Genomic DNA, 55,281 nt, shown 5'->3' with positions numbered 1-55,281 from the left:
CCTCGAAAATCGGAATCGATTTTCGGAACGATCATTCCCGGTTGCTGCGTGTCTCTTTGCGCATGGAGGCCATGCAGAATCGGCGATTTCAAAAAGCGTCAGCAAGGCTTACCTTCTTCACGTGGAGGAAAGAGTCCTATTGCCCTGCAAAGGAGACCGTCATGTCCACGATTTCACGTAGACGCGGATTTTTCAGAAACGCTGTGAAAGCGCTGATCGAAGCTCGCCAGCGCGAAGCGAGCCGGTATGTGAGCGGCGTTCTGCTTGGCTTTGACGACGAAACGCTGAAAGCTCACGGCTACGATCGCGAACAGCTGAAGAAAGCGGCGAACTCGCGCTAGGTCCGAGTTGATTCCGGCTTGCGTTGAAGGCGCTGCGCCTCAGCGCTTGAGGTGAATCGTCACCCAGCCCCCGCGGTGCAAGGTGCGGACGTGCCGGAATTTCTGGCCGACATAGGCCGCGATTACCGCATCGCGCTGGCGCTCGAGGATGCCCGACAAAACGATCGAGCCACCGAGCGCGATATGTCCGGCCATTTGCGGCGCCAGACGCATCAGCGGCCGCGCCAATATGTTGGCGACGATCAGGTCGAAGGGCGCACGCGCGGCAAAGATCGGATGATGAAAACCGGGCGCCGCCACCGTTTCAATGAGCCCCTTGACCTGGTTCAGCCGCGCATTGGCGGCGGCCACCTTGACGGCGACCGGGTCGATGTCGGTCGCCAGCACCGGTATATGCGCGAGCCTGGCCGCTGCGATGGCGAGCACCGCGCTGCCGGTGCCAAGGTCGAGCGCGTTGCGCGGATGCTCGCGCTGTATGACCTGCTCCAGCATTTCGAGGCAGCCGGCGGTGGTGCCGTGATGGCCGGTACCGAAGGCAAGGCCGGCCTCGATCTCGATGGCGAGCTCGCCGCTGTGGCGCTTCCTGCGGTCATGCGCGCCATGGACGAAGAAGCGCCCGGCCCGCACCGGCTTCAATCCCTCCAGCGAGCGCGCCACCCAGTCGATGTCGGGCAGCGCTTCGCGCGCTATCGGTTTCGACAGCGACAGTCCGGCAAGGATGTCCCTAAGCCGCGCCTCGACCGCATCGACGTCGTCGTCGGCATAGAGCGATACTTCGTGGATGTCGCGGTCCTCGTCGACCTCGAGCACCGCAATCGGCAGGCCCTCATCGTCGAATGCCGCACCGAGCGCCGCGAAGATGCGATCAGCCTCGATCTTGCCCGCGGTGAAATACAAACGCGTCTGCGTCATTACCGGATATGTCAACCTTCCGCCGCCAGCCGTTTGAGCTTGGCGATGGCGGCATCCGGGCTTTCGCCATAAGCAATGGTGCCGGCGAAATCGCCCTTGGCGTTGAGCAGCAGCACCGAAGCAGTGTGGTCCATCGTGTAGTCGCCGTCGCTCGTGTCGACTTTCTTCCAGTAGATGCCGAAGGACTTGGCCATGGCGTGGACCTTGTCGGGATCGCCTGATATGCCGAGGATGCGATCGGAGAAATTGCTGACATAGGTGTTCATGATTTCGGGCGTATCGCGCTCCGGGTCGACCGTAACGAAATAGGCACGCAGGTTCTTGCCGTCGTCGCCCATCGTCTTCAGCCAGCCGGCCAACTCGAAAAGCGTGGTCGGGCAGACTTCCGGACAGTGCGTGAAGCCGAAGAAGACGACGCTGGGGTGGCCGCGAAACGCGGCTTCGGTGACCGGCGCGCCCTTCTGGTCGACCAGCGTGAACGGTGCTCCGAACGGCTCGCCGCCATAATGTCCGCGGTACCAGTCGAAGGTGAGCCAGCCGATTCCGGCGGCCATCAGGACGAGAATACCGACCAGAATTGAACGCATCATCAGTGAAAGTCCGTCGTTATTCCATCGGGCGCCGGGTTGGCGCCGTGAAGGCCCTGGCTTGGCGAACACTCTTAGCGGTTCGGTCGTGCCGACGCAAAGATGTCGCGTTGCCGCAACCGGCAATCCTGTGGGAGGCGATCTGCTTGCAAAGCGCTGCCGTTCGTCCCACCTGAGGTCGGCAAAATTCGAACCGCAGGAGGCCTCTTTGCGAAAACTGATTGGCGGCGCGTTAGCCGCATGCCTTGTCATTGGCGCCGGCGCGGCCGCCGCCGAGGAAGTCGGCAAGGTCGGCGTCGATTGGCTCGGCAACGATATCATCGTCGAGGCGATCAAGGATCCGAAGGTCGAGGGCGTGACCTGCCACGTCTCCTATTTCGACCGTGGCGTGATCGACCGCCTGCAGAAAGGCAACTGGTTCGAGGACCCGTCCGATTCCTCGATCTCCTGCCGCCAGACCGGGCCGATCACCATTGGCGACATCGACATGAGCGAGGCCGGCGAGGAGGTGTTCAAGCAAGGCATCAGCCTGATCTGGAAAAAGCAGGTGGTGAACCGCATCTACGACAAGGCCAACGAGACCCTGATCTACCTGTCGCATTCACGCCAGGTGCAGGATGGCTCGGCAAAAATGTCGGTCACCACCGTGCCGCTCTACGGCCAGAACGTGGTGTGGACCAGCGGCAAGCCGAAATAGAGACTGAAGGTGCTACAGGGTCCTTGGCGCGTCCAAACGGATGCGCGGCGCTGCACTCGGCTTGCGAGACTATGCGCGCGGGCGTAAAGCGCGCGCATGGACCGTCCCGAACACCTTGTCCTGAAAGATCCCGAGCCGCGCATCCATCCGACGGCGGAGCTGAAGGCGTGCAAGCTTGGACGCTACGCGTCGATCGGCGAGCGGGTCATCCTGCGCGAGGTGACGGTCGGCGACTTTTCCTACTTCGAGCGCCACGCCGAGGCGATCTATACGACGATCGGCAAATTCTGCTCGATCGCCGCCAACAGCCGCATCAATGCGCTGGAGCATCCGGTCGAGCGGCTGACGCAGCACAAGATCAGCTATCGGCCCAACGAGTATTTCCGCTGGCTGGGTGTCGATCAGGCGTTCCGCGACCGGCGGCGGGCGAAAGCCGTCAGCATCGGCCATGATGTCTGGATCGGCCATGGCGCCGTGATCATGCCTGGCGTAGTGATCGGCAACGGCGCGATCGTCGGTGCCAACGCGGTGGTGACGCGCCACGTGCCGGCCTATGCAATCGTCGCCGGCGTTCCGGCCAGGCCAGTGCGGCAGCGCTTCAGCGCGGAAACTGCGGCCCGGATCGAACGGCTTGCCTGGTGGGACTGGCCGCTCGAGAAACTGGCCAGGGCAGTCCCCGACATGCAGGCCTTGCCCATCGAGGCTTTCCTCGACCGCTGGGAAAACGACGCCGCCTGAGTTCGGGCTATCTGCAAGCGGTCCGACGGCCTGCGCGATCTGCTCCTCCAACAATGTACCCGCGACCTTCCGCCGCGAGGGAACCAGGAGCGGCTGCCAACTGTTTCTGCAGACACAATGAACTCGGCTTCCGTCCGGGTTCGTCGCCCGGCTGTTGAGGGAGTTTGAATGATTGAGAAGCTTTTCACCAGGATCGCCAACAACGTCGCCCATTTTGCCGGCCTGCCGCCGACGTTTGCCGTCTGTTTCCTGATCATCGTCGTCTGGGCGGCAAGCGGGCCGATGTTCGGCTTTTCGGACACCTGGCAGCTCGTCATCAACACCGGCACGACGGTCGTCACCTTCCTGATGGTGTTTCTCATCCAGAACACCCAGAACCGCGATGGCGCTGCGATCCAGGCGAAGCTCGACGAATTGATCCGGGTCAGCACAGCCCAGAACACCTTCATCGGTATCGAACACCTGACTGAGACCGAGGTCGAAGAGATCCGCAAGAAATGCGAACAGGCAGCGAAGCGGCATGATCAGAAGCTTGCCGAGTTGGCAGCCGAGAAAGCCATGGCGAAGAAGCGGAACACGAAGAAGCACGCGGCGGCGTGATATAAAGGTCCGGCGCATACCTGCGAAGATCGGATCCGATTCTTTGCTACGGTGATCTTCGGTTCGGGATCATGCGGTGCGTGTCATGAATGCCGCGAAAGCATCTTTGTAGTCCGGGTGCCAGCGCGACAGGGCAGGGCGGTTCTCGATGAGGTCGCCAATCGCCCAGCCCATGCGCTTTTCGTCCATGGACCGGGTCGCCTCGTTATCGGGACACAGGATGTAGAAATCGCCACGCAGTAGCGAGGCCAGCATGAAGTCGATGACCTGCTCGCCGGTCCAGGCGCCGGCCGGCTTTTCGGTCGCACCTTCGGTCAGGCCGGTAAAAGTGAACCCGGGGATAAGCAGATGCGCCGCGACACTGGCGCCCGGCTCGTTGCGCAGCGCGTGCGCCAGGCCTTCGGTATAGGTCTTCACGCCCGCCTTGGAAACGTTGTAGGCGAGGTTGCCGGGCGGCGTGGTGATGCCTTGCTTGGAGCCGGTGTTGACGATCAGGCCCGGCTTTCCCGCCGCCAGCATGCGCGGCGCAAAGGCCTCGACGCCATGGACGACGCCCCAGAAATTGATATCCAGCAGCCGTTTCCAGGCGTCGCGGTTCTCCCACGGCTTGCCGGGATTGTTGCCGACGCCGGCATTGTTCATCAGCAGCGATACGTCGCCGAAGGCGCCGAATGTCCTTTCGGCCAGCCGGTCGAGTTCGTCGGCCTTCGAGACATCGGTGGCGACGGCAAGTACGGCGCTGTCGCCGGCGATGGCGGCGACGGCGCGTCGGGCCTCATCGAGGCGTGCGCCGCCAATATCGACCAACACGATGTTCATGCCCATCGCCGCCAGCCGTTTGGCCGCGGCAAGGCCGATGCCGCTGGCCGCGCCGGTGATGACGGCGACATTGCCGGAGGCAAGTGCGGGCAGGGCGGTCTGGATCTCGGCGTCGGTGGTCATGATTTTCTCCTGTTCTGGCCGCGGCGAACTTAGCGCGGAAAGAGGCTCGCGCAAGCCGGTACCGGCATCTTCGGGTTGACCGCATCGGCGGGCGCTGCGCATGCTGATATCGAAAAAGGAGACCTGACGATTGACCGACTGGATCGAGATCCTGAAAGAACAGACCGCCACCGGCGACCAGATGAGCCGCGAGGTGCCACAAATGCTCGCCAATCCCGACATCAGCGAAGCGCAAGTTATGACGCTGTTTTCGGCGCTCGAAAAACAGGCCGAATTCGTCGAAAAGCTGCGCATGGCGCTGGAAAAATTCGGCCATGATTTTTCAGTGATCAAGGCGGCCGAGCGGCTGGAGGAGCGCTACGCCGACCTTGCCGCTTCGGTAGCGGAAAAGCTGAAAGCAATGCGAGGCTAGACGGGGCCTATTTCTCGATCAGCCGCTCGAAGCGCCTGTCCGGCACGAACCAGATCATCGCCACCAGGACATAGATCGAGACACCGATCCAGTGATTGACGAAGGTCAGCGCGATGGCGGAAAGATAGAGGACCAGCGAGATCTTTCCCTTGAGGTCATTGCCCAACGCCCTGGCGAAGAGAGTCTCGTTGCCGTGCAGTCGATGCAGGGCCATGGTGAGGATGTTGAAGCCGATGGCGCAGAGCGCCAGGTCGACGCCATAGACGGCAACCGGCACCGGCGCGAAATGGTTCTCACCCATGAAGGCTGTCGTCGCCGGCATCAGCGATAGCCAGAACAGCAGGTTGAGGTTCGCCCACAGCACGCGGCCGTCGACCCGCTGCACGGTATGGAACATGTTGTGCAAATTGTTCCAGTAGATGCCGACATTGATGAAGGACAGCACATAGCTGAGGAAGATCGGCCAGAGTGGTGCCAGCGCGGAAAAATCCTCGCCATGCGGCACCTTCAATTCCAGCACCATGATGGTGATGATGATGGCGACCACGCCATCGGTGAATGCCTCGACTCGTCCCTTGCCCATGAATCTCCCCTGACAATCCTCTGACGTTAGAAGAGGATATCACTCGGCGCTATCGGCAAAAGCTGCCCAAGTTGTCAGGAGCAAGCCAAGTTGTCAGGAGCAAGAAGGGGGAGGGGAACGGCTGACGCGAAAACGGCGTTAGAGTGTCAGGTCCCGAATATCACGCTATCAAAGGTCGAAAAATGACCGCTCACGCTCAAGTCATGACGCGCGATTACGAACTCGGCGGCCGCGCTGCAGCGGCCGCCGTGGCCGCCATGATTGCGGCTCTTTTCGCCGGCAGCACGGCGCTGACGCCGCTTTACATCATCTACAAGCAGCTCTTCGGCTTCTCGCAGATCACTTTGACGCTGGTCTACGCCGTCTATGTCATCGGCAATCTGGCGGCGCTGCTGATGTTGGGGCGTGTGTCCGATGTCATCGGGCGCCGTCCAATGGCATTGGCCGGGATAGCGGTGGCCGTCGTCAGCGCGGTGGTTTTCCTGTTCGCCGAAAATGTCGCCTGGCTCGACATCGCCCGAATTCTGAGCGGACTGGGAATCGGCGTCGGCGCGGGCACCGGCACCGCCTGGCTCGCCGAATTGCTCCCGACCGACGACAAGTCACAGGCGGCGACGATTGCCACCAGCACCAATTTTCTCGGCCTCGGCCTCGGTGCGCTGGGGGCCGGGTTGCTCGCCGAATACGCGCCCTGGCCGCTCAGGCTGACATTCGTCGTCTACCTGGCGATGCTCGCGACTGTAACCCTGCTGGTCTGGCGCACGCGGGAAACCGTTTCGCGGCCAGGGAAACTGGCTGACGTTTCGATGCGACCGCGGCTTTCCGTGCCCGATGACATCCGCGCAAGTTTCGTTGCGCCGGCGGTGACCGGCTTTGGCGCAATGGCGCTGGTCGGCTTTTATGCAGCACTCGCACCGAGCATTTTGGCGCAGCAACTGCAGGTAACCAACCATGCCGAAGCCGGCGCTCTGTTCTTTGAATTGGCAATCGTGACGGCCGCCACCATTGTAGCGACAGCACGTCTTTCGAGCCGAGCCGCGATGTTCGCGGCGCTCGCGCTGATGATCCCAACCGTCGCGCTGATTGTTGCGGCGCAGGTCTTCGCCTCGATGGCCATAATGATTGCCGGGACCGCCTTGTGCGGCGTGGCGGCAGCGCTCGGCTATCGCGGCGGCTTGCAAGTGGTGAACGAGATCGCGCCGGCGGACCGGCGCGCCGAAGTCGTCTCGGCCTTCTTCATCTGCTGTTTTTGCGGCAACGCGCTGCCGGTCATCGGCATCGGCGTTCTGTCGACGGTGGCAGGTGCGACCGTGGCAAGCCTGGCCTTTGCCGGCATGATTGTCGTCTTTTCCCTGGTCGCTCTCGGGTTTGGCGCGAAATACGCGCGCTGAGCCGACCTTTCAGCCGTTCGGTGTCTCGGGCGAAAGATGCGCGCGCTGGCGCGGTACGCCGAGGCCGGTATCCGGCGGTTCGCCGGCAGCCGGCCGGCTCTCGATCATGTGCAGGCTGCGCCAGCGGCCGAAGCGATAATAGGCCGCGGCCAGCACGAGCGAGGTTATAGAGCCAGCCGGAAAGCTCCACCACAGAGCTTCCTCGCCGATCACGCTTCGGAAGAAATAGGCGAAGCTGGTGCGCACCAGCAGCACCGAGATCACCAGGATGATCAGCGGCGGCATCACCGCGCCGGTGGCACGCACGGTGGCGAAGAGCACGATGGTGATGCCGAACAGGATGAAGGACCACGATGCGATCTTGTTGATGTGAGTGGCGATCTCGATTGCTGCACTGTCGCTGCCAAGGAAGAGGCTGAGCACCGCGCGATCGAATACGAACAGCAGCGCGACGAGCATGCCGGTGAGCACAAGGTTGAAGCCGACGCCGGAGGTGGCGATGCGTCCAATCCGGTCCCAGCGCCCGGCGCCGACATTTTGCGCCGCCATGGACGACACCGCGGCGCCGATGGCGAGCGCCGGCATTTGGATATAGGTCCAGAGCTGTGCGGCTATGCCGTAGGCAGCTGCAACCTGCGAGCCGTACGAGTTGACCATGCCCATCACCGTCAGCGCCGCAGCCGAAACGACGATCATCTGCAGGCCCATCGGCACGCCCTTGAAGACGACAATGCGCAGCAGCGCCGGGTCCGGCCGCAGCAGAGCGAGATTAGCGCCGGCCAGCCGCAGCGGGTGCTTGCGCGCATAAAGCACGATCAGGATGGCAACCACGCTTACCGTCTGGCCGATCAGCGTCGAGGTGGCCGAGCCGGCGATGCCGAGTTCGGGGAACGGGCCGATGCCGAGGATGAGCAACGGGTTCAAAACGACGTCGAGCACGACGGCCAGCGCCATGAACAGGAAAGGCGTGCGCGAATCGCCGGCGCCGCGCAGCACCGTCATGACGAAGGACAGCAGGTTCATCATCGGCACGGCGAGGAAGATGATGCGCAGATAGGAGCGCGCCAGCGGCAACGCATCGGCCGGCGTGCCGAGCGCATCGAGGATCGCATCGACCCAGATCCAGCCGCAGACCGCGAACACCACCGAGACGAGGAAGAAGAAGGTGGCGCTGGTGCCGACGATGCGCCGGGCTTCGGGCAGATCGCGGGCGCCGACGGATTGCGCGACCAGGATGGTCGCCGCCATGCCGATGCCGAAGACGGTGCCGAGGATGAGAAACAGCACAAGGTTGGCATTGGACGTGGCGGTCAGCGCCGCTTCACCGAGGAAACGGCCGACCCACACGGCATTTATCGAGCCGTTGAGCGACTGCAGCACATTGGAGCCGAGCACCGGCAGGGCAAACAGTAGAAGGGTGCGCGGGATAGGCCCACTGGTGAGGTCGCCGGTCCGCCGGCGCGCGGGCATGTTGTCATCCATGGCAGGCAACTCGGCGAAGGCTTGTCTTGAGTCCGGTCCGCAATGATTGCCGATTTAACGGAACGGGTCGATGCGGCGCTGCAAATTCCGCCTGGCGTGCCTTGATCTAAGCATGTTCTCAAAGCTTCCGGAATCGGATATTGATCACGGACGCGTGGGACCGCATTTCCTGGATCTCAGGGCAAGCCGGGGGGCTCATGTCCGATATTCCGTTGTTTTTTGAGCGCCTGAACCGGCGCGCGTTTCTTGGTGCATCCGCTCTGGGCGCGGCCTCCGTGGCTCTTTCGGCGTGCACCACGACGGACGTGGCAGCGCCGCCGGTGACCGCGGCGCCAAGCGATCCGGCTTTCGGCGATGCCGCAAGCATGTATGCCGCGCGCGTCGATGAGGGCTATCAACTGCCGGCAATCCCGGTAGCCAAGATCGATCCGAAATTCGTTCGCCAAATCGTGTCCGATCCGACCGGAGAAAAACCAGGCACGATCGTCGTCGATATCTCCGAGCACTTCCTCTATCTGGTGCGCGGCGGCGGCAAGGCAATTCGCTATGGCGTCAGCCTCGGCAAGGCCGGTTTCGGATGGACCGGCAGCGCCGTGGTTCAGGCGAGGAAGAAGTGGCCGGTCTGGACGCCGCCGCCGGAAATGATCCAACGCCGGCCGGAACTGGCGAAATACAAGGACGGCATGCCGCCCGGCCCGCAGAGCCCGCTTGGCGCCCGCGCGCTGTATCTCTTCCGCGACGGCAAGGACACGATGTATCGGCTGCACGGCACACCGGAGTGGGATTCCATTGGGAAGAACGCTTCGTCCGGCTGTGTGCGCTTCATGAATCAGGACATTATCGACCTCTACAGCCGCGTCGACGGCGTCGCGCCGGTCTTCGTGCGCCCGAACCTGTCGGCCGCCGGGAAGATCGCCGCCGTGTCGAACAGGACGGCCGAGCCGATCGATGCCGGCGTGCCAAAGGACGCGGAGATGTTGAGGTAAGTGCCTTCGACTGGATCGTCAGTCGCAGGTTTTGCAACGCACCAGGACACCGTCCTTGCGCGGGCGAGCCGCAACTGAAGGGCACGACCGCTCAATCGCGCCAGCTCAGGCGGACGCGTTCGGCGCGTCCGCCTGTATGGGTGCCGCTACTTCTTGGCGAGGCTTGGGAGCGTGACCTGATAGACCAGGAACATGGTGTCGACATCGGCGCCATCCTCGGCCTTGTAGGCCGCGCCGACCTGGAAGCCGTCCTGCGTGAGGAAGTCATTGTCATTGGCGACGAACAGGAAATAGTCGTCGGGCAGCTTTGGATCGAAGACGCTCACCACCGACATCGCCTCCCATTTCTCCGAAAGGTTGTTGCGGTCGTTCGGCGCGCCATTGTGCAACCCGAAGCGGCCGAGCTCGCTCTTGTCGTTGATGTCGATGAACGGCGTCAGCTTGGCCGGCGTCACCGATGGATCGAGTTCACCCTTGGGCGCCAGCGGCTTGTCTTTGTCGAACTCTGTGCCGGCGATATCGGTTGCCGCCGACACATCGACGACGCTGATCTCGCGATGGAGCGAGGTGTCGCCCTTCAGCCCCTGGCCGTTGCCGCTGTCGCGCGCCAGCATCAGGAAGGTCTTGTCCGACAGCGCCACGATTTCACTCTGCGCGGCGATCTTGGTTTTGCCCTTGGCATCGGTGAACACCGGCAGCGGCACGACATATTCATGCGCGAGCTTGAGCTGGCCGGGATCCGAGGCATCGTAGACCAGCGCGCGCGTGTTCTGGCGCGTCGAGGCGGAATCGCCGCCATCTTGTCTGGGTGCCGACTGCAGCACGGCGATCAGGAACTTGCCGTCGGGCGTCAGCGCCATGCCTTCGAGGCCCTGGTTGTTCTGGCGGCCAGTTTCGGGATCCTTCGGATCGGGGTCTGCCGCACCAGGTCCCGGATTGTTGGAAGCAAAGTTTGGCGTCCCGTGACGCATCGGGACAAGCGCCGCCGGCGGCTGCGTTGCCGACATCAGACGCCCATCGGCGGAGAAGCGGTAGATGTTCGGACCGTATTCGTCCGAGATGAACAGCGTGCCGTCGGGCAGCCGCGCGATCGCTTCGTTATCGAGCGCGAGCTTGCCGTTGGCTTCGGGCAGGATCGGCATGTCGTCTGTCGCGGCACGCACGCCGTTGAGCGGATCGAGGCCGGTTGCGTCGGTACCCTTGTCGTCGGTCAAAAGCATGGTGTCGGCAAGCGTCGCCTTGAGGCCCGATTGTTCCTGGCCGGTGGCCGGTGCCGCACCCGGCGCGATCGGGGCGAACTCGATGGCGATCGTGTTGAGGCGCGGACGGTAATCGGTGGTGCCGACGACATTGTAGCCGCGATCCGGCAGCAGCCATAACGAGCCCTTATAGCCATCGGCGCCATGCGTCCAGCCGGCAGCGTCGATCGACATGCCCGAGCCCGAGCCAAACGTCTCGCCGAACTTGTCCTTCTGGCTGGCCGGGATGCGGCCGACACCGACCAGGCCCTTGTTGACGAAGCTGACGCCGCCGACGGTCGCGGCGTTTTCAGCCAAGGCCGGCGTCAAGGCGGTGAACATCGCCAGCGCGACGGCGAGGGACGCGGTTCGGTGCAGGTTTTTCATGGATATCCTCTTTTGAGACAAAGCTGCCGGGGCCCGAAAAGCGCCGCGTCGCATCGAGGATGCCGCGAAAGCCTTCGGAGAAGCGATCTAGGACGCGAACATGATACTTGCGTGACAGTGCCGCGCTTGCTTGTCCCAGCGTGGTGGCAACTGGCTGGGCATGGCGAATCCGCCGCCGCCGAGAACACAATTAGCAACTTTACAAATGATCGTTTTTATGTGAAGTCATGACGATGAAAGGTCACCGATGACAGTCTGCCGTTTCGCCACCCGCCTCAATTCCTTTGCCTCGCGGCCACAGGCCGAGTGGCCCGATCTTGTCGGCAAACCGTCCATGCTGCAAATGGCGGCACGTGCGGCGAAGGTTGCAGAGTTGACCGATCTCGACCTCAACTTTCCCGACCATGTCGATGAAAATCCTGCGGAAATGGCGCGCAAACTCGGCGATCTCGGGCTTTCCATCAATGGTTTCGCCATGCGCTACTACTCCAACCCGGCCTTCAAGCTCGGCGCCTTCACCAATCCGGATCCGGCCGTTCGCCGCGAGGCCATCGACATGACCAAGGCCGGGATCGACGCCGCGCGCGAGGCTGGCGCCAGCCTGATGACGCTGTGGCTCGGGCAGGATGGCTTCGATTATGCTTTCCAGGCCGATTATGTGACGCTCTGGCAACACGAAATCGATGGAATTCGTGAAGTTTCGGCGCATGACCCCGATTGCCAGATCAGCCTTGAATACAAACCCAACGAGCCGCGCTCCTACAGCCTGATGCCCGATGCGGCGACGACGTTGCTGGCGATCCGCGAGATCGGCCTGCCCAATCTCGGCGTGACGCTCGATTTCGCCCATGTGCTCTACGCCGACGAGCAGCCGGCTTTCGCCGCTGCGCTCGTGGCACGGCACAGCAAGCTGCTCGGCGTGCACCTCAACGATGGCTATGCCAAGCGCGACGACGGCTTGATGGTCGGGGCCGTGCATACGCTGCAGACGATCGAGCTGCTGCGCCAGATCCGCCGCGACGGCTACGCCGGCGCCATCTACTTCGACACGTTTCCCGATATGACCGGGCTCGACCCGGTCCACGAATGCGAAGTCAACATCGCGACTGTCAAGCGCATGCTGCGCGTCGTCGATCGGCTGGACGGGGACAACCGCATGTCAGCCGCCGTCGACCGTCAGGACGCGATCGCGTCGCAAGCCATTATCCAGGAAGCCATGCTCGGCCCGGACAGCTGAGGCCCGGCCGCATATTCCGTTCAACAAGGGAGGAAGGACCATGAAATTTCTGCTTGCCACCGCTACCGCTGGCCTGATGGCGCTGTCCATCGGCTCGGTGTTTTCCGCAGACCTCGCGCCGCTCAATTCCGACACCGAGAAGGATCGCATCGACTGGTCGCAGCTCGAGGCCAAGTTCGGGGCCTTCCCCAAGCTGCCCGAGGGTACCAAGGCGGGTGCGGTCTCCAAGACGCTGACCAATGAATACTGGCGCTCGCTGGGAGAGGGCTACAAGTCGTTCGGCGACCGCACCGGCGTGCCCGTGGTCTACCAGGCGGCGCAGAGCGAGGGCGACCAGCTCGGCCAGCTCACCATCGCCGAAGGCCTGGTCACGCAAGGCTACAACGTGCTGCTCGTTTCGCCGCAGACCGACTCCAACCTGCAGCCGATCATGGAACAGGCCAAGGCAGCCAATGTGCCGGTGGTCAACGTCAACGACGCGGTCATCCCGCAGGCCGAGCACTATGTCGGCAATGTCCAGCGCGACAACGGCGTGCGCGTCGCCAAATGGTTCATCAAGAACCGGCCGGATGGCGGCAAGGTCGCCATCGTCGAAGGCCAGGCCGGCGTCTACGCCGCCGTCCAGCGCACCGACGGCTTCAAGACCACCATCACCGAAGCCGGCAAGTTCGACGTCGTCGCCAGCGTCCCCGGTGACTGGGATCGCCAGACCTCCTACGACGCGGCCACCAACATCCTGCAGCAGCACCCCGATCTGATCGGCTTCTATGCCAACAATGACGGCATGGCGCTGGGCATCGTCGAAGCGGTCAAGGCCGCCGGCCTAAAGGACAAGGTCGCCGTGTTCGGCACCGACGGGATTTCCGACGCCTACGCCTCGATCCGCGCCGGCGAGCTGACCGGCACCGTCGATTCGTTCCCGGTGCTGACCGGCGAGGTGGCGCTGGAATCGGCGCTGCGACTGGTGGCCGGGCAGAAGCTGCCGCGCGTCGTCGCCACGCCGCAGGCGCTGATCACCAAGGACAATGCCGACCGCTACTCCGGCGCCGGCGACGCCGTGCGCAAGGCGCTGCTCGAGGACGCGGCAGCGGGCCAGTAGAGCAGGGCCGGCGGGTGCCGGCCTTGGGTCGGCACCTTGCCTGGAGAACCGAAGCAATGTCAGTCATCTCCCGGCTGCAATTCGAGGGCATTTCCAAGGTGTTTCCGGCCGTGCGGGCGCTGAGCGATGTGTCCTTTTCGGTCGGCGCCGGCGAGATCCATGGCCTGCTCGGTGAAAACGGCGCCGGCAAATCGACGCTGCTGCGCATCCTGTCAGGCGTCTACCGGCCGACGGCGGGAAGCGTGCTGATCGACGGCAAACCGGTGACGCTGAACAACCCGGTCGCGGCGCGCGCCGCCGGCGTGGCGATGATCCATCAGGAATTACAGCAGGTGCCACGCCTCAGCGTCGCCCAGAACATGTTTCTCGGCCATCCGTTGACGCGCGGCGGCGTCTTCGTCGCACGGCGCGAGCAGGAAAGCCGCGCTGCGGAAGCCCTGGCCGCCATCGACCCGACCATCGATCCGGCAGCCCCGCTTGGCTCGCTGAAGGTGGCGCAGCGGCAGATCGTCGAGATTGCCCGGGCGCTGCTCGACCGCGCCAGGATCGTGGCGATGGACGAGCCGACGTCGAGCCTCACGCCGAGCGAGTTCGAACGGCTGGCGGAAGTCATTGCCGGTCTGGCACGCGACGGTGTCGCCGTCGTTTATGTCTCGCACAAGCTGGACGAGGTGTTCGGCATCTGCGAGCGCGCCACTGTCATGCGCGACGGCGTTGTGGTCGAAACCGTCGATCTCGCGCAGATGTCGGAAAAGGCCGTCGTTTCGATGATGGTCGGCCGCGAGCTTGCCCAGGAACAACACCGCTCGCATGCTTCCCCCGAGATCAGGCTGAGCGTGCGTGGCCTCGCCTCGGCAACCAAGGTCTGTGACGTTTCGTTCGACCTGCATCGCGGCGAGGTGTTGGGCATTGCCGGCCTGGTCGGGTCCGGCCGCACCGAACTGCTGCGGCTGCTGGCCGGCGCCGACCGGGCCTCATCAGGCGCAATAGAGATCGACGGCAAGGCGGTAAAGCTTTCCAGTCCGCGCGACGCGATCGCGGCCGGCATCGGCCTGGTGCCGGAGGAGCGCAAGCGCGAAGGCATCGTGCCGTTGCGGTCGATCTCCAGCAACATGGCGCTGGCCTCGATGGGCGTGTTCGCGCCGCGCGTCCTCATCGACCATCGCCGGCTGAAGCGCGTGACAGCCGAGAAGATGAAGCGAGTCAATCTCAGGCCGTTCCTGCTCGACCGGCCGATCCGCCTGTTCAGCGGCGGCAACCAGCAGAAGGCGATCATCGGCCGCTGGCTGGCGGCGGGAACGCGGATCCTTCTGTTCGACGAGCCGACGCGCGGCATCGATGTCGGCGCCAAGGCGGAGATCTACCACCTGATCGAGGAACTCGCCGGCGAAGGCCATTCGGTAATCGTCGTGTCGTCCGAACTCCCCGAGGTGATCCGGCTCGCCGATCGCGTGCTGGTCATGCGCGACGGCACGGTCGCCGCCGAACTGGGCCGCGCAAGTCTCAGCGAACACGCGATCGCCGCGCACGCCATACCCCAAACGGAGATTGAGGCCGGCAAGGCGCAAGGCCATCGGGCCGGTGCATAACGGACAGGACCAGCGGATGACCGATATAACCCAACACACAGCAGCGCGCCCAAGGGCAGATTTCCTGCACCGGTTTTCCGTGCGCGACGCCGGCACGCTGATCGGCCTGGTGGTGATCCTTGCCGTCTTCGGGGCGCTGGTCCCCGGCTTTTTTGCCGAGCGTAACCTGATCAACATCCTGCAGCAGTCGAGCATCAATGCCTGCCTGGCGTTGGGCATGACGCTGGTCATCATCTCGGGCGGCATCGACCTGTCCGTCGGGCCGACGGCAGCCCTTTCGGCGGTCATCTCGGCCTCGATGCTGGTTGCCGGTGTGCCGTTTCCGCTGGCCATCGCCGCCGGCTTCGCCATCGGCCTTGCCTGCGGACTGCTCAACGGCGTGCTGGTCGCCTATGTCGGGCTGCAGCCCTTCATCGTCACGCTGGGAACGCTCAGCACCTCCCGGGCGCTGGCGCTGATCTATACCGGCGGCAATCCGGTGCTCGGCCTGCCTGCCGGCTTTCGTGCCATCTTCAATGGCTCGCTGTTCGGATTGCCGTTGGCGGTCATCATCGTGGCCGTGGTCGCGCTGATTGCCTGGATCATCCTCAAGAAGACGCCGTTTGGCGAATATCTGCTTGCCGTCGGCGGCAATGAGGAGGCGGCCTACATAGCCGGCGTGCCGATCGCCCGCACCAAGATCGCCGCCTATATGATCTCGGGCCTGCTGGCAGCGCTTGCCGCGCAGATCCTGATCGGCCGGCTGGGTGCCGCAGAGCCCATTCTCGGCAATCTCTGGGAGCTCGACGCCATAGCGGCGGCGGCGATCGGCGGTGCCTCGCTGATGGGCGGCAAGGGCAGCGTCGTCGGCACCATCCTGGGTGCCGTCATTCTTGGCAGCATGCGCAACGGCCTGACGCTGATGAACGTGCAGTCCTTCTATCAGCTCCTGGCAACTGGCCTTATAATCCTCGCCGCGATGCTTATCGATCGCGTGACGAGGGGACGTGGATGACCTTGACCGGGCTGGACCTGAAAGCAGTAGGACCGCGCATTCGCATGATGATGCCGCATCTGACGCCGCTCGAGGCGAAGGTGGTTGAAACCGTATTCGGACGGCGCGGCTTCGACGAGACCATACCGCTCAAGCAGATCGCCGAGGAGGCCGGTGTCTCGGAGGCGATGGTGGTCAAGATCGCCAAGAAGCTGGGTTTTTCCGGCTATCGCGACTTTCGCACGGCGGTCTATGAATACAGCCGCCTGCCGACCGCCGAGATGCATCAGGAGCTGTCGGTGGACGACAGTTCGGCCGAGATCGTCCAGAAGGTGTTCCGCACCTCGATCCAGGCGCTGGAGGAGACGCTGGCCATCCTCGACATGGACGATTTCGACCGCGCCGCTGATCTTCTCTACCGCGCCAAGAACCGTGACTTCTATGGCGTTGGTGGCTCGGCGCAGATCGCGCGCGACGTCTCGCACAAATTCCTGCGCATCGGCATCCGCACGTCTGTCTACGATGATTCGCACATGATGCTGATGTCGGCCTCGCTGCTCGACACCGACGACATCGCGGTCGGCTTCTCGCATTCCGGCAACACCAGCGCCGTCATCGATGCCATCCATCTCGCCCGCAAGAGCGGCGCGCGCACGCTGGCCATCACCAACTACGACAACTCGCCGCTGGCCGCCGTCGCCGATATCGTGCTGTGCTCGACCGCGCAGGGCTCGCCGCTGATGGGCGAGAACGCGGCGGCGCGTATCGCCCAGCTCAACATTCTCGACGCGCTGTTCGTCGCGGTGGCGCAACGCGACTACCGGGCGGCGGAGCGTAATCTGGGCCGCACCATGTCGGCGGTGACGTCAAAGCGGAAAGACAAGAGCTCGTGAAAGTTTGGGGCTCGTGAAGGTTTGGGGCTGATGAAAGTTTGGGGCGCATGACAACCGCGCTGGTGACGGTGTTCGGCAGCCTGCATTACGACATCATGGTCGAGGCGCCTGACCGCCCGCGCAAGGGCGAAACCGTGACCGGCCATGCCTGGCAGCCGAAATGCGGCGGCAAGGGCGGGAACCAGGCTGTCTCGGCGGCACGGGCCGGCGTGCGCGCAGCGATGATCGGCGCGGTTGGCGATGACGATTTCGGCCGCGCGCTTCTCGACAATCTCGGCCGCTGCGGCGTCGACAGCCGCTTCGTACGGGTCGCGCCTGGCGCCGGCTCGGGCATGAGCGTGGCGATTTTCGACGACGGCGGCGACTATGGCGCGGTGATCGTCTCAGGCAGTAATCTCACCTTGGGTGAGAAGGACATCGCAGAGGCGGCAGAAATGATCGCGCACACTTCGGTGCTGCTGCTGCAGAACGAGGTGCCGGAACCCGCCAACATCGCTGCCGCGCGGGCGGTGAGGAGACATGGCGGCCGCGTCGTCCTCAATGCGGCACCCGCACGAAAACTGTCCGGCGAACTGATCGCACTCACCGATATCGTCATCGTCAATGCCATCGAGGCGGAGTTCCTGGCCGGCATTGCGGTCGTCGACACGCTCGAGGGTGCTGCGAAGGCGGCCGGCATGCTCGTCGGTTTCTATCCGGCTGCAATCGTCACGGCCGGCGGCGAGGGCGTTGCCTATTGCGACCGCGACGGCCAGGCATTCGCCTTGCCGGCGATGCCGGTGGAGGTGGTCAGCACCCACGGTGCCGGTGATGAATTCGTCGGCGCCTTTGCGGCGTGGCTTGCGCGTGGAGAGCCCGTCGAGGCGGCACTTGCCGCCGCCAATGCCGCCGCTGCCTCGCTGGTCGCAACGCCGGAGCGCGAGCGCGGGGGTCTTGATCAATCTGAGCCTGCTCAGTGACCGCCGCGATTCAATCGCTGTCGCGCGCGATCAGTTCCAGCGGCCAGACTTCACGGATGATGCGGGCGCCTTCGTCGCCGGCGTAAGCCGGGATCGATGCCAGCAGCATTTCGGCCAACCGCTCGCCCATCGGCTCAAGCGCCGGGCGGAAGCCGGTCAGCGCCGGCGAAAAATAGCGGCAAAGCGGCGTGTCGACGATGACGATCACCGCGACGTCGTGGCCGGGCCTGATGCCGGCCTCGGCCAAAGCCTTGCAGCCGCCAAGCGCCATCGCGTCATTGTTGAAGATGATGGCCGTCGGCGGGTCCTTGGAGCGCATGACCTTCGGCGTCACGGCGTAGCCGCCGGCCTCGTTGATGAAGCCGTCGGCGATCAGTTCGGGGTCGAACTCGATGCCGTGCCGCCGCAACGCCTTGCGATAGCCGGCGAGGAACAGATAGCCGAAATTGAGGTCGAGCGACGGGCGGATGGCGGCGATGCGGCGGTGACCGCGCGCGACGAGACGATCGACCGCGTCAGCCCCGGCTTTTTCGAAATCGAGGTCGAGCGAGGGATAGGAATCGCCGCCGGAGCGGCTGCGGCCGAGCGTTGCGAACGGGAAACCGGCCTGGGTCAGATAGTCGATGCGCTCGTCCTCGCGCCGCGTCCAGGCCAGCACCACCGCATCGGCCCGCCGCGTCTCGACGACACGGCGCAGGCGCTCCTGCTGATAGTCGCCCGGCGCGCCCATCACTACGATCAGGTCGAGGCCGCTTTCGGCGAGCTTGGCCTGCAACCCGGTCAGGAACGGAATGAAGAACGGCTCGCCATATTCCTGGTCGCCCGGATGCGGCTGCAGCATGAAGGCGATCGAATGGGTAGCGCCGCGCCGCAGGCTGCGGCCGGACTGGTTCGGTGAATAGTTCAGCTTCTTGGCCGCATCGAGCACGCGCTGACGCGTGTCGGCATTGACGTCGGCGCGGCCGTTGAGCGCGCGCGACACCGTGCCGATGGAAATATTCAGGTGACGTGCAAGGTCGTGAATACTGGACGCCAAAGGACAGTTCTCCCCCTTGCTTGGCTAGCACCGGCCGCTCTTCAGGCCAAGCCGGCATCACGTTTTTCGCTATCGGCCAATTGACATTCTACGCCATCGGGTGTGTTCTCGTAAACGTTTACGGAAGAACGTTTGCGGCCCTGCCGTGAACGCCGTAACGATCGGTCTGGAGGGGCCGAGAGGGAGGAGTGCTGGATGATCAATGTCGTCCTGGTCGGCTGCGGCGCGATGAGCAAAGCCTGGCTCGATGCGGCCAAGCAGATCGACGGGCTCGCCATTGTCGGCCTGGTCGATATCGACGCCGAAAGGGCGCGGGCAAGGGCGCGCGAATACGAGCTTTCCGGCGCCGTCATCGGAACCGAGCTCGACGCCGTGCTCGACCAGACCAGGCCCGACGCGGTATTCGACGTCGTGGTTCCCGCCGCCCGCCGCGAGGTCGCGCTTTCCGCCTTTGCCCACCATTGCCATCTCTTGACCGAAAAGCCGCTGGCCGACAGCCCGGACAATGCGCGTGCCATTGTCGAGGCGGCCCGCAGCGCCGGCCGCATCCATGCCGTCGTGCAGAACCGCCGCTATGTCGCCAACGTCAGGCGCATCCGGCGCTTTCTCGATTCCGGCGCCATTGGTGCGCCAACCAGCATCCACGCCGATTTCTTCGTTGCGCCGCATTTCGGCGGTTTTCGCGAAGAGATGCGCCATGTGCTGCTGCTCGATATGGCGATCCACACATTCGATGCGGCCCGCTACATGGTGGCCGGCGAACCGGCCGGCGTCTATTGCCAGGAGTGGGAGCCGGCCAACTCCTGGTATCGGCAAGGGTCGTCGGCAGCCGCAAGCTTCGACCTCGGCGGCGGCAAGCTGTTCACCTATGCCGGCAGCTGGTGCGCGGCCGGCTTCCGTACCAGCTGGGACAGTACATGGCGGATCGTCGCCGAGCGCGGCAGCATTGTCTGGGACGGCGCGGACGGGTTGAAGGCGGAAGTCGTGCGGTCGGTCCGTGAAGGCCTGTTCGACCGCACCGAACCGATAGCCGTGCCGCCGCTCGACCCGGCAGATCGCGTCGGCGGCCATCTCGGCATCATCCAGGATTTCGTCCGCGCCGTCGAGACCGGCACCGAGCCGGAGACGCGCGGCGCCGACAACATCAAGAGCCTGGCCATGGTTTTCGCTGCGATCGAGAGCGCCGAAACCGGGCGCCGGGTCGCCATCGCTGCACAGGAAGGATCATGATGCCAAACCCGCTGCTCGACATCAGGATCGGCACAATGGTGCGGGCCAATCTGGACGACCCGGCCGCCTATGTCAGGCAGATTCTGCCGCTCGGCTTCGAGAGCATCCAGCCGTTCTTCTGGCAGACGCTGGGCGGCAAGGACATTCCACGGCTGGCAGGCGAGATCCGCGAGGCGATCGGCGATGCCGATGTCGTCGTCTCGTCAATCGGGGTGTTCGGCAACCCGCTGGAGAGCGGTGAAGTCGATCGCGGCGTGCTCCAGGCGTGGGAAACGATCATCGACAACGCGCATCTGTTCGGCACCAATGTGGTCAGCGGCTTTACCGGCCGCATCCGCGGCAAGCCGCTGCCCGACAGCCTGCCGCGCTTCCGCGAGGTCTGGGGGAAGCTGGCAAAGCGGGCCGCCGACAAGGGCGTGCGCATCGCCTTCGAGAACTGCGCCATGGACGGCAACTGGGCCAGCGGCGACTGGAACATCGCCCACAATCCGGACGCCTGGGAGCTGATGTTCAACGAATTGCCGGACGACAATCTCGGCCTGGAGTGGGAGCCCTGCCACCAGCTGGTCTATCTGATCGATCCGATCCCGCAGATCCGCAAATGGGCGCCGCGTATCTTCCACGTCCACGGCAAGGACGCGACGGTGCGCTGGGACGTGATCCGCGAACATGGCGTGTTCGGCCGCCTGCCGTTCGTTCAGATGCGCACGCCGGGTTTCGGCGACAGCGACTGGGCGCGGGTGATCAGTGAGCTGCGGCTGGCCGGCTACAAAGGTGCCATCGACATCGAGGGCTGGCACGACCCGGTCTATCGCGGCGATCTCGAGATCACCGGCCAGGCGCGTGCGCTGGATTATCTCCAACAATGCCGGGGAGGCGCGAGCTACCTGCCGAACCCGGTGTGAGGCTAATGCATGTCGCGCAAAAGTGCCCAGCGGTTTTGCGATAACGACATGCATAAAAACAGGACAAGCCGGCGGGAGGTGCCGGCCAGCGAAAGATTGCGGCGCAATGCCGAAGCGATCGTCAAAACCTCTCGGCTAGCGAGGGAACAAAGGGAGGATAAGTGCATGAGCATTACGATGAGAAGGACAGTTCTGCGCTCGACCGTCGCGGCGGCCGCGATGGCGCTCGCCGCCGCACTCTCGACCTTGCCGGCGCAGGCGCTCGATGCCCAGTGGTGCAAGGATGTCCATATCCGTTTCTTCGTCGGCGGCGCCGAGGGCGATGCCTTCGGCACGATCGTCTATAACGGCGCCAAGCAGGCGGCGGCCGATCTCGGGCCGAAGGTCGACTACATCTTTTCCCAGTGGGATGTCGAGAAGATGGTGCAGCAATTGCGCGAGGCTGTCGCGGTCAAGCCCCAAGGCATCGCCATGATGGGCCACCCCGGCGACGCTTCGATCATGCCGCTGGCCGAACAGGCGCACAAGGACGGCATCAAGATGATGTACCAGAACGTGCCGGTGCCGACGGTCACGGCGGCGTTCGGCGGCGGCTATGTCGGCGCCCAGCAGGAGCAGCAGGGCCGCGCGCTCGGCGCCGAGGCGGTCAAGCTGGCCGGGCTCAAGGCCGGCGACAAGGCGATCATGATCGGCCCGTTCGAGAACGAGAGCCGCGGCGCGCGCGAGCGCGGCACTGTCGCTGCCCTCAAGGAAGCGGGCGTCGAGGTCATACAGCTCTCCTCGCCGCCAAGCGGCGAATGGGCTTCCGACCCCAATCTAGCCATTCCGGTGATCACCGCGGCACTGCTCAACAATCCCGACGTCAAGGCGGTTGGCTATCCAGGCGGACAGATGCTGGGCAACGTCCCGACTTACATGCAGGCGGCGGGCAGGAAGCCGGGCGATATCTTCAACTTCGGCTTCGACACCAGCCCGCAGATCGTCGAGGGCTTCAAGGGCGGCTGGGTGCAACTGACGGCCGACCAGCAGCCGTTCCTGCAAGGCTATCTGCCGATCCTCAGCCTCTGCCAGCAGGTGGTGCTCGGCCTTGCGCCGATGAATGTCGACACCGGCGCCGGCTTCGTCACGCCGCAGAATTACGAGATCGTCGCCGAGCTCGCCAAGCAGGCGCTGCGCTGACCTCCCAAGCCGTCGGCCGGGATCGAGCCCGGCCGGCGGGACCGCCGGCGAAAAGGCCGGCACGCGACAATCAAGCGAGGATCGCCATGGCCGAACGCATCATCGAACTGCGCGACATCAGCAAGTCCTACGGCCAGGTCTATGCGCTGGGTGGGGTCAATCTCAGCGTCGATCGCGGCGAGGTGGTCGGCCTGATCGGCGACAATGGCGCCGGCAAGTCGACGCTGATCAAGATCCTGTCCGGCGTGGTCAAACCGACCAGCGGCGAGATTCTCGTCCGCGGCAAGCCGGTGACCGGATGGAGCCCTGCGCGCTCGCGCGACGCTGGCATCGAGACCGTGTTCCAGGACCGGGCGCTCGCCGTGCAGCAGACGATCGTGCGCAATATCTTCATGGGCCGCGAGCTCACCGGCTGGCTTGGCTGGCTAAAGGTCAACAAGGAGATCGCGGAGGCGAGCCGGCTGATGCGCGAGATCGGCTTCACCTCGAAAGTGTTCACGCCACAGTCGATCGTCGGCCAGCTCTCGGGCGGCGAACGCCAGGGCGTGGCGATCGCGCGGGCCATCTATAAGAAGGCGGAGTTGATAGTCCTCGACGAACCGACGACCGCGCTATCGCTGACCGAGACCGCCAAGGTCTTCCACTTTGTGCGCCAGGTGCGGGCGAGCGGGCGCTCGATCCTGTTCATCGGCCACAACATCCACCACGTCTTCGATATCGCCGATCGCTTCGTGGTGCTGGACCGCGGCAAGGTCGCGCTCACCGCCGACCGCAGCGAGGTCAAATCGGCCGAGGATCTGATCAATTTCATGGAAGACGTCGCCCACCCCAGCGGATTGCCGGGGTTGCACGACGCGGGCGATGCGGAGAGGGCGGCACGATGAGCAAGACCATGGAACCCGATCTGCAGAGCCCCCTCGGCGGCACGCATGGCGAAACCGCCGGGAAAGAGTGGAGACACCCGTCTGACAATTGGCTGCGCGGGTTCATCCTCGACAACCGCGCCGCGCTCGGCACGCTTGCCGTGTTCATCGTCATGATGGCGGTGTTCATGATCGCCAACCCGATCGTGTTCACCACCTGGTATCTCTACAGCTCCGTACTGACCACGCTGCCGGTGGCGCTGTTCGTGGTGGTGCCGCTGGTCTTCGTCGTCACCTGCGGCGAGATCGACCTGTCGTTTCCGGCGACGATGGGCTTTGCCTCCTGGGTGTTTGCGCTGGTCGTGCAGGCCGGCTACGACCCGTTCCTCGGCATCGCCGCCGCAATGGTCACCGGCATGCTGCTCGGCTTCCTGGTCGGCTCCCTGGTCGTTTATGGCGGGCTGTCGTCGCTGATCGCGACGCTCGGCATGAACTTCCTGCTGCGCGGCCTGATCCAGATCATCAACGAGGGCAGGTCGACGGCGCTGACCGGCCTTGCCGACAGCTGGGCCTACAAGATCTTCTCCAGCCAGCTTTACGGCATTCCGGTGCAGATCTTCTGGGCCATCGGCTTCGTCGTACTGTCGGCGCTGCTCTACAACCGCCATCGCTTCGGCGCGCAGGTCAAGGTGGTCGGCGACAATCCCGACAGCGCCCAGCAGATGGGTATCGACGTCAAGCGCGTGCGGGTGAAAGTGTTCGTCTTCGTCGGCATCGGCGCGGCAATCGCCGGCACGTTCTCGGTGATGATCAACTTCACCTGGTGGCCGACCGCCGGCGACGGCTATCTCCTGCCGGTGCTGGCATCGGTGTTCGTCGGCGGCACCCCGACCTGGGGCGGAATCGGCACCGTCGTCGGCGGCGCGATCGGCGCGGTCACGGTCTCTTTCATCCAGACTGGCGTCGTCGCGGCAGGCCTGAGCGGCTTCTACGTCCAGTTCTTCAACGGCCTGATCATCATCCTGTCGCTGCTCGGCCATAAATGGAACCAGGCGCGGTATCGATGAGGGGCGATTTCAAACCCCAGTAACAAATCCGTCCAGCACGCGTTTCTGGCCGGCTTTGTCGAAGTCGATGGTCAGCTTGTTGCCTTCGATGGCCGAGATGTTGCCGTTGCCGAATTTCTGGTGGAAGACGCGGTCGCCGACGCTGAAGGGGGATGGCGTGTCGGCGACGGATTTGGCGACCAGCTCGCCGTCGATGGTGCGGCCCTTGACCGAGGTGCGGCCGGCGCCGTAGCCGGAGTCGGTTTCGCCATAGCCGATGCGCTCGACCTGGTGGCCGGAGCGGGTGCCCCAATTGCGGTCGGTGGCCTCGGTGCGGTTGGCTTGGGCGCGCTGCCAGCCCGGCGTCGCATAGGTGCTGGAGAAAGCGCCGGATTTCTCGGCGCCGGAATTGCCGCCAATGTTGTCGAAGCGCGACGCCCCATAAGGATTCTGCCTGCCTGCCCCTTGGCCGCCGCGACCGGAGGCGAACGAGGCGCCGCCATAGGCATTGCCGTAGCCGCCGTAGGAGTTGCCGCTCTCGGAAACTTCGACATGGGCTTCCGGCAGCTCGTCGAGGAAGCGCGACGGGATGGTCGATTGCCAGAGGCCGTGGATGCGGCGGTTGGAGACGAACCAGATGTGCAGGTTCTTCTTGGCGCGGGTCAGGCCGACATAGGCGAGGCGGCGTTCCTCCTCGAGCCCGGAGCGGCCGCCCTCGTCGAGCGAGCGTTGGTGCGGGAACAGGCCTTCTTCCCAGCCGGGCAGGAACACGGTTTCGAATTCGAGGCCCTTGGCCGAATGCAGCGTCATGATGTTGACGGCGTCGAGCTCGGCATTCTGCTCGGCGTCCATCACCAGCGCGACATGTTCGAGGAAAGAACGCAGCGATTCGTACTCCTCCATGGAGCGGATCAGTTCTTTTAAGTTCTCGAGCCGGCCGGGCGCTTCGATCGAACGGTCGTTCTTCCACATGTCGGTGTAGCCGCTCTCCTCCAGAATGGTCTCGGCGAGCTCGGTGTGCGGCGTGGTTTCCAGCGCCTTCTGCCAGCGCTCGAAATTGGCCGATACCTCGCGCAGCGCGGCGCGCGGCTTCGGCTTCAGCTCGTCGCTCTCGGCGAGTTTTGCCGCCGCCTCCAGCATCGGGATGCGCAGCGCGCGTGCGGTGTCGTGGATCTGGCGGATGGTGGCCTCGCCCAAGCCGCGCTTCGGCACGTTGACGATGCGCTCGAAGGCGAGGTCGTCGGCGCCTTGCGCGACGACGCGGAAAAAGGCCAGCGCATCGCGGATTTCGAGGCGCTCGTAGAAGCGCGGGCCGCCGATGACGCGGTAGTTGAGGCCGAGCGTGACGAAGCGGTCCTCGAATTCGCGCATCTGGAAGGACGCGCGGACGAGGATCGCCATGTCGTTGAGATTGTGCTTCTGGCGCTGATAGGCCTCGATGGTCTCGCCGACGGCGCGGGCCTCCTCTTCGGAATCCCAGGCGGCATGGACATGCACCTTCTCGTCGTCCTCGGCGATCTTTTCGGTGAACAGCGTCTTGCCGAAGCGGCCCTCATTGTGGGCGATCAGGTGGGACGCCGTGCCGAGGATGTGCGCAGTGGAGCGATAATTGCGCTCCAGCCTTATGATGGTGGCGCCGGGGAAATCCTTGTCGAAGCGCAGGATGTTGTCGACCTCGGCGCCGCGCCAGCCATAGATCGACTGGTCGTCGTCGCCGACGCAGCAGATATTTACGGTGGACAGGCGCGGACTTCCCTCCCCCTTGAGGGGAGGGTGGCCGGGCGAAGCCCGGTCGGGTGGGGTCCGTGCGGCAGTGCTCGACCTACCGGCGGCAGTGCTCGACGCTCTAGCGGTGCCTTCTGCGGCGACCCCCTCCGCCCGCTTCGCGGGCACCTCCCCCTCAAGGGGGGAGGATTGCGGCCGCTGCGCCAGCAGCCGCAGCCACATGTACTGGGCGGTGTTGGTGTCCTGATACTCGTCAACGAGGATGTAGCGGAAGCGCTTGTGGTATTCCTTCAGCACGTCCGGATTGGCGCGGAAGATGCGGATCGGGTGGCACAGGAGATCGCCGAAGTCGCAAGCGTTCAGCGTTTTCAGGCGCTCCTGGTAGGCCTTGTAGAGCTCGCGGCCCTTGCCGTTGGCGAAGGCACGGGCATCGCCCTCGGGGATGTCGGCGGGGCCAAGGCCCTTGTTCTTCCAGCCGTCGATCATCTGGGCGAACTGCTTGGCCGGCCAGCGCTTGTCGTCCAGCCCTTCGGCCTGGATAAGCTGCTTGATCAGGCGCACCACGTCGTCGGTGTCGAGAATGGTGAAGTCGGATTTGAGCCCGGCCAGCTCGGCATGTCTGCGCAGCAGCTTCACTCCAATCGAGTGGAAGGTGCCGAGCCACGGCATGCCCTCGACATTGCCTTCGCCGATCAACAGGCCGATGCGCTGCTTCATCTCGCGCGCCGCCTTGTTGGTGAAGGTGACGGCGAGGATCTGCGAGGGGAAAGCCTTGCCGGTGGCAAGGATGTGGGCGATGCGGGTGGTCAGGACGCGCGTTTTGCCGGTGCCGGCGCCGGCCAGCACCAGCACCGGGCCTTCGGTGGTTTCCACCGCCAGCCGCTGCTCGGGGTTGAGGCCGTTGAGATAATCGGGCGCGTTGTTCTGGTTGCTGCGGGCAGCCATGGCGCGCGCGGCAATGCCCGACGGGGCCACGGGCCGCGCGTTCGGTTCGTCAAAAAAGGGCATGTCTTCCGAAAAGCCGGACATCTCCCCCCGAATGTAGTGATTCGGCAGCGAAAGGCCAGAAGTGTCTCCGTTTTGTTCTCTGTCCAGTCGGTAGACTCACAATCTGAATGGGTCCGCTAACCAAAACGCCGGGCTTGCGATGGGCCGGCGCCGTAAAACGCCGAGCTTGCTTGACAGGGGAGGCGGGCCGGAGAAAGTTGCGTGGGGGCAGGAACGCAATGCGGGGTTGCCCATGGACGCGTCGCGGAGCGCACCAGTCGAAGGAGCACCGTCTTGGCTGTGGTCATCACCTCCCTGATCCTTTTCCTCATCGGCCTGGCGGTTGGCGGCGGCGGCATCTGGCTCGTGACGCTGGGGGGCAGCTGGTATTACGTCATCGTCGGTCTAGCTTTCCTTGTCGCGGCCTGGCTGCTCTACAGGCGCAGATCCACGGCGCTGTGGCTCTACGCGGCGATCGTGCTCGGCACGCTCGCCTGGGCGGTCTGGGAGATCGGCTTCGACTGGTGGGAGCTCGGCCCGCGCGGCGGCATCATCGTGCTTGTCGCGCTGTGGCTATTGACACCATGGGCGCGGCGCGGGCTTACCGGTCCCGACGGACGCGCGCCGCTGATCCTCGCCGTGCTGGCATCGCTTGCCGTCGCCGGTTATTCGATGACGACCGATCCAAAGGATATTACGGGTGAACTCAACACCGACAAGGTGACGCCGACGGCCGATCTCGGCGGCAACGTGCCGGCTGGCGAATGGCACTATTACGGCCGCACGCAATATGGCCAGCGCTATTCGCCGCTCGACCAGATCACCGCCGAAAACGTTGCCAATCTGCAGCCGGCCTGGACCTATCGCACCGGCGACGTGAAAGGGCCCGACGACATCGGCGAGACGACCTATCAGGTGACGCCGCTAAAAATCGCCGACACGCTCTACATCTGCACGCCGCATAATTTCGCCATCGCCATCGATGCCGCGAGCGGTAAGGAGAAATGGCGCTTCGATCCGCAGGTCAAGCTCAACAAGGACCGCCAGCACCAGACCTGCCGCGGCGTGTCCTATTATGCCGATGCCAAGGTCGCCGCCGGCCAGCCCTGCGCCACACGCATCTACCTGCCGACATCCGACGCCCGGCTGATCGCGCTCGATGCGGCGAATGGCCAGGTCTGCCCGACTTTCGCCGAAGGCGGCACGCTGAACCTGCTCGCCAACATGCCATATCCGAAGCCGGGCTATTATTATTCGACCTCGGCGCCGCTGATCGTCGCCAACAAGATCATCGTCGGCGGCGCGGTCAACGACAATTATTCGACGCAGGAGCCGTCCGGGGTCATCCGTGCCTACGATGCCGACACCGGCGCGCTGTTGTGGAATTGGGATTCCGGCAATCCGGATCAGACGACGCCGCTGCCGCCGGACCAGACCTACACCAACAACTCACCCAACATGTGGTCGACGGCGAGCGTCGACGAGAAGCTCGGGCTGCTTTATGTGCCGCTCGGCAACAAGACGCCGGACCAACTCGGTGCCGGACGCAGCGCCAATGACGAGAAATTCTCCTCTTCGATCACCGCGCTCGATCTCAACAGCGGACAATTGCACTGGGTGCGGCAGACCGTGCACCACGATCTCTGGGACATGGACGTGCCGGCGCAGCCGACGCTGGTCGACATCACCACGGAAAGTGGCGTGGTGCCGGCGCTGGTCGGGCCGACCAAGCAGGGCGACCTCTATGTGCTCGACCGGCGCAGCGGCGAGCCGATCGTTCCGGTCAAGGAAGTACCGGCGCCGGGCGGCGCGATCGAGGGCGACCATACCTCGCCGACGCAGCCGCTCTCGGACCTGAGCTTCAGTCCGAAACCGCTGACCGGTGCCGACATGTGGGGCATCACCATGTTCGACCAGCTGGCCTGCCGGATCGAGCTCCGGAAGTTGCGCTATGAGGGCCGCTACACGCCGCCGTCGCTGCAGGGCTCGCTGATCTACCCCGGCAATTTCGGCACCTTCAACTGGGGCGGCGTGGCAGTCGATCCGGTCCGGCAGGTGATGTTCGGCATGCCGACATACCTGGCGTTCATCTCCAAGCTGGTGCCGCGCGCCGACGTGCCGCCGCCCGGCGACACCAAGGGCAGCGAACAGGGCCTGAACCGCAATGATGGTGCGCCTTACGCAGTAATATTGAAGCCGTTCCTGTCGCCGCTCGGCATTCCCTGCCAGGCGCCGCCCTGGGGCTATGTGGCGGGTGCCGACCTTCGGACCGGAAAGATCGTCTACAAGCATCGCAACGGCACCGTCTACGACATGACGCCATTGCCGCTGCCATTCAAGGTCGGCGTGCCCGGCATTGGCGGGCCGATGATTACTGCCGGCGGCGTCGCCTTCCTCGGTGCGGCGGTCGATGACTATGTGCGCGCTTATGACCTGACGACCGGCAAACAGCTCTGGCAGGCGCGGCTGCCGGCGGGCGGGCAGTCGACACCGATGACCTACACGGTAGCCGACGGGCGCCAGTTGGTCGTCATCGTTGCCGGCGGCCACGGCTCGGTCGGTACCAAGCCGGGCGACTATGTGATGGCCTATACGCTGCCGAAATAGAGAAGTTCCTTCAGAGCCCGAGATGCCCTTTCAGGTCGGGTACCGATGCAAGTACCTCACTGGTCAGCTGCGGGCCGGCGGCTGTCTCGGCCTGCTGGACCAGCATCGTGCCGGCTTGGCTGATCTGTGCGAGCGTAAGGCCTGATGCCTTGAGTATGGCGACGCCGTTGATCAGCGCGCCGGTCTTTTCGCCGAGAGCGCCACCGAGCGCGCCCTCCAGCGAGGACAGGAGGCCACCACCGGAAGCCGCGCCGGGAGCCATGACATCATACTGCTTGGCCAGGGCGTCTGCTCCCGGGATTTTGGCGAAGAAGTTCGACAGGGTCGTGCCTTCCGCCTCGTGTTCGAGCACCGAGAAAATCGTGCCGGCGATCTTTTCCGTCAAAGCCTGGTTGAGACCGGATTTCTGGGAGACGGTGTTGATGATGTCCTGAACGTCCATGACCTTTCCTCAGGCTTTGGTGTTTGCGGGCGGGTGCCGGTTGGCGCGGATCTTGATCAACGAACGTTTGAAGGCGGTGAAGGCCGTGAACCGCAGCGCCAGCAAAGCCATAGCGGCGAGGGCGAACCCACTTGCCAGAAGCGGGGAGGGAAAGGTCATGGGCGTATTCCTTCGTCGTCAATCAGGCATTCTTTTCCCGCCAAATGGCCATTCTCGTTCGCCAAATGGCCCGAGTATGGCATAGCCCTTCTTTTTACATTGTGGTGCGTGCATTTAGCATTGCCACAAAGGACCAAAATTTAACGACAGTGCGGCGCGAGGCATCACGGCCTCGTGCAGGGACTTATGGCAGCCTCACTCAGCCGTGACTGGACCAGGCAAGCTTCGGCTCTATGTTGCCGCGGGGGGCCGACGAGGAGCGCGCCATGACAACACCTGCCGGACCCACTGTCGTCGAGCCTGTCATTACCCAGGCGATGATCGATGCCTATGACGAATACACGCATCTGACGCTCGACCGACGGCGCTTCATGGAGCAATTGACCAGGCTTGCCGGATCGGGTGCGGCAGCTGCCGCGATCGCGCCGCTGCTGGCGGCGAACTCGGCCCAGGCGGCAATCGTGGCGGAAGACGATCCGCGTGTGAAAGGCAAGGACATCAGCTATCCCGGCAGCGCCGGCGAGATGAAGGGCTATCTGGTCAGGCCGGCGGACCAGACCGGCAAGCTTGGCACGGTCATCGTGGTGCACGAGAACAGGGGTCTCAACCCGCATATTCGCGATGTGGCGCGGCGCGTGGCGCTGGAAGGGTTCGTGGCGCTTGCGCCGGACTTCATGACACCGCTCGGCGGCACACCGGACGATGAAAACAGGGCACGTGACCTGTTTTCCCAGCTCGATCCAGCACAGGTCGCCGCCAATGCCGTGGCAACTGTCGCCTACCTCAAAGGCTACAAGGACGGCAACGGCAAGGTCGGCGCTGTCGGCTTCTGCTGGGGCGGCGGCACGGTGAACATGCTGGCCGTCAACGCGCCGGACCTCGCCGCCGCCGTCGCCTATTACGGCATGCAGCCACAGGCCGAGGACGTGCCGAAGATCAAGGCCGCGCTCATGCTGCATTATGCCGGGCTCGACACCCGCACCAATGCCGGCATCGATGCCTTCAAGAAGGCACTCGACGCGGCCCATGTCGAATACTCGGTCTATGTCTATGAAGGCGCCAACCATGCCTTCAACAACGAAACGTCGGCGGCCCGCTACGACAAGAAGGCGGCTGACCTCGCCTGGGGCCGGACGATCGCTTTCCTCAAGGAGAAGCTGGCCTGATCAGTCCGGCGCCGGCTTATGGAACGCCACGCCGGCCACCACCAGGGCGATGCCAAGGCAGTCGGTGAGGCTCGGCACCTGCCGCAGCACGATGACGCCGATCAACGTTGCGGTGACCGGCAGCAATGACAGCATCAGCGCGAAGCTGGAGCGCGGCAGCCGCGACATGGCAAGCTGGTCGCAAATATAGGGAATGACCGACGAGCAGATGCCGACGCCGACCCCCGCAAGCAGCAGCGGCGGCGCCGAGAAAGCCGGCAGAGCATCGGCGAAACCGATCGGCAGAACGACGAGAAGGGCGACCGCCATGGCGGCACCCAGCCCGGCGATGCCATCGCCGGCGCCGGCGCGCGCGACGCGGTGGCCGAGCACGATGTAGCCAACGAACAGCGTGCCGTTGAGGAAGGCCCAGAACAGGCCGACGGGATCGCTCGACCATTTGACGTCGATCAGCAACAGGGTGCCGGCGACAGCGATTGCGAGGGCGGCGAGATTGCGCGGGCTTCTGAGGCCAACAAGCGCAACGCCGATGGTGCCGACGAATTCGATCGCCGCCACCAGCGAGATCGGCAGCCGGTCGAGCGCCAGGTAAAACGAGCAATTCATCACCCCAAGGCAGACCCCGAAAGCCACAAGCAACAACCGCGTCGCGCGATCGGCGCGGGCGAAGACCGCCCATGGCCGGGTCAATGGGGCAAAGACGAGTGCCGCGGTGGCGATGCGCAGCCAAGCCATGCCGAGCACGCCGACATGCGGGAACAGCAGCACCGCGAAGGCCGGCCCGAGATAGTGGAACACGGCGCTGACGCCGAACCAGAGATGCGGTGGCACCGAGTTCGCCAGGGTAAAGGCGGGGCCGGCGAGTGCCGGACTTGCTGCTGGGGCTTGCGTCCGATCTTCCATAGGATCAGTATCGCAGGCGATTTTTGCCATTGATATGGATGATGGCCGGGCATTACGCCTTTTCCCTTTCTGAAAGCAAGGAACATTGCGCTGAAACGCCTTCGAAATGAAAATTCCGATCTGGATGCGGCTGACCTGAAAATCCTGCGCTTGCTGGAAGAGGATGCACGCACCAGCACCGCTGAACTGGCCCGCTCGGTCGGCCTGTCGGCGCCGAGCGTTGCCGAGCGCATCAAGCGACTGCAGGAAAGCGGTGTGATCGAGGCCTACACGGTGCGCATCAATCCGGCCGCGCTCGGCATGAAATTGTCGGCATGGCTGCGCATTCGGCCAGTGCCGGGGCAGCTCGCCGTCGTCGCCGAGATCATCCGCGACCTGCCGGAAATCGCCCAATGCGACCGGGTCACCGGTGAAGACTGTTTCATCGCGCTGGCGCATGTCGGCTCGGTGGCTGAACTCGAACGGGTGATCGACCGCATCATTCCCTATGCGATGACCAACACGGCGATCATCCAGTCGTCGCCGGTGGCGCCGCGGTCGCCGCTCGGGGCGGTGAAGCGGCCGCCCTGATGTCAACGCGTTGCTGGCGCCGCTAGACGGTGCTCAAGCTCGCGTCGCCACATCAAGGGCGCGCAGAGGAAAGTCCGCATCAACGGCAGACAGGTCATTCACCAGCATAATGGCGGCTTCGGCTTCTGCATCAGGAACTTCGGCAGCCATGGCGGCCAACCAAACCACACGACCCGGGACTCGGGCGGCCCAGCGCGATGCACCAGACAAACCTGTCATATTGTCCTCATAGGCCATTAACGGCCTATCGTCGCAATCGCCCTCAAGGGATGTTCGCGCCATGTCACACATCGTCGCCAGGTCACGGGAGATGCTCGCGAGGTCCGTTCGCGAGGCCGCTGCCTCTTCAAGCAACGCCAGGCAGGCGTGCAGAAAGGCAAGGAGAGCCTGGTCTCCGCCACCTGGTGCCGCGACGCGACGGCGAAGCGCAGCCAGAACGACTGTCAATTCGCTAACGCCGCGTTTGCCGGAGCGCCTGCGCTGTAAGAAGTCAAGCCTGACTGATATCGCCGCCGCCCATGTCGGCAATCCTGGTTCGATTTCAGACAGCGAGCCGTTCGCCATCTCGCATCTCCATTGCGATCCGCCAGCAATCCATATCGGCAGGGAGTAGGCAATGCAATTCACCGACGCTGTAACCGTCGCGGAACGCGTTGGCGCGATGGGGAGAAGTGCACGGCGTGGCAATGACGGGCGGCGCAAATATACCAAATGCAAACCGGACGGCCGGTCTGTTTCTTCCCCCACCGTTCAGGCGTGGCCGCGTTTCATCCGCGCCTGCTTCAGGATGGCGCGCCAGCGGATCATGGCGAATGGGATCGGCTCGTTGTTGTTGGCGATGTGGAAGATCTCGTTATTGAGGTTCTTCAGCGAGCGCCAGAAATCATAGTCGGTGATGCGTGGGTCAGCCGCCAGCCTGTCCGCCTCGACCTTGATGTCGGTTTTCATGCACGTTCCCCGAACCGCTGCTGCTCCGCCGCCCGTATCGCAATTCGATGCGGACGGTTTTCCAACGCCGCGCTGAGTCGTTCAACGTCTCAATTCGGCTTGTTCACGTTAAAACCTCGGTAAGGTTAACGGCGGTTGGACCGTGGTTCAAGCCGGCTTACGACGAATACCGATCGAACGGCCGGCGCGCTCCGGCATCGGCAGGGCGGCATGGGCGGCGCGCATCGCTTCCACCCTGGCCAGGACGTCGGCGGGGAAGGGCGCTACCTTCGGGCCAGCCATGTCGACATGCAGCGACAGCGTTTCGGACGTGGCGGCAAGCCAGCCGTCGGAATGGCGGATTTCCTGATAGGCTCTCAGCCGCTTCTCGTCATGGTCGAGGAGTTGGAACGAGACCGTGACCTTGTGGTCGAGATGCAACTCCTGGACGTAGCAGACATGGACTTCCGCGGTGTAGATGGTCAGCCGCCGTTCTTTCACATAATCCGGCCCCATCCCCATCATCTCGAATGCTTCGTCGGAGCAACGATCGAAAAGCACGTTGTAATAGGCCATGTTGAGATGGCCGTTGTAGTCGATCCAGGCCTCCTCGATGTTCATGGCGCGAGAGACGAAAGGGGCGGGGATGGGCATCGGAAACTTCCTTCTCGTCATGCCGGGGTGAGCGTGGACTGGACAGAGCGTGCTTGGTGAGACTACGCATCCGTAGAAGCAGAACAAGGGTGGACGCTGGTCCATTCGCGGAGGAATCGATGGCTCTAAGCGACCTCAATCCGGTCGAGCGCAACGAAGCAGGCATTGCCGCCGTACTCGGCATCCTCAAGCAGCGGCTCGGCGAGCGATTCCAGACCGGCCAGGCGATCCGCGCCCAGCACGCGCACACCACGACCTATATTCCGACGCAGGCGCCGGACGGCGTCGCCTTTGCCGAGACGACGGAGGAGGTGCAGGAGATCGTGCGCGCATGCGCGGCGCATCGCGTGCCGGTGATCGCCTTCGGCGTCGGCTCTTCGCTGGAAGGTCACACCAATGCGCCGGGCGGCGGCATCTCACTCGATACGTCACGCATGAACCGCATCACTGCGGTCAATCCGCAGGACCTCGACTGCATCGTCGAGCCCGGCGTGACGCGCGAGGACCTCAACCGGCACCTGCGCGACACCGGCCTGTTCTTTCCGATCGACCCGGGCGCCAACGCCTCGCTCGGCGGCATGGCGGCGACGCGTGCGTCGGGCACCAACGCGGTGCGCTACGGCACGATGCGCGAGAACGTCCTGTCGCTGACGGCGGTGATGGCCGACGGGGAAGCAGTGACGACCGGCAAGCGCGCCAAGAAAAGCTCGGCCGGCTATGATCTGACGCGGCTGCTGATCGGTTCGGAAGGCACGCTTGGCATCATCACACAGCTGACCTTGAAGCTGCAGGGCATTCCACAGGCGATTTCAGGCGGCGTTTGTCCGTTCCCCAGCCTCGAGGCGGCGTGCAACGCGGTGATCGCGACCATCCAGATGGGCATTCCGGTGGCGCGCATAGAATTGGTCAACGCACTGCAGATGCGGGCGATGAAGACCTATTCGAAGCTCGACTATCCGGAGAGTCCCTGCCTGTTCGTCGAATTCCACGGCAGCGATGCCAGCGTCGCCGAGCAGGCCGAGACCTTCGGCATGATCGCCGAGGAAAATGGCGGCGGTCCGTTCCTGTGGACCAGCGTCGCCGAAGAGCGAACGAAATTGTGGAAGGCCAGGCACGATGCCTACTGGTCGTCGCTGACACTGCGGCCGGGCGCCAAGGGCCTCTCGACCGATGTCTGCGTGCCGATCTCGCGCTTTGCCGAATGTGTCACGGAGACCGAGGCGGATATCGCGGAGATGGGGCTGATCGCGCCGATCGTCGGCCATGCCGGCGACGGCAATTTCCATGTGCTGGTGCTGATGGACGTGGACGACCCGAAGGAGATCGCATTGGCGGAAAAATTCGTGGCGCGGCTCAATATGCGCGCCATCGCCATGGACGGCACCTGCACCGGCGAGCATGGCATAGGGCAAGGCAAGATCGGCTTCCTGCGGCATGAGCTCGGCCATGGCGTCGACATCATGCGCACGATCAAGCAGGCGCTCGACCCGCTGAACAGCATGAACCCGGGCAAGATATTGCCGGGAAAGGACTGACATCAGGCCGCTGCCGCGCCCCGATTTGCCTCTTTATCGACACGCTGATGCGGGTAGAGTGCCACTGACTTTACTATCAACTGTCTAGGAGTTCATGCTCGCACGCCTGTTCGTGATCTTTGGTGGGCTTCTCGTGCTGGTGCTGTGTGCGGCGCTGGTGGTGCCGTACTTTGTCGACTGGACAGGTTACCGTGCCGATTTCGAGCGCGAGGCCAGTGCCGTTCTGGGCCGCAAGGTGACCGTGCGAGGCGATGCGACGGCAAGGCTGTTGCCGTTCCCCTCGGTGACCTTTTCCAACGTCGCCGTTGCCGGTGGCCCCAACGGCCAGCCGGCGATGACCGTCGAAACCTTTTCGATGGATGCAGAACTCGCGCCATTCCTGCGCGGCGAGGTGCTGATCTTCGACATGCGCCTGGTGCGGCCGAAGGCGACGATCGACATCGCCGCCGACGGCACGGTCGACTGGACGATACGGCCGTCCTCGCCTTTCGATCCCGGCCAGATCTCCATCGAGAAGCTGACGGTGACGGAAGGACAGATCGCGCTCAGCCACGCCGCCGGCGGGCGCAGCCATCTTATTTCCGAGATCAACTCGACGATCTCGGCCAAGTCGCTGGCCGGCCCCTGGCGGCTGGACGGCTCGCTGTTGCTGGACGGGTTGCGGACCACGATCGCCGCTTCCACCGGCAAGACCGAACCGGACGGGCAAATGCGGCTCAGGCTCAAGGCCGATCCGGATGACTATCCGCTGGTCATCGAGACCGACGGCAATGTGGGCCTCGTCGAGGGCGCCGCGGTCTATTCGGGCCAGTTCAAGATATCGGGCGCAGACCGAACTGCGGCGCAGCTGCGCGGCACCGGCGGCGAGGCACTGAAAGTCAGCGCCGGCAAACCGGACCCGGGCTTCAGGCTGAACGGCAAGTTTTCGCTCGACCACCAGAAGCTCGGCGTCGACGAATTCCGCTTCGAGACGGGACCGCTCGACAATCCCTACACCGCCGACGGCAAGGCTGCGGTCGACCTTGGGCTGAAGCCGCATTTCTCGATCGAGGCCAATGGCGCGCAGGTGCAGTTCGACGAGGCCGTAGGGGCGGCGGCCGGCGCCGGATTGACGCTGTCCGAGCGGGTGGCGGCGCTGGAGCAGGCGCTGCTCGGTCTACCGAAGCCGACCATACCGGGTACGGTCGAGGTGAAACTGCCGGCCGTGGTTGCAGGCGACACCACGGTTCGCGACGTGCATCTGTCCGCCGAACCGGCCGAGGGCGGCTGGGCGGTAAAATCGCTGGCCGCCACGCTGCCCGGCCGCGCCAAGCTGGAAGCCAATGGCTTGGTCAGCGTCGAGGACCATTTCGGTTTCACCGGATCGCTGCTTCTGGCGGTGGCGCAGCCCTCCGGCTTCGCCGCATGGCTGTCGAAGGACGTCGACGAGGCGATCCGCCGCTTGCCGGCCGCCGGCTTCAAGGCCAAGGTGGATTTGAGCGAGAAGCACCAGGCCTTCAGCGATCTCGAACTCATCCTCGGCAAGGCGAAGTTCTCCGGCCGCATCGATTCCAGCCAGCCCGACGACACCCGTCCATCGGTGCTGATGCAACTGGAAGGTGGCGAACTCGATGTCGATGGGCTCGCCGCCTTCGCCTCGATCTTCGTCAGCGACAAGGGCGCCAACCGCTTTTCCGATCGCGACCTCGATTTCCAGATCAAGGCCGGGCCGGTCAGCGCCGGCGGGTTGACCGCCGATAGCGTCGATACTGCGCTTAGATTGCGCGAGGGGTTGCTTGAGATCGACCGACTGTCGGTCGGCGGACTTGCCGGCGCCTCGATCAGCGCTACCGGCCGGATCAAGGATTTCCCGGCGAGCCCGACCGGCAAGCTCGACGCCTCGGTGGTCGCCGTCGACCTCAAGCCGCTGATCGACGTCGCCGTCCGGCATTATCCGGATAATGCGGTGCTGAAGGGGCTGGCGGAGCGTGCTGCTGCCTATCCCGAGTTGTTCCAGGATGCGCGTATCGACGCGGTCACGAGTGCCGCAGACAATGGCGACGGTACGACCGGACTGGCAATGAGCGCACAGGGCAAGGCCGGTGGCTCGGCCTTTTCGGCGTCGTTGTCCGGCAAAGGGGCGCTCGACCGGCCTCTCGAAGCGCCGGTGACACTGACCTTCAACGCAAGGAATGCCGACGCCACCGCACTTCTGGCGCTTTACGGTCTGCCGGCACTGCCGCTCGGCATGCTCGGCGAGGCGACCACCGACGTCTCGGCCAAAGGCACGCTTGGCAGCGGCCTGGCGACACGCTTCAGCCTGGCCGGCAATGACTTCAAAGCTGGTTTCGACGGGACAATTGCCGACACGCCTCAAGGCGCGGCCGCCAAGGGCAAGGTCAGCCTTGAAACGGCCGACATCGAGCCATGGCTGATGACGACCGGCGTCGGCCTGCCCGGCATGGGCACCGGCATGTCGACGTCGCTTGCAGCCGATGCCGATTACGGCAATGGTCTCCTGGTGCTGAGCGGCCTCAGCGGCGCCGTCAACGAAGCGGCGGTTTCCGGTGACGTAAATATCGACATCAAAGAGGGGCTGCCGCATCTTGCCGGCGCGCTGTCGCTGGACGAGCTGGACCTCGATCCGATGGCGGTGATGCTGTTCGGTGACCAGGCCTTCCTTGTCAATGACAGGACCTGGCCGACAGCACCGTTCAGCCAGAAATCCAGTCTGCCATTTACCGCCGATCTCGATCTGACGGCGGCGTCGCTTGCCGCCGGCCCGCTTGCCACCGCCTATGACGCTGCGCTGTCGCTGCAGCTCGACCAGGAGGGCATCCGCGTTTCCGACCTCAAGGCAAAGTTCCTCGGCGGCGCGTTGAGTGGCCTGTTCGAGCTCAAGAACAATGACGGCACCGGGCTTTTCTCCGGTCAGATGAAACTCGCCGGCGCCGATCTGGCAGCCGTGCTGCCGGAGGCCGGCATCAGCGGAAGCGGCGAGTTCTCGACGGCGCTTTCGACCAGCGGCAAATCGGTCGACGCGATGGTTGCGGCGCTGTCCGGTTCCGGCACGGCAACGCTCAAGGGCATGACTATTGCCGGCTTCAATCCCGAAGCCTTTGGCGCATTCATCGCCAAGGCCGACGCGATAGGGCGCGATATCGACGCCTCGAAGACTGCCGGCTTTGTGCCGCAGATCGCCGCGGCGGGCAGTTTTCCGGCACAGGACACCGATATTGCCTTCACCATCGCCGGCGGCACGCTGAGGGCGCCGCCGGTCAAATTCGAAAGCCCGGGCGCGACGCTGTCCGCCGACATCACCGCCGATCTGAACACCAGCACCGTCGATGCCAAGGGCGAGATCGCTTACCGGCCCGGCGACGAGGCGCTGGTCGGCTCCGAACCGATTTTGAATTTCAGCGTCGACGGGCCGTTCGGCGCCACCAAGCGGCAGTTCGACAGCGAGCCGCTGGCACAGTTCCTGACCCAGCGTGCGCTGGAAAAGGAGCAGCAGCGGGTCGAAGCCATGCAAGCCGCACTGCTCGAGAAACAAAGGCTGCGGCGTGAGGTGCGCTACTACGCTGCACTGCAAACCGAGCGTGAAAGAGCGGCGGAGGAACTGCGCAGACAACAGGAAGCAGCGCGGCTGAAGGCCGAAGCCGAGGCTCAGGCCCAAGCCGAAGCCGAGGCGAGGGCGCAAGCTGAAGCCAAGGCGAAAGCTGAAGCGGACGCCAAGGCACAGGCGGATGCGGAGGCGAGGGCCCAGGCTGAGGCCAAAGCGAAAGCTGAAGCGGACGCCAAGGCAAAGGCCGAAGCTGAGGCGCAGGCCCAAGCCGAAGCGGAGGCCAGGGCGCAGGCTGAAGCCAAGGCGAAGGCGGATGCAGCGGCGAAGGCCGAAGCCGAGGCCAGGGCGAAAGCCGAGGCGGCTGCAAAGGCCGAAGCCAAAGCCAAGGCGGCGCAACAGGCTGCCGAGGAAGCAGCGCAGGCCGAAGAACAGCAACGCCAGAGGGCGGAAGAGGCGTTGCGGATCGCCTCGGAAGAGAAGGCAAGGCTCGACGCCGAACGCAAGGCCGCGGCGGAGCGAGCGGAACGGGCGCCACCGGCCGCAAATAACGTGCCACCGCCAGTGCAGCCCCCGCCAAAGCTCAAGTTCGATCCCTCGTCGATCGACGATCTGCTAAAATCGTTGAATGGCGGGTGACGGCGCATCCCTTATGTGTCGCGTCCAGCAAGCAAGCGCTTCAGCATCGGCTCGATCCGCCCGAGTTCGTCGAGATGAGCGGCCGACAGATCGGCGAGACTGTCGTCGGCGCGCTCGGTCAGCCGCAGCAGCACGCGGCGGTGGTCCTCCTCGTCGTGGTCCCTCGCGACGAGCCCGGTTTCGCAAAGACGGTTGACCAATTCCACTGCGCTGTGATGGCGGATGCGCAGGCGCTCCGCGAGGTCGCCAATGGTCACTGGCCCTCCGCCCGGGAACCCTTTGATTGCAAGCAGGGCCTGATGCTGGCGTGGTGTCAGGCCGGCTTCCTGCGCCTGGATCTGGCTGAATTCGAGAAAGCGGCGGATCAGGTAACGAAATTCGGACAGCCTCTGGTAGTCGGCCGGCCCGATCGTTGCGCCGCGCTTTTGTGGCTTCGAAGTGTCTGCCATCGATTCCTTTCCGACAAAGCCGCAAACGGGCCTTGAACATTTATATCGCGTTACGATACAGCGCACCAACATGGCTCGTGCCCGCCATCTTCGGTGGCACGGCCGGCGACCCATCCGCAAGTCGGCACGCCGCCAGAAAGCAAGGTTTGCAAATGAAGTCCGATCACGCATGCGGTGACCGTGCTGTTGATGAAGCGTTCGATCCTCACCGAAAAAATCGCAAGGCGAGGGCATCACCTGGTTCGCGAATACCGTGTCGATCCGTTCGCCCTGACCAGGGTGCGCGAGGTGATGACCAGCGAGGTCGAAAGCGTGCCGGCGACGATGACGCTGCATGGCGCGGCAGCGTTCCTGACGGCGCCCGAGACGCGGCATCCGAGCTTTCCGGTCGTCGATGAAGAGGGCCACGTGCTCGGCGTCATCGACCCGCCGGCGATCCTGCGCTGGAGACGCGCCGGCAAGCACCGCACGACGACACTTGGCGAACTGCTGGCCGGCAGCAAGGTCACGCTGGCCTATCCGGATGAGTATCTCGAGGGCCTCTCCGACAAGCTGCTGATGGCGAACGTGTCCCATTTGCCGGTCGTCACGCGAGAAAATGCCCGGCTGGTGGGCTATGTCGGCTGGAAGGACCTGATGCGCGTCAGATCGAAGAAACAGGCCGAAGAACGCGACCGCTCGGCTTTGCTGGGCTTCCGTATCCGGCGCAGAAAACAGGATAGCGTTGCCTGAAGGCTACAACTTGCCGCGCTTGGCCCAATCCAGCACATAGAGCCGGAGCGCCGAGGAGAGATTGGCATCGCGCGGGCGGCTCTCGTCGATTTCGGCGACAAGCGCGGCGAGCGTCAGTTTTCGCACGGCCGCGATGGCGCCCAGGTCGTCGTAAAAAGGCTTTTCGAGCGAATAGCTGGTGCGGTGGCCGCGAATGGTGACCGAGCGCTTTTCCACCGGGCTCACGAGACGATCCTACTCACACTTCAAGCATCGGATTTGTCCGAATCGCCCGAATTTTCGCGGCGATGGCCGGCGACGAATTTATCGGCCTTGTCGGCGATCAGGCGGTCGCGATCCCGGCTGGGTTTGGAACGGCCATGCAGCGCCCGGTTCTGTTCGGCCAGGCGCTCCTTCTCGGCTCGCGCCTTCTGCTTGCGTGCCTGACGGAGATTGACGATCTCGGCCATGTCACGCCGCCCGTCGGGTCACTTCTTGCGGAAGGCGTCAAGCGACACCACGTCGGCGCCCTTGGCGCCGGCGACGGCCGCGGCAGGCTTCTTTTCCGCTTCGGCGGTTTTCTTCTTCGTCTCGGGCTTTTTCTCGGCGACGATGGCCAGCGGTTCGGGAGCAGGCTTGGCCTTTGTCTCCTGTTCCGCCGGGGTATCGGTCTTGACGTCGAATTCGAGCTCGAAGTTGACGGACGGGTCGTAAAAGCCGCGTACGGCCGAGAACGGGATTTCCAGTTTCTCCGGCACGTCGGAAAACGACAGCCCGACCTCAAAGCCGGTGTCGCTCACCTTCAGGTCCCAATACTGGAACTGGATGACGATGGTCATCTGTTCGGGATAGCGCTCGCGCAGCCGCGACGACACGCGCACGCCCGGCGCGCCGGTGAGAAAGGTGATGAAGAAATGATGGTTGCCCGGGAGACCGGTGCGCGCGACCTCGGCCAGGACCTTGCGCATGACGCCGCGCAACGCCTCCTGGGCCAGAATGTCGTAGCGGATGTGGTCGTCGGCCATGTGGCTGTCGGGTTCCGTTGAATCGTCCTGATAGCTGTAATCAAGCTTGAGCGCGGCGTAAACCGGATATAGATCGCCGGCGTGCGGAAGCGAAGCCCATTGGCGACGATTTGATCGTCAAACGGCTTTGATCGTCAAGCGCTGGCGAGCGCGCCCTGTTTGCTTGCCCGGGCCATAGGCTGCCGCTTGCCGAAGGCGCGCAGGAAGGTGCGCACGCCATTTGTCGCCGACTGCACCACCTCGTCCTCGGTCGGTGTGCCGCCGAGCATGAACGTCGTCTGCAACTCGGCATTGGCAAGCGCCATGAACTGGCGCGCTGCGACATCGGGATCGTCGATGTCAAGGAAGCCGGCATGAGCGAGGCGGGCGAAGCGGGCGGCGATCGCCGGCCATGTCCTGCCCGGTCCTTCTTCGCGCCATTCGGCGAACAACTCGGGATAGCGCCCGCCCTCGGTCTGGATCAGCTTGCGCAAGAATTTGCCGTCGCGGTTGCAGATGCAGTTGTGGTTCATCCGCACAGCAAAGGCGATGAGGTCGGCCTCGAGATCCTTCGGCTGATCGGGAAAAGTGGAAATCGTAGCAAAGATGCCGGCATTGCAACGTTCGGTGAGGTCGCGGACGATGGCAACGAAGAGTTTTTCCTTGTCGCCGTGATGATTGTAGATGGTCTGGCGGGAGACGCCGGCCTCGGCGGCAATCATGTCGATATTGGCACCGGCAAAGCTTTCGCGGCAGAAGACCGAGGCGGCGGCATCGACAATCGACATGCGCTTGGCCTCGTGGCCTCGCGGCGGGAAAATGTCAGGAGAGACGTTGGCCTTCATGCAAAACTATATAGAGATGGTTGACGAATTAGACAAGCCTGTCTAAATTTGTGGACTTGCACGAAGGGGGTTTCGTTCCGCAGAAGAGTCGGAACTCCACGGGATGGAACGTCCTAGGGTTACACGCCGGTCCTCGGCGGCAACCAGAATTCGAAAGAGCCTGCTATCATGAACGCCAAATTCCTCCGCATTGCGGTCGTGCTCGGCCTATTGTCCGCGATCGGCCCGTTTGCCATCGACATGTATCTTCCGGCCCTGCCGTCAATCGGCGAGGATCTGCATGCCAGCACTGCCGCGGTGCAGATGAGCCTGCTGATCTTCTTTCTTTCCATGGGCTTCGGCCAGATCGTCGTCGGACCAATCTCCGACATGGTCGGCCGCAAGCTGCCGCTCTACGGCGGCCTGGCGCTGTTCATGGTCGGCGGCGTCGGCTCGGCGCTGGCTCCCTCGATCGAATGGCTGATCGCCTTCCGTTTCCTGCAAGGGCTCGGCGCCAGCGCCGGCATGGCCGTGCCGCGTGCGATCGTGCGCGACCTGCATACCGGCACCGAGGCCGCCAAGCTGATGTCGCTGCTGATGCTGGTGTTTTCGGTGTCGCCGATCCTAGCGCCGCTGACCGGTAGCCAGATCATCGAGAATTTCGGCTGGCGCGCCGTGTTCTGGACGGTGACGGGCGCGGCCGTGCTCGCCACCATCCTGCTGGCGACCTCGCTCAAGGAGACACGGCCGGTCGAAGAGCGCGCCGGTTCGTCCTTCGGGACGGCACTTTCCGGCTACCGCTTCCTGATGGGCGACCGCAACTTCCTTGGCCTGACGGCCATCGCCGGCTTCGGCATTGCGAGCTTCTTCGTCTATCTGTCGAGCTCGTCCTTCATCCTGATCGATCATTACGGGCTGTCGCCTTCAGTCTACAGCGTGTTCTTCTCGATCAATGCGGTTGCCTTCATCGGCATGTCGCAGCTGACCGGGTTGCTGTCGGAGCGGTTCGGGCTGCAGCGCGTGGTGCGCGTCGCGGTGACCGGCTATGCGACGACGATGGTGGTGCTGTTCGCGGTGATGGCATCGGGTGTCGACCGGCTCGACGTGATGGCGGCGCTGCTGTTCATCGGCTACGGCTTTCTCGGCCTGGTCATCCCGACGACGTCGGTGCTGGCCATGGAAGAGCATGGCGAGATCGCGGGTACCGCGTCGGCGCTGATGGGCACGCTGCACTTCGCCATCGGCGCGGTCGCCATGGGCGTCGCCGGCGTGTTTTTCGACGGCACGCCGCTGCCGATGGTGGCGGGCATCACGCTCTGCGCGGCGATCTCCTTCACACTGGCCAAAATAACGCTCGGCCGCAGCCGGGACGTCGCGGAAGCGCCGGCGGAGTAAACTTCGCCTATCGAGACAAAAAGGCCGGGCGATGTTCCCGGCCTTTTCACGTTTGCCGTCCCGGTTCAAAGCAGTCTATGCCTATATGACGGGTTCAGGACATGCAGCTTCGACATCTCAAAACCTTCGTGGCGGTCGCCACCACCTTGAACATCACACGCGCCTCCGAGCGGGTTCATCTTGCCCAATCGAGCGTGACCGAACAGATCCAGGCGCTGGAAAGCGATCTAGGCACGTCGCTGTTCGACAGGTCACGGCGTGGCTTGAAGCTGACGGCGGCGGGACAACGCCTGCTGGACTACGCAAACGATCTCCTCGACCTCGCGGACGAAGCCCGTTCCGCAGTCGCCGACGCGAGCGGCACGGTTGCCGGTCGCCTGACTGTCGGCGGCCTGGAGACGCTTTGCTCGACACGCTTGCCAGCTCTGCTGGCGGAATTCCATCGGCGCCATCCCGATGTGAAACTGAACCTCAGGGCGGACGATAGCAGTGGGTTGCGTGCCGGCGTGACAAGCGGGGCGCTGGACGTATCTTTCCATTTCGGAGCCGTCCCGGCGGCGGCGCCGGAGCTGCGAAGCAAGCAAGTGGCAGTGGAAGAGCTCGTCACCATAATGCCGGCAAATCACCGATTGGCTGGACATTCTGCCATGACGCCCGACGATCTGGCTGACGAGGCCTTCCTCGTGACCCAGCCCGGTTGCGTCTATAGGCGGATGTTCGACGAAACGTTTGCCGCAACGTTGCCTGACCGTCCAAAACTCGTCGGCGAGTTCGCCAGCATGGGTGCGATACGGGGCCTTGTCGCAGCCGGTCTTGGATGCGCGCTGGTTCCGCGTCTCGTGGCTTCCGCGGCTGACGCCAATGTTGTCGTGTTGCCTTGGGTCGCAAGCAGCCCGGTGACGCCGGTCATCATGGTATGGCGCCACCGGCGCATTCAAGCGCCGGTCATGCGGCTGTTCCTCGCAATGATTCGCGAGGTCTGGCCGTCACTAGACCAGCCGCTGGCCACCATCGACATGAAGCACGGTTCCGGTGATGAAGCCGTTGTGCATGAGGGACGTGATGGCCTGGGCAATGTCGGTTGCCTGGCCGATCCGGCCGACGAGCAGACGCTTTGCCATGGCCTCCAGCGCAGCCACCTTTCCGCTGCCGACGACGGCATCCCAAATCGGCGTGTCGACCCAGCCCGGCGAAACGACGTTGACGCGGATCGGCGCCAGTTCGACGGCAAGCGCGTAGGCGAGTGAGCCAAGTGCCCCATTAACGGCTGCCACCACCGAGCCTTTCGCCGCCGGACGATAGGCGGCGATGCCTGAGGTCAGCGTGATCGATCCCCTAGGCGTCAGACGAGGCGCGCCATGCTTGGCAAGAAGAAGCGGTCCGACGACTTTGGAATCCATCACTTTCCGCGCCGCCGAGATGTCCATCTCGGGAAGCAATACATAGACGCCGGTGACGTCGGCGGCGGTCGAGACGATGTGGTCGAGCGTGCCGACCTCCTGGAACAGGCGCTGGACCTCGTCCTCGCTAGTGACGTCGGCTGCGATCGTCCTCAGCCTTTCGGGGTGAGGCACGCGCTGCCGTGCGGCCGACAACCGGTCCTCGGAGCGGCCGACGATCGTAACCTCGGCGCCGGCGGCAAGCTGCTGTTCGGCCAGCGACAGCCCCATGCCGGAACTGCCGCCAACGATCAGGATGCGTTCGTGTTTCGGTGTGGTTTCCTGGTTCATCTTATCTCTCCATGAGGCAGCTCGCCGGGCATGACCACACGCGGCGAGAAACTGAGGCCTTGTCCCGCAAAGGCGTGGAAGAAGGGAAACGGGAAGAAACGAATGCTGCCATCGGAGGTTCCGATGATGGGAGGCCCTTGGGCTTTCGCAAAACCGTCGCTTGCGGCGCTTCGCTACGACGCTGTCTCGGAGAGGACGAACCGCAGCCGCGTTTCGACGGGCGCCAAGGGCAGCGGCACCAGCTCGTAGCCTAGTTCCGTGTAAACGGCGACGAGTGCGTGAAAGGTGCGTTCAGCCTCGTCCATCGTTTGCTTGCGCTCGTTGTCCTGCCGAAAGATTTCTGGCCATGGCGGCGCGACGAAGACGCGCCTGGCATAGCGGAAGCGTCGGGCGGCATTCGTGGCGTGATCGGGAACCGGCACCCCGGTCAGGCGCAGATAGCCAAGAGTGTCCGGCACGCCGCGATCGAAGAAGACCAGGCCGGATTGCTCGCCCGCGATCCGGTAGGAGCGCAACTCCCAAGACAGCATCAACTCGGCGAACAGAGCCGCCAGGGCAGGGCCTTGCCGCCTATCGCCAATTGGTCGTGAATGATGCTGCGCCCGGCTTCGCCCGAGGTTGCGAGGCCTGCCACCTTAAGAGTCGATCAATGTTGTCTTGCCTGAGCCCGGACCGCCGGTCAGCACGAAAAACCGATTGGAATCGTTTCGCATTTCTGATCCATGGATTGGATGGGGGAAGTATGAAGACAGGGATTTTTTGGACCCGTCAGGGCACATGAAAGCCCGGCCGGCGGGGCCTGCTTCTGCATATGTCGAGAGGGAGAAATGGAGGTTTCTGTTGCCAGGTACCTCCGAACCCCGCCTAGAAGTGCGAACCACTAGGGCTTGAATTGAAGCTATCGCACCGCTTACGCGGCGAGACGTGCTTCCGCATAGTTGTCGTTGGCAACTATAAGTTTAGCCCGATAACGGTGGTACAATGCCGGGCAAAAGTACGATCTTTACACCTTCGTCGATCCTATTTCGCCCCCAGCAAAAGCCGCTCCTGAGCAGCGGTTTTTGGTGGAGGCGCCGGGTACCGCCCCCGGGTCCGAACGGCTTATTTCATCGCCTGTTTATCGCCATAGTCGGTCGAGCCGACGAGGCGAATATAGGGACTGACGGTGGAAAATGAAAGGCCGGAATGCCACTTTCGTCCGTGTTAAAGTGGATCATCAAGGGGTTGACTTGCAGCCGGTCTCAACCGAAGCTTTGTGGCGGTGAGGAGACCTAGCGCATACTTGCGGCAGCGCGCCACAATCCTCATTGACCGGATCCCGTGGCGCCGACGAGGGGAAATTCGATGGCCGATTATCTCGCAGACGTAAAGAAGTATGATGCGGCGGCGGATGCCGACGCGGTCGCCAAGATCGTCAAGCATCTGGGCATCGCGCTCAGGAACCGCGATTCCTCGCTGGTGTCCTGCACCGACGCGGAGGAACTGAAGCGCGTCAGGAACAGCTGGGTCGCCGGCAAGCTGGGCGTCACCGACGGTGCCAAGGCGGATGCGGCTATCGAAAAGACCTGCAAGGCTATGGCGGCCGACAACAGCAAGAGCCGGGTGACATTCTATTACCTCGTCGCCAAGGATCTGGGCATGCTCGGCTCGCTCTGAGCAACCTCGCCGCCGGTGCTGGTAGGCTTCTGCTGGAATCGTCTCGCTTTGCTGTGTTCGGCCGACGGTCATTCGGCTATGATGGCTGACAACCCGAATCGGACCGGAGCCGATGCGCCAGTATCTCGACCTTCTGAAGCATGTGCTGGAAAACGGCGCTGATCGCGGCGACCGCACCGGCACCGGAACGCGCTCGGTATTCGGCTATCAGATGCGCTTCGACCTGGCCCGCGGCTTTCCGGTCACCACCACCAAGAAGCTGCACCTGAAGTCGATTATCCACGAGCTTTTGTGGTTCCTGGCCGGCGACACCAACATCAAATATCTCAACGATCACGGCGTCTCGATCTGGGATGAGTGGGCCGACGAGAACGGCGATCTCGGCCCGGTCTATGGCAAACAATGGCGGTCGTGGCCGGACGGCCATGGCGGCGCCATCGACCAGATTGCGAATCTTCTGAAGGAGATACGCAAAAATCCTAATTCGCGGCGGCTGATCGTTTCGGCGTGGAACCCGGCCGAGGTGGAGGCCATGGCCTTGCCGCCCTGCCACTGCCTGTTCCAGTTCTATGTGTCGCAAGGCAAGCTTTCCTGCCAGCTCTACCAGCGTTCGGGCGATATCTTTCTCGGTGTGCCGTTCAACATCGCTTCCTATGCGTTGCTGACGCTGATGGTGGCGCAGGTGACCGGATTGAAACCCGGCGATTTCATCCACACGCTCGGCGACGCGCATCTTTACTCGAACCATTTCGAGCAGGCGCGCGAACAATTGCGGCGCACGCCCAAGGCGTTGCCGACGCTGTGGATCAATCCCGAGGTGAAGGATCTCTTTGCCTTCCGCTTCGAGGATTTCCGGCTCGAGAACTATTTCGCCGACGCGACGATCAAGGCGCCGATCGCGGTCTAGCACCATAGCTGACCGTGCATATCGACATTGCCTACTGCGGCTGCGCCCTTGGGCATTGTCAGCATCCATCTTGATTGGCCGACGTCGACTTGACGCGCGATTCCTGGTCGCTGATTTTCATGTGAATATTTCCTTCGGCCTCGGTACCGCTGTATCCAACGAAGATTATCGCAGGCCGGGAAAACCTCAGCTCAGAATGCCGTCGGCGGTAAAGAGCCTTTCCTTGTTATGTTCACATGGATATATCGATGGACGGCTTCGGGCGTTCCGAGACGAGGAGAGTTTCATGCTGGCGCGCAAAGGTTCGACGACGATTGCCATCGCGGGTCTTGCCGCCATCCTGATGGCCGCGGTGCCGGCGGCCCATGCCGATGACAAGGTGGTCGTGTTTGCCGCGGCGAGCCTGAAGGACGGGCTCGATGCCGTCAACAAGGCCTGCGAGGCCGATGTCGGCGAGACGGCGACCATTTCCTACGCGGCGAGCTCGGCGCTGGCCAGGCAGATTGAAAGCGGCGCGCCGGCAGACCTGTTCATCTCGGCCGATCTCGACTGGATGAAATATCTTGCCGACAGGAAGCTGACCAAGCCCGAAACCCAAGTGAAACTGCTCGGTAACCAGATCGTGCTGGTTGCGCCGCGGGATTCCAAGGTTGAAACCAGGATCGAAAAGGGTTTCGATCTTGCCAAGCTCGTCGGTGACGGCAAACTTGCCATGGGCGATGTCAAAGCTGTGCCGGCAGGCAAATACGGCAAGGCAGCCCTCGAATCGCTCGGTGCCTGGTCTTCGGTCGAAGGCAAGGTGGCGCAGGCCGAGAATGTCCGCGCCGCCCTAAAGCTGGTGTCGACCGGCGAGGCAGCACTCGGCATCGTCTACGCCACGGATGCGCATGCGGAGCCTGGCGTGAAGGTGGTCGGCACTTTCCCCGCGGGTACCCATCCGCCGATCATCTATCCAGTCGCCCAGCTTGCGGATTCGAAGAGCAGGGATACCCCGGCATTCCTGAAATGCCTGCAATCCGCCAAGGCTGGCGAACTCTTCAAGGCGCAAGGTTTTACAATCCTCGCGCCGAGCAACTGACGTACGGCACCGCACATGAACTGGCTGCTGGATCTCGCTCCCGACGAATGGAATGCGGTCCGGCTGTCGATCAAGGTGGCGACCGTGGCGATGATTGCCAGCCTGCCGCCGGGCATTCTGATCGCACTTGTGCTTGCCCGCGGCCAGTTCTGGGGCAAGACGCTGCTCAATGGTCTGGTGCATCTGCCGCTGATCCTGCCGCCGGTGGTGACCGGCTATTTGCTGCTTTTGACTTTCGGCAAGCGTGGTCCGGCCGGCGCTTTCCTGGCCGAACATTTCGGCATCGTTTTTTCCTTCCGCTGGACTGGCGCCGCGCTCGCCTGCGGCGTGATGGGCTTTCCGCTGATGGTGCGGGCCATCCGGCTGTCGATCGAGGCCGTCGACCGCAAAATCGAGGCGGCCGCCGGCACGCTCGGCGCCAATCCGCTATGGGTATTCGGCACGATCACGCTGCCGCTTATCCTGCCCGGCCTGATCGCCGGTGCGATCCTCTCCTTCGCCAAGGCGATGGGCGAATTCGGCGCGACGATCACCTTTGTCTCCAACATTCCGAACGAGACGCAGACGCTACCGTCGGCGATCTACACTTTCACGCAGGTTCCCGGCGGCGACGCCGGCGCGCTCAGGCTGACGCTGATCTCGATCGTCATCTCGATGGCGGCACTTGTTGCCTCGGAAGTGCTGGCGCGGCGCGTCGGCCGGCGGATGGACATCGAATGACGGTTCAGGTCGACATCAGCCACCGGCTTGGCGGTTTCACCGTCAATGCCCGCTTCGAAAGCGCCGGGCGGCTGACTGCGCTGTTCGGGCCTTCCGGCTCCGGAAAGACGACGCTGATCAATTTGATTGCCGGGCTGATCCGCCCCGACAAAGGTCGTATCGCGGCCGAGGGCCGCGTGCTGGTCGATAGCGACGCCGGCCTGTTCGTGCCGAAGCACAAGCGGCGGATCGGCATGGTGTTCCAGGATGCGCGGCTGTTTCCGCATATGAGCGTGGCGAGCAATCTGCGCTATGGCCGCTGGTTCACGCCGGCTGCTGAGCGTTACGCGGACATCAATGGCGTGGTCGAACTGCTCGGGATCGGCCATTTGCTCGACCGGCGGCCGGCAAAACTCTCCGGTGGCGAGAAGCAGCGTGTGGCAATCGGCAGGGCGCTGCTTGCCAGTCCGAAATTGCTGCTGATGGACGAGCCGCTGGCTTCGCTCGACGAGGGGCGCAAGGCCGAGATCTTGCCTTATATCGAGCGGCTGCGCGACGAGACGAAAATCCCGATCGTCTATGTCAGCCACTCGATCGCCGAAGTGGCGCGGCTGGCGAGCGACGTCGTGGTGCTGATGCAAGGAAAGGTCGCCGCTTCCGGTCCGACCGGAGCGATCATGCAGCGTCTGGATCTATTGCCGGCCGAAGAGCGCGGCGAGGGCGGTGCCGTGCTGGATACCGCGGTTCTGCGCCACGACGAAGCCTTTGGCATGACGGTGCTAGGCTCATTGGCGGGCGAGATCCGGGTGCCGCTTCTGGCAACGCCAGCCGGTGCGCCGGTGCGCGTCCGCATCCGTGCCCGCGACGTGATGATCGCCACCGAGCAGCCGGTTGGCCTCAGCGCGCTCAACATATTGCCGGGCACGATCGTGGCGATAGAGCCGGGCGAAGGGCCTACGGTCGAGATTGGCCTCGACTGCAATGGCGCAACCGTGCTTGCCCGCATCACCAAACAGTCGCGGCAGACACTGGGGCTTCGGCTTGGTCGACAGGTCTTCGCCGTGGTCAAGACGGTGAGCTTCGACCGGGCGAATACCGGCGCCGGCCTGCCCGCCGAGGCGGATGAGTGAACGGCCGATGATTCGCTATATCGTTTTGGAATAGCGGTATCGCTGCAGAACTTGTAGAATAGCGTCACCGCGGAGGAGCAAATGCCGTCGCTGAGTTTGCGGATAAATCTCGATCCAGATGGCCGCATCGGACCGGGCAAGATCGAGCTTCTGGAACAGATCGCCGCCTTCGGCTCGATTTCGGCCGCGGCACGCGGCATGGAGATGTCCTACAAGCACGCCTGGGATCTGGTCGAAGACATGAACCGCGTGTTCGGCAAGCCGCTGGTTGCGGCACAGACGGGCGGCAAAAAAGGCGGTGGCGCCCAGTTGACGTCGGTCGGGCTTGCTGTGGTCAGCCGCTTCCGCGCGATCGAGCGGGCTGCGTCTTCAGCAGCGGCGGCGCATATGGAGGCGCTGCAGGCCGAGATCGACGCAGCGTGACGCCGGCGGAATTCATGCCGCGTGTGATCCCTGTTACTTCTTAGGCTCGCCCGGCTTGCGCAGCAGATAGGTGTCCATAATCCAGCCTTTTTTCCGGCGGGCCTGCTCACGGGTGCTCACGATCTTGTCGCCGACGTCGCCAATCCGGCCCGAGATGACGATCTCGTCGGGCGTCCCGAGATAGGCGCCCCAGTGGACGGTGACGTCGTTGTCGTCCAGCGTGTTGAAGGCGCATTTGCCGTCCAGCATGACGATGGTGCTGCCGGCGTTTTCGGGCAGACCTTCCTCGGCGAGCCGGCGGCCGGTGGTGATCAAAATGGCGTCGCCGATCCGGTTCAATGCCATTTTGTGGCTGGCTGCGAGTGCCTGGATGGCGGTGATGCCAGGGATGACCTCCAGCTCGAACGCTACATTGCCTCTGAGGCGCACGCGGTCGAGGATGCGCAGCGCACTGTCGTAGAGCGACGGATCGCCCCAGATCAGGAAGGCGCCGCAGCCATCTTCAGGGAGTTCGGCGCGGATCAGGCCTTCGTAGATCGCGGCGATCGCCTCGTGCCAGTCGTCGACGGTCGAGCGGTAGGAAGGCGCCGGCTCGGCGCGCACCGGCACCTCGAATTCGACACGGCGCGAATTCGGATTAATGACGAAGCGGTCGCAGATCTGGCGGCGCAATTCGGCGAGATCGTTCTTCTTGGCGCCCTTGTCGGGAATGAACAGCACGTCGGCCCGATTGAGACCGTTAATGGCCTGGACCGTCATGTGCTCCGGATTGCCGGCGCCGATGCCGATGACGAGAAGCTTGCGCATGGGCGAACTCCTGCCCGATCGGGACCGGCGTGTCTAGACCGACACGACATGCCGGCAGGCGCCGGCGCATTTGCCGAAAGGCTTTGAAACGCCACATTGAACAGCTAGAGTCATGTTGGCATTCTCGCCGGGGGAGTTTCCATGTTCCGTTACGTCCTGACCGCAGCCTTGGCGCTCTCGGCTACGCCTGCGCTCGCCAATGATTCGGTCGCCGAACTCGGCACCGGTGGGCTGATCCTTTCGCGCAGCGATGCGGTGGCGATGGAAAGCGAGGATCTCTACATCTCGCCGGAAAAAGTGATGGTCGATTACGTCTTCCGCAACAACACCGACAAGGATGTCGATGCGATCGTCGCCTTTCCGATGCCCGACATCGAAGGCGACCCCGAAGAAATACCGGCGATTCCGGAGGCGCAGAGCGACAATTTCCTCGGCTTCGAAGTGACGATCGACGGGGTGCCGGCAAAGCCGCAGCTCGAGCAGAAGGTGGTCGCGCTCGGCATCGACATCGGCGCTGACCTGAAGGCGCAGGGCGTGCCGTTCTATCCGTTCGGCGATGCGGCCAAGGCAGCGCTGGCAAAGCTGCCGCAAGCGGTCGCCGACGACTGGGTCAACCGCGGCATCATCATCGAGGACACTGCCGACGACGGTTCGGGCATGAAGACCGTCTATACGCCGTTCTGGCAATTGCGCTCGACCTATTGGTGGCGCTCGACGTTTCCGGCCAACAAGGCGGTCCATGTCTCGCATCGCTACAAGCCGAGCGTCGGCGGCACCTCCTCGGTCAGCTTCTTCTATGACGGCCAGTTCCAGGGTCAGTATGCCGCCTACAAGACACGCTACTGCATGGACGATGCCTTCGAGAATGCCGTGCGCAAGGCAGCCAAGGACGATCCCGACGGCTACCCCAAATATTTCGAGAACCGCATCGCCTATATCCTGACCACGGGCGGCAACTGGGCGTCGGGAAACATCGGCAGTTTCAAGCTGACCGTCGACAAGGGCGATGCGAAGAACCTGGTCTCGTTTTGCGGCGAAAACGTCAGGAAGATCGGACCGACGACGTTCGAGATGAAGGCGCATAACTTCTACCCCGAGCACGATATCGACATATTGCTGCTGGAGCCATCCGATGGCGGAAACGGCGGCTGATGGACCTCGCGATTTATGTCGCCATCGCCGAGAACGGCGTGATCGGGCGCGAGGGTGGGTTGCCGTGGCGGCTGTCCACCGATCTCAAGCGGTTCAAAGCCGATACGATGGGCAAGCCCATCATCATGGGCCGCAAGACCTATGAAGGCATCGGCCGCCCATTGCCGGGCAGGCTCAACATCGTGGTGACACGAGATAGGGCATGGCGCGCCGAGGGCGTCGAAGTCGCGCACTCGATCGAGGACGCAATCGCGCTGGCGACGGTGCGCGGGCGCTGCATGGCCGGCGCCGACGAGATCTGCGTCATCGGCGGCGGCGAGATCTACGCTCAGGCGCTGCCGTTGGCCGATCGGCTGCACGTGACCCATGTTCTGGCCGCGGTCGACGGCGATGCCCATTTCCCGCCGATCGATCCGGCGCTGTGGCGGATCGTCCGCTCGCAGGAGGTGGAGGCTGGCGAAAAGGACAGCCATGCGACACGCTATTCGGTTTACGAGCGGCGCCGCGACGTGCATTGAAGGCGACAAAGGGGTCGCGACAGGTCTAGATGGACCCAAAAGGCGGACAGTGGCGGCAGCCGATCGCGTTGAAAGCGTGCCGCTGCATCCCTATAGAATAATAATATTGGATTTTGCGCCGGTGAGCCGGCGCTTGAGGGAATTCCAAGCGAAAGGACATTCATGCCCTGGAACGACAAGAGCGGCGGCGGCGGCCCGTGGGGCGGCGGCAACAATCAGGGGCCTTGGGGTCAGGGACCAAAAGGACCCAGCGGCCCGCAGGGCTCGCCTCCCGATCTCGAGGATATCATCCGGCGCGGGCAGGACAGGTTGCGGCGCGCGCTGCCGGGCGGCGGTGGCGCGAGCCCTGCCGTGTTCGGGCTGATTGCCGCGGCGCTGGTGGTGCTATGGGCGTTCAAGGCGGTCTACACCGTGCAGCCCGACGAAGTTGCGGTGGAACTCAGGTTCGGCAAGCCGAAGGCGGAGCTGTCGCAGCCTGGCCTGCATTTCCATTGGTGGCCCATCGAAACGGTCGAGACCGCCAACATCGCCGAGCAGCTTGTCAGTATCGGCGGCGGCAGTTCCAGCGGCAATGGCCTGATGCTTTCCGGCGACCAGAACATCGTCAATGTGCAGTTCTCTGTGGCCTATCAGGTCTC

Annotated in this window: 54 protein-coding genes, 1 other RNA gene and 3 pseudogenes (2 of these 58 running past the window's edge); 35 read left to right on the top strand and 23 right to left on the bottom strand. The window is 63.7% G+C overall.

What is annotated here, in order from left to right; genetic code table 11:
* On the top strand, window positions 1-341 hold the 3' portion of the coding sequence (locus NKI17_RS18015) for a hypothetical protein (protein ID WP_352570475.1). 4 nt of this gene lie to the left of the window's left edge; the window shows 341 of its 345 coding nt (coding positions 5-345); its start codon lies off the left edge, out of view; the stop codon is at window positions 339-341.
* 39 nt (window positions 342-380) lie between these two features.
* Here the strand turns inward: NKI17_RS18015 and NKI17_RS18010 are convergent, their stop codons facing one another.
* Both NKI17_RS18010 and NKI17_RS18005 read right to left on the bottom strand, forming a co-directional pair.
* A complete protein-coding gene (locus NKI17_RS18010) occupies window positions 381-1,253 on the bottom strand; it encodes a 50S ribosomal protein L11 methyltransferase (protein ID WP_352570474.1) in 873 nt (290 codons plus the stop codon).
* Between the two features lie 11 nt (window positions 1,254-1,264).
* A complete protein-coding gene (locus NKI17_RS18005; protein WP_352570473.1) occupies window positions 1,265-1,843 on the bottom strand; it encodes an SCO family protein in 579 nt (192 codons plus the stop codon).
* A gap of 205 nt (window positions 1,844-2,048) precedes the next feature.
* Here NKI17_RS18005 and NKI17_RS18000 point away from each other — a divergent pair, with 205 nt between their 5' ends.
* The 3 genes from NKI17_RS18000 to NKI17_RS17990 all read left to right on the top strand — a co-directional run bounded on the left by NKI17_RS18000 (window position 2,049) and on the right by NKI17_RS17990 (window position 3,875).
* Window positions 2,049-2,537: a CreA family protein gene (locus tag NKI17_RS18000; protein WP_023676745.1), complete on the top strand. Its 489-nt coding sequence runs from the start codon at window positions 2,049-2,051 to the stop codon at window positions 2,535-2,537.
* Window positions 2,538-2,633: 96 nt separating this feature from the next.
* Complete coding sequence (locus NKI17_RS17995) at window positions 2,634-3,275, top strand: DapH/DapD/GlmU-related protein (RefSeq protein WP_352570472.1); 642 nt, start codon at window positions 2,634-2,636, stop codon at window positions 3,273-3,275.
* A gap of 168 nt (window positions 3,276-3,443) precedes the next feature.
* A complete protein-coding gene (locus NKI17_RS17990; RefSeq protein ID WP_031211766.1) occupies window positions 3,444-3,875 on the top strand; it encodes a low affinity iron permease family protein in 432 nt (143 codons plus the stop codon).
* A gap of 69 nt (window positions 3,876-3,944) precedes the next feature.
* On the opposite strand, the gene NKI17_RS17985 is transcribed toward NKI17_RS17990, so the two are convergent.
* Window positions 3,945-4,817, bottom strand: a complete 873-nt coding sequence (locus NKI17_RS17985; protein ID WP_023676742.1) for an SDR family NAD(P)-dependent oxidoreductase — start codon at window positions 4,815-4,817, stop codon at window positions 3,945-3,947.
* 130 nt (window positions 4,818-4,947) lie between these two features.
* Between NKI17_RS17985 and NKI17_RS17980 the strand changes: the two genes are divergently transcribed.
* Window positions 4,948-5,229, top strand: a complete 282-nt coding sequence (locus NKI17_RS17980) for a hypothetical protein (protein WP_023676741.1) — start codon at window positions 4,948-4,950, stop codon at window positions 5,227-5,229.
* 7 nt (window positions 5,230-5,236) lie between these two features.
* Here the strand turns inward: NKI17_RS17980 and NKI17_RS17975 are convergent, their stop codons facing one another.
* The gene (locus NKI17_RS17975) at window positions 5,237-5,812 is read right to left on the bottom strand and encodes a TMEM175 family protein (RefSeq protein ID WP_023676740.1); all 576 of its coding nucleotides are present in this window, start codon (window positions 5,810-5,812) and stop codon (window positions 5,237-5,239) included.
* A gap of 182 nt (window positions 5,813-5,994) precedes the next feature.
* On the opposite strand from NKI17_RS17975, the gene NKI17_RS17970 reads away from it, so the two are divergent.
* The gene (locus NKI17_RS17970; RefSeq protein WP_352796744.1) at window positions 5,995-7,203 is read left to right on the top strand and encodes an MFS transporter; all 1,209 of its coding nucleotides are present in this window, start codon (window positions 5,995-5,997) and stop codon (window positions 7,201-7,203) included.
* Between the two features lie 9 nt (window positions 7,204-7,212).
* Here the strand turns inward: NKI17_RS17970 and NKI17_RS17965 are convergent, their stop codons facing one another.
* Window positions 7,213-8,685: an MATE family efflux transporter gene (locus NKI17_RS17965; protein WP_352906445.1), complete on the bottom strand. Its 1,473-nt coding sequence runs from the start codon at window positions 8,683-8,685 to the stop codon at window positions 7,213-7,215.
* Window positions 8,686-8,882: 197 nt separating this feature from the next.
* Here NKI17_RS17965 and NKI17_RS17960 point away from each other — a divergent pair, with 197 nt between their 5' ends.
* Window positions 8,883-9,671 carry a L,D-transpeptidase gene (locus NKI17_RS17960; protein ID WP_352906444.1) on the top strand — a complete coding sequence of 263 codons (789 nt, stop codon included), beginning with the start codon at window positions 8,883-8,885 and terminating at the stop codon, window positions 9,669-9,671.
* Between the two features lie 146 nt (window positions 9,672-9,817).
* Here NKI17_RS17960 and NKI17_RS17955 read toward each other — a convergent pair whose 3' ends face one another.
* Window positions 9,818-11,296: an esterase-like activity of phytase family protein gene (locus NKI17_RS17955; protein WP_352906443.1), complete on the bottom strand. Its 1,479-nt coding sequence runs from the start codon at window positions 11,294-11,296 to the stop codon at window positions 9,818-9,820.
* A gap of 247 nt (window positions 11,297-11,543) precedes the next feature.
* Here NKI17_RS17955 and NKI17_RS17950 point away from each other — a divergent pair, with 247 nt between their 5' ends.
* The 6 genes from NKI17_RS17950 to NKI17_RS17925 are packed head-to-tail and all read left to right on the top strand — an operon-like array spanning window position 11,544 to window position 18,046.
* Entirely contained in the window at window positions 11,544-12,533 is a 990-nt protein-coding gene (locus NKI17_RS17950; RefSeq protein ID WP_352906442.1) for a TIM barrel protein, read from the top strand.
* Window positions 12,534-12,573: 40 nt separating this feature from the next.
* A complete protein-coding gene (locus tag NKI17_RS17945) occupies window positions 12,574-13,632 on the top strand; it encodes a sugar ABC transporter substrate-binding protein (RefSeq protein WP_352906440.1) in 1,059 nt (352 codons plus the stop codon).
* A 56-nt stretch (window positions 13,633-13,688) separates the two neighbouring features.
* Window positions 13,689-15,221, top strand: coding sequence for a sugar ABC transporter ATP-binding protein (locus NKI17_RS17940; RefSeq protein WP_352906439.1), 1,533 nt, complete (start codon window positions 13,689-13,691; stop codon window positions 15,219-15,221).
* A gap of 16 nt (window positions 15,222-15,237) precedes the next feature.
* Window positions 15,238-16,215: an ABC transporter permease gene (locus tag NKI17_RS17935; protein ID WP_352906438.1), complete on the top strand. Its 978-nt coding sequence runs from the start codon at window positions 15,238-15,240 to the stop codon at window positions 16,213-16,215.
* A complete protein-coding gene (locus NKI17_RS17930; RefSeq protein WP_352647406.1) occupies window positions 16,212-17,087 on the top strand; it encodes a MurR/RpiR family transcriptional regulator in 876 nt (291 codons plus the stop codon). Before NKI17_RS17935 ends, NKI17_RS17930 begins: the two co-directional genes overlap by 4 nt.
* A 47-nt stretch (window positions 17,088-17,134) precedes the next feature.
* Entirely contained in the window at window positions 17,135-18,046 is a 912-nt protein-coding gene (locus NKI17_RS17925; RefSeq protein WP_352647409.1) for a ribokinase, read from the top strand.
* Between the two features lie 10 nt (window positions 18,047-18,056).
* Here the strand turns inward: NKI17_RS17925 and NKI17_RS17920 are convergent, their stop codons facing one another.
* The gene (locus NKI17_RS17920; RefSeq protein ID WP_352906437.1) at window positions 18,057-19,082 is read right to left on the bottom strand and encodes a LacI family DNA-binding transcriptional regulator; all 1,026 of its coding nucleotides are present in this window, start codon (window positions 19,080-19,082) and stop codon (window positions 18,057-18,059) included.
* Window positions 19,083-19,277: 195 nt separating this feature from the next.
* Between NKI17_RS17920 and NKI17_RS17915 the strand changes: the two genes are divergently transcribed.
* The 5 genes from NKI17_RS17915 to NKI17_RS17895 all read left to right on the top strand — a co-directional run bounded on the left by NKI17_RS17915 (window position 19,278) and on the right by NKI17_RS17895 (window position 24,326).
* The gene (locus tag NKI17_RS17915; protein ID WP_352906435.1) at window positions 19,278-20,312 is read left to right on the top strand and encodes a Gfo/Idh/MocA family protein; all 1,035 of its coding nucleotides are present in this window, start codon (window positions 19,278-19,280) and stop codon (window positions 20,310-20,312) included.
* Window positions 20,312-21,217 carry a sugar phosphate isomerase/epimerase family protein gene (locus tag NKI17_RS17910; protein WP_502894538.1) on the top strand — a complete coding sequence of 302 codons (906 nt, stop codon included), beginning with the start codon at window positions 20,312-20,314 and terminating at the stop codon, window positions 21,215-21,217. The genes NKI17_RS17915 and NKI17_RS17910 overlap by 1 nt, the downstream gene beginning before the upstream one ends.
* A gap of 165 nt (window positions 21,218-21,382) precedes the next feature.
* Window positions 21,383-22,396 carry a substrate-binding domain-containing protein gene (locus NKI17_RS17905; protein WP_352589924.1) on the top strand — a complete coding sequence of 338 codons (1,014 nt, stop codon included), beginning with the start codon at window positions 21,383-21,385 and terminating at the stop codon, window positions 22,394-22,396.
* Between the two features lie 86 nt (window positions 22,397-22,482).
* Window positions 22,483-23,280, top strand: coding sequence for an ATP-binding cassette domain-containing protein (locus NKI17_RS17900; RefSeq protein WP_352692016.1), 798 nt, complete (start codon window positions 22,483-22,485; stop codon window positions 23,278-23,280).
* Window positions 23,277-24,326 carry an ABC transporter permease gene (locus tag NKI17_RS17895; protein WP_352692014.1) on the top strand — a complete coding sequence of 350 codons (1,050 nt, stop codon included), beginning with the start codon at window positions 23,277-23,279 and terminating at the stop codon, window positions 24,324-24,326. The genes NKI17_RS17900 and NKI17_RS17895 overlap by 4 nt, the downstream gene beginning before the upstream one ends.
* 9 nt (window positions 24,327-24,335) lie before the next feature.
* Here the strand turns inward: NKI17_RS17895 and NKI17_RS17890 are convergent, their stop codons facing one another.
* The gene (locus tag NKI17_RS17890) at window positions 24,336-27,059 is read right to left on the bottom strand and encodes an ATP-dependent helicase (RefSeq protein ID WP_352692012.1); all 2,724 of its coding nucleotides are present in this window, start codon (window positions 27,057-27,059) and stop codon (window positions 24,336-24,338) included.
* 252 nt (window positions 27,060-27,311) lie between these two features.
* On the opposite strand from NKI17_RS17890, the gene NKI17_RS17885 reads away from it, so the two are divergent.
* Window positions 27,312-29,624, top strand: coding sequence for a glucose/quinate/shikimate family membrane-bound PQQ-dependent dehydrogenase (locus NKI17_RS17885; protein WP_352906433.1), 2,313 nt, complete (start codon window positions 27,312-27,314; stop codon window positions 29,622-29,624).
* A gap of 10 nt (window positions 29,625-29,634) precedes the next feature.
* Here NKI17_RS17885 and NKI17_RS17880 read toward each other — a convergent pair whose 3' ends face one another.
* Complete coding sequence (locus NKI17_RS17880) at window positions 29,635-30,066, bottom strand: hypothetical protein (protein ID WP_352692009.1); 432 nt, start codon at window positions 30,064-30,066, stop codon at window positions 29,635-29,637.
* Window positions 30,067-30,075: 9 nt separating this feature from the next.
* Window positions 30,076-30,225, bottom strand: a complete 150-nt coding sequence (locus NKI17_RS17875) for a hypothetical protein (RefSeq protein ID WP_023676719.1) — start codon at window positions 30,223-30,225, stop codon at window positions 30,076-30,078.
* Between the two features lie 266 nt (window positions 30,226-30,491).
* On the opposite strand from NKI17_RS17875, the gene NKI17_RS17870 reads away from it, so the two are divergent.
* Window positions 30,492-31,391 (top strand): dienelactone hydrolase family protein, encoded by a 900-nt coding sequence (locus tag NKI17_RS17870; protein ID WP_352692008.1) that lies wholly within the window; start codon window positions 30,492-30,494, stop codon window positions 31,389-31,391.
* Here NKI17_RS17870 and NKI17_RS17865 read toward each other — a convergent pair whose 3' ends face one another.
* Window positions 31,392-32,294: an EamA family transporter gene (locus NKI17_RS17865; RefSeq protein WP_352570454.1), complete on the bottom strand. Its 903-nt coding sequence runs from the start codon at window positions 32,292-32,294 to the stop codon at window positions 31,392-31,394.
* Window positions 32,295-32,384: 90 nt separating this feature from the next.
* On the opposite strand from NKI17_RS17865, the gene NKI17_RS17860 reads away from it, so the two are divergent.
* Complete coding sequence (locus NKI17_RS17860) at window positions 32,385-32,864, top strand: Lrp/AsnC family transcriptional regulator (protein WP_352570508.1); 480 nt, start codon at window positions 32,385-32,387, stop codon at window positions 32,862-32,864.
* A gap of 33 nt (window positions 32,865-32,897) precedes the next feature.
* Here the strand turns inward: NKI17_RS17860 and NKI17_RS17855 are convergent, their stop codons facing one another.
* The 3 genes from NKI17_RS17855 to NKI17_RS17845 form a co-directional block, all read right to left on the bottom strand.
* Entirely contained in the window at window positions 32,898-33,428 is a 531-nt protein-coding gene (locus tag NKI17_RS17855) for a hypothetical protein (protein WP_352570453.1), read from the bottom strand.
* A gap of 186 nt (window positions 33,429-33,614) precedes the next feature.
* Complete coding sequence (locus NKI17_RS17850; protein ID WP_023676715.1) at window positions 33,615-33,812, bottom strand: hypothetical protein; 198 nt, start codon at window positions 33,810-33,812, stop codon at window positions 33,615-33,617.
* A 147-nt stretch (window positions 33,813-33,959) separates the two neighbouring features.
* Window positions 33,960-34,445 carry a thioesterase family protein gene (locus NKI17_RS17845; protein ID WP_352906432.1) on the bottom strand — a complete coding sequence of 162 codons (486 nt, stop codon included), beginning with the start codon at window positions 34,443-34,445 and terminating at the stop codon, window positions 33,960-33,962.
* A gap of 119 nt (window positions 34,446-34,564) precedes the next feature.
* On the opposite strand from NKI17_RS17845, the gene NKI17_RS17840 reads away from it, so the two are divergent.
* Both NKI17_RS17840 and NKI17_RS17835 read left to right on the top strand, forming a co-directional pair.
* Window positions 34,565-35,980 (top strand): FAD-binding oxidoreductase, encoded by a 1,416-nt coding sequence (locus tag NKI17_RS17840; RefSeq protein WP_352906431.1) that lies wholly within the window; start codon window positions 34,565-34,567, stop codon window positions 35,978-35,980.
* Window positions 35,981-36,074: 94 nt separating this feature from the next.
* Entirely contained in the window at window positions 36,075-40,160 is a 4,086-nt protein-coding gene (locus NKI17_RS17835) for an AsmA family protein (protein ID WP_352699294.1), read from the top strand.
* 11 nt (window positions 40,161-40,171) lie between these two features.
* Here NKI17_RS17835 and NKI17_RS17830 read toward each other — a convergent pair whose 3' ends face one another.
* A complete protein-coding gene (locus NKI17_RS17830) occupies window positions 40,172-40,609 on the bottom strand; it encodes a MarR family winged helix-turn-helix transcriptional regulator (RefSeq protein ID WP_352906430.1) in 438 nt (145 codons plus the stop codon).
* A 168-nt stretch (window positions 40,610-40,777) separates the two neighbouring features.
* On the opposite strand from NKI17_RS17830, the pseudogene NKI17_RS17825 reads away from it, so the two are divergent.
* Window positions 40,778-41,341, top strand: a pseudogene (locus NKI17_RS17825) (CBS domain-containing protein); the annotation flags it as partial.
* Window positions 41,342-41,344: 3 nt separating this feature from the next.
* Here the strand turns inward: NKI17_RS17825 and NKI17_RS17820 are convergent.
* The 4 genes from NKI17_RS17820 to NKI17_RS17805 all read right to left on the bottom strand — a co-directional run bounded on the left by NKI17_RS17820 (window position 41,345) and on the right by NKI17_RS17805 (window position 43,169).
* Entirely contained in the window at window positions 41,345-41,566 is a 222-nt protein-coding gene (locus NKI17_RS17820; protein WP_352456525.1) for a ribbon-helix-helix domain-containing protein, read from the bottom strand.
* Between the two features lie 20 nt (window positions 41,567-41,586).
* Complete coding sequence (locus NKI17_RS17815) at window positions 41,587-41,790, bottom strand: DUF4169 family protein (protein ID WP_023676708.1); 204 nt, start codon at window positions 41,788-41,790, stop codon at window positions 41,587-41,589.
* A gap of 18 nt (window positions 41,791-41,808) precedes the next feature.
* Complete coding sequence (locus NKI17_RS17810) at window positions 41,809-42,345, bottom strand: SspB family protein (RefSeq protein ID WP_352906429.1); 537 nt, start codon at window positions 42,343-42,345, stop codon at window positions 41,809-41,811.
* Between the two features lie 134 nt (window positions 42,346-42,479).
* Complete coding sequence (locus NKI17_RS17805; RefSeq protein WP_352456524.1) at window positions 42,480-43,169, bottom strand: TetR/AcrR family transcriptional regulator; 690 nt, start codon at window positions 43,167-43,169, stop codon at window positions 42,480-42,482.
* Between the two features lie 168 nt (window positions 43,170-43,337).
* Here NKI17_RS17805 and NKI17_RS17800 point away from each other — a divergent pair, with 168 nt between their 5' ends.
* Both NKI17_RS17800 and NKI17_RS17795 read left to right on the top strand, forming a co-directional pair.
* Window positions 43,338-44,543, top strand: coding sequence for a multidrug effflux MFS transporter (locus NKI17_RS17800; protein WP_352456523.1), 1,206 nt, complete (start codon window positions 43,338-43,340; stop codon window positions 44,541-44,543).
* Window positions 44,544-44,644: 101 nt separating this feature from the next.
* Window positions 44,645-45,466, top strand: a pseudogene (locus NKI17_RS17795) (LysR family transcriptional regulator); the annotation flags it as partial.
* Window positions 45,467-45,532: 66 nt separating this feature from the next.
* Here NKI17_RS17795 and NKI17_RS17790 read toward each other — a convergent pair.
* The 3 genes and pseudogenes from NKI17_RS17790 to ssrA form a co-directional block, all read right to left on the bottom strand.
* Window positions 45,533-46,273 (bottom strand): SDR family oxidoreductase, encoded by a 741-nt coding sequence (locus tag NKI17_RS17790; protein WP_031211759.1) that lies wholly within the window; start codon window positions 46,271-46,273, stop codon window positions 45,533-45,535.
* A 173-nt stretch (window positions 46,274-46,446) separates the two neighbouring features.
* Window positions 46,447-46,986: pseudogene (locus NKI17_RS17785) on the bottom strand (AAA family ATPase).
* Between the two features lie 113 nt (window positions 46,987-47,099).
* Window positions 47,100-47,455, bottom strand: a transfer-messenger RNA (tmRNA) gene (gene ssrA, locus NKI17_RS17780).
* Between the two features lie 162 nt (window positions 47,456-47,617).
* Between ssrA and NKI17_RS17775 the strand changes: the two genes are divergently transcribed.
* The 6 genes from NKI17_RS17775 to NKI17_RS17750 all read left to right on the top strand — a co-directional run bounded on the left by NKI17_RS17775 (window position 47,618) and on the right by NKI17_RS17750 (window position 52,166).
* On the top strand, window positions 47,618-47,929 hold the full coding sequence (locus tag NKI17_RS17775) for a DUF2853 family protein (RefSeq protein WP_352906428.1): 312 nt from the start codon (window positions 47,618-47,620) through the stop codon (window positions 47,927-47,929).
* A 112-nt stretch (window positions 47,930-48,041) separates the two neighbouring features.
* Entirely contained in the window at window positions 48,042-48,836 is a 795-nt protein-coding gene (locus tag NKI17_RS17770) for a thymidylate synthase (protein WP_352570447.1), read from the top strand.
* A 286-nt stretch (window positions 48,837-49,122) separates the two neighbouring features.
* Window positions 49,123-49,914: a molybdate ABC transporter substrate-binding protein gene (gene modA / locus NKI17_RS17765; RefSeq protein ID WP_352906427.1), complete on the top strand. Its 792-nt coding sequence runs from the start codon at window positions 49,123-49,125 to the stop codon at window positions 49,912-49,914.
* A 15-nt stretch (window positions 49,915-49,929) separates the two neighbouring features.
* Window positions 49,930-50,634 carry a molybdate ABC transporter permease subunit gene (modB, locus tag NKI17_RS17760; RefSeq protein WP_023676699.1) on the top strand — a complete coding sequence of 235 codons (705 nt, stop codon included), beginning with the start codon at window positions 49,930-49,932 and terminating at the stop codon, window positions 50,632-50,634.
* Window positions 50,631-51,743, top strand: a complete 1,113-nt coding sequence (gene modC, locus NKI17_RS17755; RefSeq protein ID WP_352906426.1) for a molybdenum ABC transporter ATP-binding protein — start codon at window positions 50,631-50,633, stop codon at window positions 51,741-51,743. Before modB ends, modC begins: the two co-directional genes overlap by 4 nt.
* A gap of 81 nt (window positions 51,744-51,824) precedes the next feature.
* On the top strand, window positions 51,825-52,166 hold the full coding sequence (locus NKI17_RS17750; RefSeq protein WP_023676697.1) for a winged helix-turn-helix domain-containing protein: 342 nt from the start codon (window positions 51,825-51,827) through the stop codon (window positions 52,164-52,166).
* 33 nt (window positions 52,167-52,199) lie between these two features.
* Here NKI17_RS17750 and cobF read toward each other — a convergent pair whose 3' ends face one another.
* Window positions 52,200-52,973, bottom strand: a complete 774-nt coding sequence (gene cobF / locus NKI17_RS17745) for a precorrin-6A synthase (deacetylating) (protein WP_352644873.1) — start codon at window positions 52,971-52,973, stop codon at window positions 52,200-52,202.
* Between the two features lie 141 nt (window positions 52,974-53,114).
* Between cobF and NKI17_RS17740 the strand changes: the two genes are divergently transcribed.
* From NKI17_RS17740 to hflK, 3 genes are all read left to right on the top strand, one after another.
* Window positions 53,115-54,125 (top strand): DUF4424 domain-containing protein, encoded by a 1,011-nt coding sequence (locus NKI17_RS17740; protein WP_352644871.1) that lies wholly within the window; start codon window positions 53,115-53,117, stop codon window positions 54,123-54,125.
* Window positions 54,125-54,643: a dihydrofolate reductase gene (locus tag NKI17_RS17735; protein ID WP_023676694.1), complete on the top strand. Its 519-nt coding sequence runs from the start codon at window positions 54,125-54,127 to the stop codon at window positions 54,641-54,643. Before NKI17_RS17740 ends, NKI17_RS17735 begins: the two co-directional genes overlap by 1 nt.
* 162 nt (window positions 54,644-54,805) lie before the next feature.
* On the top strand, window positions 54,806-55,281 hold the start of the coding sequence (hflK, locus tag NKI17_RS17730; protein ID WP_023676693.1) for an FtsH protease activity modulator HflK. It continues 619 nt past the right edge of the window; the window shows 476 of its 1,095 coding nt (coding positions 1-476); the start codon lies at window positions 54,806-54,808; the stop codon falls past the right edge of the window.

This window comes from Mesorhizobium sp. M0816 (genome assembly GCF_040320005.1).
Classification (GTDB): Bacteria; Pseudomonadota; Alphaproteobacteria; order Rhizobiales; family Rhizobiaceae; genus Mesorhizobium.
This window is presented reverse-complemented; position numbering and strand designations above follow the sequence as displayed.

Excerpts from the sequence above, each read along its gene's own strand:
- NKI17_RS18010 (WP_352570474.1), bottom strand. The coding sequence starts at position 1,253 with ATGACGCAGACGCGTTTGTATTTCACCGCGGGCAAGATCGAGGCTGAT.
- NKI17_RS18005 (WP_352570473.1), bottom strand. The coding sequence starts at position 1,843 with ATGATGCGTTCAATTCTGGTCGGTATTCTCGTCCTGATGGCCGCCGGA.
- NKI17_RS17995 (WP_352570472.1), top strand. The coding sequence starts at position 2,634 with ATGGACCGTCCCGAACACCTTGTCCTGAAAGATCCCGAGCCGCGCATC.
- NKI17_RS17990 (WP_031211766.1), top strand. The coding sequence starts at position 3,444 with ATGATTGAGAAGCTTTTCACCAGGATCGCCAACAACGTCGCCCATTTT.
- NKI17_RS17985 (WP_023676742.1), bottom strand. The coding sequence starts at position 4,817 with ATGACCACCGACGCCGAGATCCAGACCGCCCTGCCCGCACTTGCCTCC.
- NKI17_RS17975 (WP_023676740.1), bottom strand. The coding sequence starts at position 5,812 with ATGGGCAAGGGACGAGTCGAGGCATTCACCGATGGCGTGGTCGCCATC.
- NKI17_RS17970 (WP_352796744.1), top strand. The coding sequence starts at position 5,995 with ATGACCGCTCACGCTCAAGTCATGACGCGCGATTACGAACTCGGCGGC.
- NKI17_RS17965 (WP_352906445.1), bottom strand. The coding sequence starts at position 8,685 with ATGGATGACAACATGCCCGCGCGCCGGCGGACCGGCGACCTCACCAGT.
- NKI17_RS17960 (WP_352906444.1), top strand. The coding sequence starts at position 8,883 with ATGTCCGATATTCCGTTGTTTTTTGAGCGCCTGAACCGGCGCGCGTTT.
- NKI17_RS17955 (WP_352906443.1), bottom strand. The coding sequence starts at position 11,296 with ATGAAAAACCTGCACCGAACCGCGTCCCTCGCCGTCGCGCTGGCGATG.
- NKI17_RS17950 (WP_352906442.1), top strand. The coding sequence starts at position 11,544 with ATGACAGTCTGCCGTTTCGCCACCCGCCTCAATTCCTTTGCCTCGCGG.
- NKI17_RS17945 (WP_352906440.1), top strand. The coding sequence starts at position 12,574 with ATGAAATTTCTGCTTGCCACCGCTACCGCTGGCCTGATGGCGCTGTCC.
- NKI17_RS17940 (WP_352906439.1), top strand. The coding sequence starts at position 13,689 with ATGTCAGTCATCTCCCGGCTGCAATTCGAGGGCATTTCCAAGGTGTTT.
- NKI17_RS17935 (WP_352906438.1), top strand. The coding sequence starts at position 15,238 with ATGACCGATATAACCCAACACACAGCAGCGCGCCCAAGGGCAGATTTC.
- NKI17_RS17930 (WP_352647406.1), top strand. The coding sequence starts at position 16,212 with ATGACCTTGACCGGGCTGGACCTGAAAGCAGTAGGACCGCGCATTCGC.
- NKI17_RS17925 (WP_352647409.1), top strand. The coding sequence starts at position 17,135 with ATGACAACCGCGCTGGTGACGGTGTTCGGCAGCCTGCATTACGACATC.
- NKI17_RS17915 (WP_352906435.1), top strand. The coding sequence starts at position 19,278 with ATGATCAATGTCGTCCTGGTCGGCTGCGGCGCGATGAGCAAAGCCTGG.
- NKI17_RS17910 (WP_502894538.1), top strand. The coding sequence starts at position 20,312 with ATGCCAAACCCGCTGCTCGACATCAGGATCGGCACAATGGTGCGGGCC.
- NKI17_RS17905 (WP_352589924.1), top strand. The coding sequence starts at position 21,383 with ATGAGCATTACGATGAGAAGGACAGTTCTGCGCTCGACCGTCGCGGCG.
- NKI17_RS17900 (WP_352692016.1), top strand. The coding sequence starts at position 22,483 with ATGGCCGAACGCATCATCGAACTGCGCGACATCAGCAAGTCCTACGGC.
- NKI17_RS17895 (WP_352692014.1), top strand. The coding sequence starts at position 23,277 with ATGAGCAAGACCATGGAACCCGATCTGCAGAGCCCCCTCGGCGGCACG.
- NKI17_RS17890 (WP_352692012.1), bottom strand. The coding sequence starts at position 27,059 with ATGTCCGGCTTTTCGGAAGACATGCCCTTTTTTGACGAACCGAACGCG.
- NKI17_RS17880 (WP_352692009.1), bottom strand. The coding sequence starts at position 30,066 with ATGGACGTTCAGGACATCATCAACACCGTCTCCCAGAAATCCGGTCTC.
- NKI17_RS17875 (WP_023676719.1), bottom strand. The coding sequence starts at position 30,225 with ATGACCTTTCCCTCCCCGCTTCTGGCAAGTGGGTTCGCCCTCGCCGCT.
- NKI17_RS17870 (WP_352692008.1), top strand. The coding sequence starts at position 30,492 with ATGACAACACCTGCCGGACCCACTGTCGTCGAGCCTGTCATTACCCAG.
- NKI17_RS17865 (WP_352570454.1), bottom strand. The coding sequence starts at position 32,294 with ATGGAAGATCGGACGCAAGCCCCAGCAGCAAGTCCGGCACTCGCCGGC.
- NKI17_RS17855 (WP_352570453.1), bottom strand. The coding sequence starts at position 33,428 with ATGGCGAACGGCTCGCTGTCTGAAATCGAACCAGGATTGCCGACATGG.
- NKI17_RS17850 (WP_023676715.1), bottom strand. The coding sequence starts at position 33,812 with ATGAAAACCGACATCAAGGTCGAGGCGGACAGGCTGGCGGCTGACCCA.
- NKI17_RS17845 (WP_352906432.1), bottom strand. The coding sequence starts at position 34,445 with ATGCCCATCCCCGCCCCTTTCGTCTCTCGCGCCATGAACATCGAGGAG.
- NKI17_RS17840 (WP_352906431.1), top strand. The coding sequence starts at position 34,565 with ATGGCTCTAAGCGACCTCAATCCGGTCGAGCGCAACGAAGCAGGCATT.
- NKI17_RS17835 (WP_352699294.1), top strand. The coding sequence starts at position 36,075 with ATGCTCGCACGCCTGTTCGTGATCTTTGGTGGGCTTCTCGTGCTGGTG.
- NKI17_RS17830 (WP_352906430.1), bottom strand. The coding sequence starts at position 40,609 with ATGGCAGACACTTCGAAGCCACAAAAGCGCGGCGCAACGATCGGGCCG.
- NKI17_RS17815 (WP_023676708.1), bottom strand. The coding sequence starts at position 41,790 with ATGGCCGAGATCGTCAATCTCCGTCAGGCACGCAAGCAGAAGGCGCGA.
- NKI17_RS17810 (WP_352906429.1), bottom strand. The coding sequence starts at position 42,345 with ATGGCCGACGACCACATCCGCTACGACATTCTGGCCCAGGAGGCGTTG.
- NKI17_RS17805 (WP_352456524.1), bottom strand. The coding sequence starts at position 43,169 with ATGAAGGCCAACGTCTCTCCTGACATTTTCCCGCCGCGAGGCCACGAG.
- NKI17_RS17800 (WP_352456523.1), top strand. The coding sequence starts at position 43,338 with ATGAACGCCAAATTCCTCCGCATTGCGGTCGTGCTCGGCCTATTGTCC.
- NKI17_RS17790 (WP_031211759.1), bottom strand. The coding sequence starts at position 46,273 with ATGAACCAGGAAACCACACCGAAACACGAACGCATCCTGATCGTTGGC.
- NKI17_RS17775 (WP_352906428.1), top strand. The coding sequence starts at position 47,618 with ATGGCCGATTATCTCGCAGACGTAAAGAAGTATGATGCGGCGGCGGAT.
- NKI17_RS17770 (WP_352570447.1), top strand. The coding sequence starts at position 48,042 with ATGCGCCAGTATCTCGACCTTCTGAAGCATGTGCTGGAAAACGGCGCT.
- modA (WP_352906427.1), top strand. The coding sequence starts at position 49,123 with ATGCTGGCGCGCAAAGGTTCGACGACGATTGCCATCGCGGGTCTTGCC.
- modB (WP_023676699.1), top strand. The coding sequence starts at position 49,930 with ATGAACTGGCTGCTGGATCTCGCTCCCGACGAATGGAATGCGGTCCGG.
- modC (WP_352906426.1), top strand. The coding sequence starts at position 50,631 with ATGACGGTTCAGGTCGACATCAGCCACCGGCTTGGCGGTTTCACCGTC.
- NKI17_RS17750 (WP_023676697.1), top strand. The coding sequence starts at position 51,825 with ATGCCGTCGCTGAGTTTGCGGATAAATCTCGATCCAGATGGCCGCATC.
- cobF (WP_352644873.1), bottom strand. The coding sequence starts at position 52,973 with ATGCGCAAGCTTCTCGTCATCGGCATCGGCGCCGGCAATCCGGAGCAC.
- NKI17_RS17740 (WP_352644871.1), top strand. The coding sequence starts at position 53,115 with ATGTTCCGTTACGTCCTGACCGCAGCCTTGGCGCTCTCGGCTACGCCT.
- NKI17_RS17735 (WP_023676694.1), top strand. The coding sequence starts at position 54,125 with ATGGACCTCGCGATTTATGTCGCCATCGCCGAGAACGGCGTGATCGGG.